Below are 50,107 nucleotides of genomic sequence, written 5' to 3' on the forward strand. Positions count from 1 at the left end.
TGGCGCTCGTCGCCTGACGATCCAGCTTATCCGGGAGAACATCACATGAAGTTATTGGGCGCGCATACCTTCGGCACTGTATGGACGCATGATGCGGCAGGCGCCATTGCTGCGTTTTCTGAGCTTGGCTTTCGCGATTTCCAGTTGATGGCGATGGCCCCGCATCTGGACCCGTGGACCTGGCAGGCCGCGTTGCCGCCGCTGCAGCGTGCGCTCGATGCGTGCGGCGCACGCGTGATCGCCGTCGATCTGCCGAGCAGCGACATCAATATCGCAAGCTCGACGCCCGCTGCCGTGGAGTTCGCGATGGCGACCTACGAACAGGCGATGTCGCTGGCGCATGCGGTGAACGCGAAGTGGCTCACGATCAACTCGGGCCGCAAGCATATGCTTCTGCCGCCGCCCGACGAGCGTCTTCTTCAGGTGTACTCGCAAGCGCTCGAACGGCTTGCGCATCGCGCGGGCGAGCTCGGCATGCGCATCCTGATCGAGAACATTCCCGGCTGCCTGCTGGATACGGCTGCGGCGCTTGCGCAGTTTCTCGACCGACACGACTTCGGCAATGTGGACGTGCTCTATGACGTCGCCAACGCGGCCGCGATAGGAGAAGACCCCGTGGACGGACTCGCGTTGCTCTCGCCGCGCGTCGCGGTCGTGCATCTTTCGGATGCGGGCAAGGGCAAATGGCAGCATGCGCCGATCGGTTCGGGCGACATCGACTTCGAGGCGATACGCCGGCAACTCGCGGATATGCAATTCGCGGGGGACGTGGTGCTGGAGATTATCAGCGCGCGCCCGATCGAGGACCTGCGCGCTTCTCTCGAGAGGCTGCGCGCGCAAGGCTGGTGATAACGCGCGCGGGGAGAGGCTGAGACCGGCAAGCACGGGCGGCAACCGCAAGGCTGGCCGCTTGGTCTTGCGCGATGCCGGGTCAGGCTCCGGGGGCTGTAAGTGCCGCCGGTGCCGTATGCATCGCGTTATCGGATGGCGCGCGCGGTGCTCAGCTTTGCGGCCCGGACGGCTGGTTTGCCGGCGTGCCGCGGTCGGTACGCTGCTCGATCGCGCGGATGACCGCGATCATGTCCTGTTGCCCGTGGCCGAGTGCTTCGGTTTCGCCATAAAGCGCGTGGCAGAGGTCGAGCAGCGGCGACGCAATACTCGCGTCTCTCGCGGCCTCGGCCACGAGGCGACTGTTCTTCAGCACGTCGGTGATGGCGGCCTGCACCGAAAAGTTCTGCGTGGCCAGCTTGTCCAGCTTCACGCGCGATACGTCGCTGGCCATCGGTCCGGCATTGAGCACATTGGCGAACTGCGCGAGATCGATGCCGTGGCGCTCGGCGAAGTGTATGGCCTCGGTCAAACCCGTGACCATGGTGATGAGAAACAGATTGACGGCGAGTTTCATCGTCAGGGCCGACGGCACCGCACCGCACACGAAGCTGTCGCGACACAGCGGCTTGACGAGCGCACGCACTGCTTCGACATCGGCGGCGGCGCCTGCGAGCATGACGACGAGCTGGCCCGCTTCGGCGGGCTTGCGCGAGCCCGAAACGGGCGCCTCGACGTAACGGCCGCCCGCCGCCTCGATCTCGGCCGCCAGCGCCTGGGAATATCCGGCCGACGTGGTCCCCATGTTGACGATCGTATGGCCGCCGACGCGCGCGCCGAATGCCGGCGTGCCGCGGCCAAGAACGGCATCGATCGCGGGATCGTTGGCGAGCATGAGGATCACGGTCCGGCACTGCGCGAAGACCTCGCCGGCTTCCTTGACGACTTGCGCACCGGCGTCGCGCAACGTGCCGTAGTGTCCCTGGGAGCGGCTCCAGGCGACGAGCGGCGTGCCGGCCCGCACGAGGTTGAGCGCCATCGGCGTGCCCATGACGCCGAGACCAATGAATCCGACTGCTGTTTGCATAGGACCGCTCCAGGGTGAGGGAGATAACGGGAAGATGCGTGCGCGTCAATACGGCGGCATTTCCAATGCGTGCCCCGCATTGTGAGGCGTATCGGCATTTGCGTCAGCGATTCGCACAACGGCAGGGGCAAGCCGATCAGACCATCACGGCCGCATCGCGCCTCGAGCAGCGGGCAGTGGGCGCAGCGGCGTTACTCGTCGTCCGTTTGCTGCTGCGCGGAGCGCAGCCTGCGCATTTCCGTGTCGTCGAGATGTTCGAGCATTGCGCGGTGCGCGCCGGGCCCGTCACCCGCGAGAATGGCGTCGAGAATCGCCTTGTGAAGCGGCAATGAGATCGCGTGGTTTTCTTCCGCGCGCGAATTGGTCAGATGCAGCGATGCCAGCATCGTCGCGCGGATCGCATGGGCCAGCGGCAACAGGAAGCGGTTGTGCGCGGCGAGCAGGATGGCCGTGTGGAACTCCAGATCGGCTTTGATGAAGCCTTCGGTGTCGTCGGTGTGCGCGCCCGTGGCCATCGCTTCATACGCCGACGCGAGCCGCGTCTTGTCTTCCGGTCCGGAGCGGGTCGCCGCCAGGGCCGCCGCGGACGGCTCGACGAGCCGGCGCATTTCGATCAGATCCACCAGCACTGGTGCGTTTGCGCTGAGCTGGCTGTGCCAGCCGAGCACGGCCGGGTCGAGCTGATGCCAGTTCGGCGGTGCTGTCACCAGCGTGCCGCGTTTCTGGCGCGACTCGATCAGCCCTTTGGCGGCCAGAACCTGCAGCGCTTCGCGCAGCACCGTCCGGCTCACGCCGTACTGCGCCAGCAGGTTCTCTTCTGCCGGCAGCGGACTGTCAGGCTCCAGCTTCCCGGAGACGATTTCGCGCCCAAGCGCATCCACTACCTGTTCGGTGCGCGTTTTGGGCAAGGGACCTTTCAACATCATGGCCTGGGGTTTTCCCGCTTAAAAGGTGAGTGAATTATATAATAATATTTAATACATCGATCTAGGCTTGCCGTACCGAGGCGATGCCAGTCAATCAATTCGCCAAGGAGCCCAGATGAAAATCAGCGCCGTTCGCACCCATGTTCTCGAAGCATCATTATCCCAGCCGTTCGCTTATTCGCGCGCCTGGTACGCCGGCCGCACCGCGATGCTGGTCGAAATCGAAACGGATACCGGGCTGACCGGCTGGGGGGAATGTTATGGACCGGCACGCATGACGTCGGCCGTCGTGCAGGCCATGTCGCGCTGGCTGCTGAACCAGAATCCGCTGCACACGGACCGGTTGTGGCAGCAGATTTACGCCGATTTGCGCGATCACGGCCAGAAGGGGCTCGTGGTCGAAGCGCTCAGCGGCATCGACATTGCGCTGTGGGACATCAAGGGGAAGCACTTCGGCGTGCCGGTCTACGACTTGCTCGGCGGCCCGTTGCGCAATTCGGTGCGGGCGTATGCCACGGGGCTGTATCGGCGCGAAGGCGGCAACCCGCTGGAGTATCTCGCCGAAGAGGCGGCCGGCTATGTCCGCGAGGGATTTCATGCCGTCAAGCTGAAGGTCGGCTTCGGTATCCGTGACGACGTCCTCGCCGCGCACGCCGTGCGCGAGGCCATCGGGCCGGAAGTCGGCCTGATGATCGACGCGAATCATGCGTACGACGCGGTCGCGGCGATCCAGTTGGGCCGCAAGCTCGAACATCTGGATATCGGCTGGTTCGAGGAACCGGTGCCCCCGGAAGACCTCGACGCCTATCGCGAGGTGAAGCGCGCGCTGCCGATTCCGATTGCCGGCGGCGAGTGCGAATTCACCCGCCTCGGTTTTCGCGACGTGTTCGCCTCGCACGCGCTCGATATCGTGCAGCCGGACACGTGTGCCGCGGGCGGTATCAGCGAATGCAAGAAGATCGCCGACATGGCGGCAACCTTCGGCATTCGCTACAACCCGCACGTCTGGGGTACGGGCATCGGCATCGCCGCCTCGCTGCAACTGATGGCGACGCTGCCGACGCATACGCCGACCTCGCTGCAGCCGGTCGAGCCGATTCTCGAACTGGACCAGACCGAGCATCCGATCCGCCAGGCGATTCTCAAGACGCCGCTCGTGCACTCGGGCGGCGGCATGGCTATTCCGGACGGTCCGGGCCTTGGCATCGAGATCGACCGCGACGCGCTCGAAGCATTTCGGGTTCGCTGATTCATTTCCAATCCGCCATTTCCCAGGCATTCCGATGACCTGGCGACCGCTCGCGCCTGCGGTCGGGCAACGCGCACCGGCGCATCAGGCGCTACAACAAGGGAAGGAGAAGCAGCATGCAAACACAGCGACTGGAGCCGTCAGGCGGGAGCGCGGCGGTGCCGGCACCGTGGTGGTCGATTGGCGGCACCTTGATGATCGGGTTGTTCGTCGCTTACCTCGACCGCTCGAATCTGTCGGTCGGCCTGCCGGGCGTGGCGCGGGATCTCGGTTTCGATGGCCCGCAGTTCGCGAAGGTATCCAGTTGGGCGCTGACGGCCTTTCTGATCGGCTATACGATTGCGAACATTCTCGGCGGCCTGTTGACGCGCCGGCGCGATCCGAAGTGGATCATGATCGCCTGCGTGGCGATCTGGTCGGTTGCGACGCTCGTCGTAGGCACGACGGGCTCGATCGCCACGCTGCTCGTTTGCCGCGTCGTGCTGGGCGTGACCGAAGGCATTTACTGGCCGCAGCAATCGCGCTTCGCCAAAGCGTGGTTTAGCCCGGAGCAGCGGACGACCGCCAATAGCCTGATCCAGTATTACGGTCAGTTTCTGGCGCTCGGTCTTGGCTTCATGATCCTGACGCCGTTCTACGATCTGCTGGGCTGGCGCGCGCTGTTTCATATCACGGGTCTGCTTGGACTCCTGATTATCGTGCCGTTGTATCTGTGGCGTTTGCCGCGCAAGGACGCCGCGCCGTTCCCCGAACCCGCGGTTTCGACCGGGAAGAAAGAGCGGTTGACGCTCGCCTCGCTGGGCGGCCCCGCGTTCCTGCTTCTGTTGTTCAGCTACCTGACGCAAGGGGCGCTGTTCTGGGGCATCACGCTGTGGATTCCGCTCGCGGTCAAGACGCTCGGCTTTACCGGCTTCGAACAGGCATTCGCGAGTTCCATCCCTTATCTGTTCGCCGTCGTGCTGGCGATTCCGCTTTCACGCCTGAGCGACAGGACGAAGCGGCGCACCCTGATCGCCGGACTCGGGTTGCTCATTCCTGGCCTGCTCGTCGTGACTCTCCCGTTCGTGGGCGGCGCGATGGCCAAGATGATCCTGATTACGCTTTCGCTGGGGTTTTATGCGAGCGCGTTCTCGCCGAACATCTGGTCGATCGTGCAAAGCACCGTGCACCCGGACGCCGTGGGTCCGGCCGCGGGCATCATCAACGGTATCGGCGCCGGCGGTGGCGGCACCATGGCCGGCTTCGTGGTGGGCATGCTGTATCAGTCGACGGGTTCGTATATTCCCGGCTTCGCGACGTTGGGCGCGTTTGTCGTGCTAGGCGGTATCTCGCTGCTGCTGTTTGGCCGGGTGACCAGGCAGGGGTGAATCTGGTCTTCGCGCGATGGCGTTGCGGTGGCGTTGCGGTGGCGTTGCGGTGGCGTTATATCGCGCTGATGTGCGGACGTGTATGCATGCACCATGCGGACGCTCCGCGCCGCCGCCTTCCGGTCGAGGCGCGCGGCGAAACAGATCGGTCGGGTTCAGGCCAGGTTGAGCATCGTGCCACGGCAATCCTTGGTGTTGCAGTGGCATGCGTAATCGTTGCGCGCCTCGTCGGCTTCTTCGGGCGGTACTTCGAGCGAGTAATCGATAAACAGCTCCTCGCCTGGCGCAATGTCGCGGATCGCGTCAATGTAGACGCGACCGTCTTCTTCGGCGGCTTCACAGTTTGCCATGCACGCGTGATTGAGCCACCGCGAGCCATTCCCGCCGCGGCCGCCGTCGATCACGCGTCCGTCGGACAGGCCGAACAGGAACGTGTGCCCGCTCTCCTCGCGTTTCGCGTAGTGGCGGGCGGCTTCCCGCCACGAGGTCACCAGACCTTTGTACTCGAAGATGCGCTCGCCCGTGGAAATCGCCCGAAGCGCAAAAACGCCCTTTCCATGAACAGAGGATTGCCGTACGGAGACACGCTTCATACCGGGCCACGCGAGGAGGAGAGAGGCTCCGAGTATAGCCGGAGGATAAGTCATTGGGCGGCATTTGAATCGTGCGAAACATGAGCATCGTCATGCGGTGTCCGGATTCGTCCATTCCGCCGATGTCCACTATTTTGGATATTTAAGCATTGCCGTGGACGTACTCGTACTTTCGCCTTGACGATGCGACCGGCACCCTGACTTTGGACATTCCTTCGTGTCTTCCGTATCCGTTGGGCGCGCAATCGTAACGCGCACGACAGACAACGCCGCGTCTCTGCCTTTCGCGGACCTCGACGCAACGATTGCGCGCGACGTGACGGCGTGACGCCGCGCGCGGGTGTTGCCTGGGCCCGTCAGGCGGTTTGGCGCTTCAGGAAGCTTTCGACGACGGTGGCGAAGTAGGACGGACATTGCTGCATCGGGTAATGGCCGCTGTCAGGAATAACGTGCAGCTCCGCGTTCGGATGCCATGCGAGAAAGGTGCGCTGCATGGCCAGCGCATCGAGCCCCGGATCTTTGTCGCCAATCATGACCAGGAAAGGGGTTTCGAGTCCCCGTACGTCGTCGACGAAATTTGCCGTGACCAGCATGTCGAGGTATTTCCTCCGGCAGGCTGGCGCTACGGTGTCGCGGTTATATTGCACCTTGCTATCGACCCACTCGTCGGAAAGCCCGCCGGAGACGAACTTGAATAACCGCCGAAGGGCGTTGTCGTCCTCTACGGTGCTGGCAAAGAAAGTCAGGGCTTCCGGACTCAACCGGTTTCCGGCAGCGGAAACCGGACACACGGCGATTGCGCTGATGACGCGAGAAGGCGCGTCTGCCGCGAGGCGCTGCGTAATCATCCCGGTCATCGAGTGACCGATTACGTGGAAGTGCGGCCAACCGAGCCGATCGGCGAGCATGAGGCAATCGGTGGCAATTTCCTCCAGGGTGAATTCACCCGTCAATGCGATGGATTGCCCGTAGCCGCGCAAATCGGCGAAAACGTAGGTGAACGCATGACCATCGAGCCAGGGTATGACTGCATCGTAGCTGGCGTGGTCCCCGAGCCAGTCATGCATGACCAGTACATGAATCGGGCCCTGGCCGTACTGTACATAGCCGAGGTCGGCGTCCGAGCCCGGACGGATTTCAAGGGGTACTTTCATTTCAGGGTTCCATTCAGATGGCGGAACCAAAACGAAACGCCCTCCCGGCGAACCGGGAGGGCGTTTTGAAAGTGAAGCCATGCTATCAATCGCTCGAACGAGAGTCAATAGGCGGGCATGCGTTTCCGTACGACAGCAGTGGCTGGAATTTTGAAGCAGTGGGGTCGACAATCAGAACCGGTGCGTAATCCCTATGCGTAGCGCAAGCTGGTGGTTGCTTGCCGATGGCGTTTGCCCGGTCAGATAAGCAACCGCCGGCTGACCGAGCGAGTCGGTTCCACTCGCATGCTGATAAACGACGATGAAATACACGTCGGTACGCTTGGACAGGAAATAGTCGGACCCTGCTTGCAGCTGGTGATACAAGGCTCCGCTCCGGTTTTCGGCGCCGCTTGCATTCGTATAGATATAGGCGACGCCGGCGAGCCATGCAGGCGTTAGCTGATATCTGCCGTTCACTTCGACGTTGTTAAACCGCGCATTGCCTGTGTAACCAAGCGGATTCGGCCCGCTCGTGGAGCCGAGTCCGCGAAACTGCACGTTTGAGTAAGTCAGTCCCAGCGTTGCGCTACCGATCTGATACGAACCCGCTGCACTGATGATCTGCAACGTGGAGGCCGATGCATAACCGGCATAGATGGGATTGGACTCCGGCGTCGTTGCCGACCCCAGCGAGCCAAGATTGTTGCTCGCGGCAGTCGTACCGTTATTGGGATTGCTGCCGTAGAACCCCAGGTTTGGATTGCGAGCGTTCAGGTAGGCCATCCCAAGTCCGAATGGACCGTGCGTATACCCGCCGCCCAACGACCACACCTGGTTACGGGAAACACTGCCGGGCACCCCGCCGAAACTGTATAAACCGCCGAACCGTAGCCCGGAATAATCGTTGCTGGCGAACTTCACGGCATTGTTGATGCGTCGGGTGTTCAATGCGTTGTCGACGTCGCCGGCGTGGGCACCCATGTATCCCGCCCATTGCGCTCCAGACTGGAATAACTGGGTATAGTCGACCACGGAGTCATATTGACGTCCCAGTGTCAGGGTGCCGTATGAGCTTTGCAATCCGACGAATGCCTGGCGTCCGAACTCCGCGCCACCTTGCGCCAAGGCGCCGTTTCCAATGCTGAAGCCGTTTTCGAGTACGAATACCGCCTTAAGTCCACCTCCCAGATCCTCGACACCCCTGATTCCCCATCGGCTACCGCGAATACCGCCCGTCGCGCCATCCTGGAACGAGTATTGGTGATTGCCTTGCGGACCGCTGGCGGGCCGTGCGGTTTGCACGTTACTCGTGAAATTGATGCCGGCGTCGATCAGTCCGTAGAGCGTGACACTGCTCTGCGCAAAGGCTTGCGCGCTATATCCGATCGTCGCTAACGCAACGACTGCGGGTAGTTTTTGAATCTTCATTCGCGTCTCCTTGAGTTGTCGTCTTTCTGGAATTGAATAATCTTATTCAAATATCTATAAATTAGACATACTAATTATCTGGAAGAAATTTTTAGCGAAACGGTTTCGGCGGTTGACGTTAAGCCATGTCGAAACATCGTCGACATGACTGGGCATCGACTCGCCGGGCGGAGAGCGTCCTGCGTCACGTTGCACGCCTTGCCGCCTAGGCGGCATCAGCGTATCCGCGCATTTGCCACATGGCGTCGGCGCCCGAACGGCCATTCGCCGCGACGCCAGCCCACCGCTGAGAGCGCGGCGCCGCTGATCAGCGCCGCCATCAGCACGTAATAGCTCGGTGCCAGCGTGTCGCCCGTGACGCCGATGACCCAGGTCACGAAGAAGGGGGAGAAGCCGCCGAATAACGTGACCCCGAGGCTGTAGGAAAACGACAGGCCGGTCGAGCGCGTTTCGACTGGAAAGATTTCCGATACCAATGCCGGCATGGGTCCGGAATAACCCGCCTTGTACAGTCCGGCGATCACTTCCAGCCCGAGCAGCCACGCCATGGTCGGGTGGTATTTGAGCCAGAGAAACATCGGATAGACCGAGACGGCCATTGCCATCGCGGTAGTCAGCATGACGCGTATGGGGCCGACGCGATCCGACAGCGCTCCCATGACGGGCGACAGCGCGAACTGGAGGAAGCCGTTGAGCGCCACGATGCCGAGCGATTGCGCGGCCGGCAGGTGCAACTGCCTGACGGCATAGAGCGGCATGTACAGTTGCAGCACATAGGTCATCACCGTGGAGAGCGCCACGATGCCGGTAGCGATCAGCAGCTTGCCCGTCTGTCCGCTGCCGGCGGTGCGCGACCGCGGTGTCGTGCGTGCGTGGACGGCGAGAAATTCCGGCGATTCTTCCAGCCGACGGCGGATGTAGTAACCGACCGGTCCGATCAGCAGACCCAGTGCGAAGGGTACCCGCCAGCCCCACGATTGCAACTGCTCCGCGCTCAGTGCGGCGGTCAGCGCACTGCCGATGGAGGCGGCAAGGATGGTGGACATGCCCTGGCTGGAGAACATCCAGCTGGCGGCATAGCCGCGCTTGTCCGGATTGTGTTCCACCATGAAGGCGGTGGCGCTGCCGTATTCCCCGCCGACCGCGAAGCCCTGGAGCAGGCGCGCGCACAGGATGCCGAGCGGCGCGAACAGGCCGATCCGGCTGTAGCCGGGCATCAGCGTGATCACCAGCGTGCCGGCGGTCATCATGAAGATCGATAGCGTGAGCGCCGCCTTGCGGCCGCGACGGTCCGCGTACAGACCCAGCACCACGGCGCCGACCGGCCGCGTGACGAAGGAGACGCTGAAGGTGCCGATCGACAGCAGCAGTGACACCCACTCGTCGTGCACCGGAAAGAACACTTTCGCGATGACGCTGGCGAAGTAGCCATAGACCAGAAAGTCGTACCACTCCAGCGCATTGCCGATCGTCGCCGAGACGACGATGCTTCTCAGACGCGCACGACTGGTTGCGGCAGAGGCTCCGCCGTTGTTTGATTGCATGTCCTTTACCCTTGCACGAGTTGACGTATCGAACAGCGTAAATTAGTATCCATGTATGTATTGTTGTTTGGATACATTATTGTGTCGATTACATCCAATAGCAACCGAGGGTTTTCCCATGGCAACCGTCGAGCTTCCGTCCGCTGCTGCCGTACGCGGGATCGATAGTTATCGCCCGCCCGTGACGGGCCGGCGTCATGCAGTAGTGGCCGGCCACTATGGTGCCGCGCACGCGGCGATGCGCGTGCTGGAAGGCGGTGGCAACGCGGTCGATGCCGGCGTCGCGGCCGGCATTGCATTGAGTGTGTTGCAGAGCGATCTGGTCAGCATGGCCGGGGTTGCACCGATCCTGATCTATCTGGCCGCGCGGCGCGAGGTGGTGTCGATCGCGGGCCTGGGCGGCTGGCCACGGGCGGCGTCGGCAGAGTATTTGCGGCGCGAGCATGGCGGGCGCATCCCCCCGGGGGTGCTGCGGACGGTGGTGCCGGCCGCGCCCGCGGCGTGGATCACCGCGTTGCGGCACTACGGCACGCTGTCGTTCGGCGACGTGGCGCAGGCCGCCATCGGTTTCGCGCGCGATGGTTTCGCCATGCATGCGCTGATGGCCGAAACCATCCGCGAGCACGAGGACGGCTACCGCCGCTGGGAGGCCAATGCGCGCATCTATCTTCCAGGCGGTCGTCCGCCGGCGGTGGGCGAGCTGTTCGTGCAGGCCGATCTTGCGCGCACGCTGCAGTTCATGGTCGACGAGGAGCGGCGGGCGGCCGGCCGTGGCCGTCTGCATGGTCTCGCCGCCGCGCACGACGCGTTCTATCGTGGCGACATCGCCGCGGCCATGCTGAGCTATCACCGCGAGCATGGCGGCTGGCTGGCGGCGGAAGATCTGGCGTCGTTCGACGCGGAAGTGGAGCGGCCCGTCATGGTCCGCTACAAGGGATACGAGCTCTATAGCTGCCCGCCATGGTGCCAGGGGCCGATCCTGGGACAGACGCTCAAGGTGCTCGAAGGCGTGGATCTCGCCGCGCTGGGACACAACAGCCCGGCCTACGTGCACACCGTGGTCGAGGCGCTCAAGCTGACGTTCGCCGATCGCGAGCGATACTTCGGCGATCCGCGCTATGTCGACGTGCCGCTGCAGCGGCTGCTGTCGGACGACTACACCAGCCGCCTGCGCGCGCGTATCCGCGCCGATCGGGTGTTCGACGGCATGCCGGCGGCGCAGCCGCTGGAGAGCGGCGTCGACGTGTCCGCGCTGGACACCTCGTACGTGTGCGTGGCGGATCGGCACGGCAATCTGTTTTCAGCCACACCGAGCGACGCGACCTGCGAGAGCCCGATCATTCCCGGCACCGGCATGATGCCGTCCAGCCGCGGCGCGCAGTCGTGGACCGATCCGGGGCATCCCTCGGTGCTGGCGCCCGGCAAGCGGCCCCGGCTCACACCGAGCCCGATGATCGCGTTCGGCCCTGCGCATCCCGACGACGTACACGGCGAGCGTGGCCGCCGCGCGCTGCCGTTCGGTTCGCCGGGCGGCGACGTGCAGATCCAGGCCATGCTGCAGGCTTTCCTGAACGTCGTCGATTTCGGCATGGACCCGCAGCAGGCGGTGGAAGCGCCGCGCTTTGCCACTTACGGCTTCCCCCTCACGACCGATCCGCACGCGTATACGCCGCGCAAGATCAAGCTCGAGGCACGGCTGCCGCCGCAAACCGGCGACGCGCTGGCTCAACTCGGGCACGGGGTGGACTGGTGGCCGCAGTTCGGCTGGAAGGCCGGCGGCGCCTGCATGATCGTCAGCGATCCCGAGCGGGGGGTGTTGACCGCCGGTGCCGATCCGCGGCGGCCGAGCTATGCGCTGGCGTGGTAGGCATGCACCGAACGCGATGAGCGCCGTCGTGCCGTGCGGCCATGACGGTCGTTACCGCCTGCCGCAGCCGCTATGGCTGCTGTAGATAAATACGCGCGAGGCCAGCGGTGATGGCGTCGACGATCTGGTCGGTGCGGTGCGTAATATGAGTGCGCAGCAGCGCCACGCACGCATCGGCGTCGCGTTTGCGCAGTGCCGCAAGGATCTTGCGATGCTCGGCCTGGGTGTGGTCGCGGCCGATCTTCTCCATATTGATCCAGCGGATGAAGCGTATCCGGTGATTGAGATTGATCAGGATGCGCATCAACTCGGCATTGCCGCTCGCCCGCGCGATGCGCTCGTGGAACGCTTCGTCCAGTTCGACCAGATGCGATGCCGACGTGTCGGCCGGCACGCCGGCACTGGATTTGAGAAACGCGTCGATCTCGTCGAGCGCTTCGTCCGACGCGCGCTCGGCGGCCAGCCGCGCGCATTCGGCCTCGATCGCACAGCGTGCTTCATACAGATCCAGCGTTTCCTTGACGTCCAGTTGCCGACGGCTGTAGCCGCGGCCCGATTCGACCAGAAAACCTTCCTGGGCCAGCCGGTAGAGCGCTTCGCGCACAGGCGTGCGGCTCACGCCCAGACGTTCCGCCAGATCGACTTCGTTGAGCCGTTCGCCGGGCTTCAACTCGTACTGGATGGCCATGTCCCGCAGACGGCAGAAAACGTCCTCGGCAATATTGACCCGGACCGGTGGCGTTTCCCGAGGGGCGGCTGTTCGCGGCATGACGTGAGGTGCCCGCAGGCATTATCCAAAGCTGTATACATTAATGAGCCGCGGGCGTCCGGTCAACTTGCTGGCCGCTTCAGAACCGGCGTGGCGCGAGGCCGAGCTGGAACCAGCTGACGAGGCTGTAGATGTCGAACACCGGCAAACCGGTCGCGCATCGTACCGCGTTCGCGTACGGGCACATATTGGTGCACTCCAGTACGATGGCGCCCACGTCCGGATGGTTGCGCGTCAGCGTGATGGCGGCCGTCACGACGTCGCGCTCGGCCAGGTCGCGATCGAGCGTCAGTTCGTTGCCGAGGATGACGCGCGAAAACTCGGCGCCCTCGTCGGTGCCGGCGATCGGCGTATCGGGTGGCACGCCGGCCGCGCTCAGATGGCGCTGCGTGAGGGTCGCCGACGAGATCGTCACGATGCCCACCCGTTTGCCCGGCGCCAGCGTGCGGCCGACCTGGGCGACCTGCAACAGCGAGGAAGTCAATACCGGGACCGGTACGGCTTGCTGGAGCTCGCGCTGGAAAAGCGCGAGGAAGCCGCAGTTGGTGGTGATGCCTTCGGCGCCGAGATCCACCAGTTCGCGCGCGGCGTCGATAAAGCGTTCCAGCGTGCCGCTCGCCTCGCGCAGCACGACGAGGTCGGGCGAGGCACCCTTGACCACCTTGTAGAGCACCGGGAACGGCCAGGTCGTGGCATTGCCCATGTCGCCCGGAATGCGCGGGAAGCGTGCATCCAGCATCAGGATGCCGAGCGGTGCGCCATAGACGGATTTGCCGCCATGGTAGAACCGCTCGGCCGTGCTGGCGGAAGAAACAGCGTGTCTGTCTGAGGACATGGGGTGACTCCGTGTCGGTAAGAGGCGGTGCTTCAGCGGAAGCGGTCGATCGAGTAGGGGGCGAGGTCGATGGCGGCCGGCCGGCCGGCGATCAGACTCGCGACGAGCCGGCCTGTGACCGGCGCGGCCGTGAGGCCGACGTGACCGTGGCCGAACGCATAGACGGCATTGGCGTGGCGGCGGGAGCGGCCGATCACCGGCAGCGAATCCGGCGTACTGGGGCGAAAGCCCAGCCAGCGTGCCATATGCGCGCTGCCGTCGCGTTCGGCGCCGGGTGTCAGCCGTGGGTACATGCGGCCAAGCAGCCGGGCCAGCAGATCGGCGCGGCGCCAGTCCGGCGCGGCGCGCAAACCGGCCAGCTCGACCGTGCCGGCACAGCGGACCCGGCCGTGCATGGGCGTCACCACCACCTTGCCTTCGCCCCACATGACCGGCAGGCGCGGACCGGCCTCGGTCTCCGGCGTTTCGACGTGATAGCCGCGTTCGGTGTCGAGTAGCACGCGGTCTCCCAGCGTTCGCGCAAGCGGACCCGACCAGGCACCCAACGCGATCACCACCGCTTGCACGGGCAGCGTCTCGCCGGTCAGCACGACTTCCGTGACCGCGGAGCCATTGCTACGTAGTCCGGAGATTTCCGCGCGGCGAAACTCCACGCCGCGTGTCGCCAGCCAGTCGGCGATGCGGGTCAGGAACTCGCCCGGATCGGTCAGGTGCGCATTGCCGGGCATCAGATAGCCGCGCGTGAAGACCGGTGCGAGGTCGGGCTCCAGGTCGCGCAGCGCGGCGGTATCGAGCGTCTCGACGGCGATGCCGTGATCGGTTCGCAGGCGTATCGCGCGCTGGTCGGCCGCGTGGCCTTCCGCGGTCGAGTAGACCACCAGGTTGCCGCGATCGTGCAGCAGGTCCCGCGCGCCGGCTTGCGCTGCCAGCGCCTGCCAGGCTTCGACGTTGCCGGCCAGCAGGCGTTGCAAGGCGGCGGCCGAGGCCTCGACGGTCGCGGCATTGCCCGCCCGCACGAAGCTCGTCAGCCACGGCAGCATGCGCGGCAGCCAGGCGGCGCGCAGCACCAGCGGACCATCCGGCTGCAGCAGCCAGCCGGGCACTTTCCGCACCACGCCCGGCATGGCGACCGGAATGATCGACGACGGGTTGATACAGCCTGCGTTGCCCAGCGAGGCGCCGCCCTGTGCCGGCGCCGCACGGTCGATCACGACCACCTCGTAGCCGGCTTTGTGCAGCGCGGCGGCGGCGCATAGGCCGACCGCGCCGGCGCCGAGCACGGCGATTGGCCGGTTGTCTGTCCTGATTGCGTTGTTCATGTTCCGGTGGCCCGTGCGTCGCTCAGCCCATCCACTGGCTGACCGGCGCGGCGGTTTCCTGGAGCGGCTGCGTGATGATGTCGACCAGCGCCGGTCCGCCATGTGCGATGGCGGCGCGCAGCACGGCATCGAGCTGTCCGGGGTCCTCGACTTTCCATGAGGCGACGCCATAGGCGGCGGCTACGCGCGCATGGTCGGTGCGGTCGAAGTCCACGGAGAAATAGCGCTCCTCGTAGCCGGCTTTCTGGCTGGCCTTGATCCAGCCGTAGACGGAATTGGAGAACACGATCATCAGCAACGGTACCTTGTGGCGCACCACGGTTTCCAGTTCGCCGACAGTAAAGCCGAAACTGCCGTCGCCCATGACCGAGACGACCTTGCAGCCCGGGCGCCCGATCGACGCACCGACGCCGGCCGCCATCGAGAAGCCGAGCGCGCCGTGCGCGCGATTGGTGATGAAGTGCCGGCCGGAGTGCGCGGCCGAGAAATAGGCGGAGAAGTAAGGGCAGGGGGTGCCGGGGTCGGCCACCACGATGGCGTCGTCGGGCAGCAGGCGGTTCAGTGCGTCGACCACGCGCTCGGGCTTGATCGGCGTGTCGTTCGACGCGGCCAGCTGCAGGAAGGCTTCCGACTTCGCGTGCCGCGCCGCCCGCGCGAGCGCATGACCGTCGCTGGTGTCGCCGCGCCGTTGCGGCAGACGGTCCCGTACTTCCTCGTTGAGGATTTGCAGCGCCAGCAGAGCGTCGCCCACCATGCCGACCTCGGTGCGGTAGTTGGTGCCGACCACCATCGGGTCCGAATCGATATGCAGGATGGGCACCGACGCATTGGGCACCTTCCAGTGTTCGGTGGAAGTCGAGCCGGCACGGCAGCCGATGATGAGCACGACATCCGCGGCGGCCAGCACCTCGCGGGTGGCGAGCACGCCGCCGTTCGAACCGACGACGCCGACGTTCAGCGGGTGGGTGTCGGCGAGGCTTCCCTGGCCGCTTACCGTGGTGCAGACCGGCGCATTGAGCGCTTCCGCCAGTTTTTGCAGCTCGGCGCAAGCACCGGCGATGACCACGCCGCCGCCGCAGAGTATCACCGGGGTGCGGGCTGACAGCAGATGTTCGGCGGCGCGTACCAGGTCGTCGCGTGCCGGGGCGGTGCGCATGGCCGGAAAGCGGTCGTGACCCGGCTGGGCCCACAGGTCCGGGTAATCCATTTCGTGTTTCTGTACGTCGTACGGCAGGCATAGATGAGCCGCGCCCGGCCGGCCGGTGGTGGCTGCGCGGAAAGCGCCGCGCACCGCGCCGGGAATCTGGTCGACGCGGTCGATGGTGGTGTTCCATTTGGTGAGCGGACGGTATAGCGCTTTCTGGTCGAGCTCGGTCAGCGGATAGCGGCCGCGCGAGCCGACCGAGACGTCGGACGTGATGCCGATGACGGCAATCGACGACTCGTTGGCTTCCACGAGTCCCGGCAGCAGATACGTGGCGCCGCCGCCGCTCGGGCCTTCGCATATGCCCACCTTGCCGGTGACGCGGGCGTAGCCGTCCGCCATGTAGGCGGCGCTACGCTCGTCGCGGGTCAGAATGTGCTGCATGCCGTGATCGAGGCGGTGAAGCGCGTCGTAGAACGGCAGGCTGGTGTCGCCGCACAGTCCGAATATATGTTTGACGCCATTGAGTTGCAGCATGCGCACCATGGCTTCGGCGCCGGACAATTTACTCATGAACACTCCTCTGGACAGGTAGGCTCCGGAGCGTCCCCCGGCGTTTGGTATTCAATACTATATCCAAATTTGGATACATACAAGGATAAGGCGTATCCCTTAGATGTTCGGTTCGCTTGGGTGGGGATGCGGAAACTGCGGGGGCGTGCCGGACTGACGAAGGCGGGCAAAGGCGCTTCGAATTTGACGGGCAAAAGAGATAACTCTGGAATCCGAAGCGTTGGGTCCTGGTAGTCTGCGCGGGAGTCGCCCGTCGCGGGCGCCATGAAGGAAGAGATCAGACGCCTCCGGCAGCAAGGGGGCAGCGCGCGGACTCAAGCGACGAAATTGTCTGCATGACGGGATCGCGTCGATTGAATCGGCGATCCAGCAGGCGACAGCCGCGCTATCGGAGTTGATGTTCGGTTCCGGGAAAACCGGTGCCGTGATGGGCGGGCAGGCTTGAATGATGTGCCGGTCAAGCCGGGCGGGAGACAGCGCGAAGAGCGGTGCCCAACAATGTCTTGATCGCCCGTGGTGAATGGTAGAGAAGGCGTTGCCCGGGACTCGGTTGGTTGTGCGATTCCGCGTGTTGGCGAACGAAGCGATCCGCCTCGCTCTCCAGCCGGCGCGCAATCACGACTCACGACCGATCAAGCCGCAATAAACCGGTGCGATTCAATTTGCCTCAAGACTGCTGATCGTTTTCTTCAGCAACATCATGAGCGTCTCGGTCTCCTCAGGCGTCAGATGAGACGTCCCCCTTTGGTAATGCTTCCATGCAAGTTGCCAAAGGTTCTGATAAAGATCCTCACCGCTTGCGGTGAGCGACAGGCTCAGGTATCGGCTGTCCGATTCCCGCGCGGCGCGCTCGATCAAGCCGCGCTCGTGCAATTGATCGACGACCCGGCTCAGCGTCGGCTGGTCGATCGCGGTTTTCGCCACGATTTCCCGCAGCGCCAATCCCGGCTCGCCGTGCAGCACGGCCAGCGCGCGCCATTGCATGACCGAAATATCGAGCTTGCGCAGGTCTTTCCTGAATTGCAGGTTGAACAGGCTGGCCGCGTGGTTGATCAGATACGGCACGAAGCGGTCGGTGAAGTACGAGGCGTCGGGCGGTATGTCGGCGCGGCCTGTCTTTTCCTGTGATGAATGAGGCCCCGTGCTTTGGGGCGCCGCCGTCGCGCCGCTCTCCTTTTTTCTGCCGCTCGAACGATTTCCCTTTGCCGTATTCATTGCTTTTTCTCCTCGAGGAAACATCCCGCTGGTGGTTTCCGGCCGGTCTTTTCGCAACGCTATGCGCGGCCCGTTGACATGCAGAAATTGGTGGCCTAAGGTGTGTTCACATACATATGAAATTACATGTATTTTCCATGTTTCTGCCGGCTGATGCAACATCGGCACGCTTCGGCGTGATGTCATGCTAACTATTATGGGGACAAAAATGGGGGAAGCAGGTTGGCGCGGCGCTCCCGCCGCGTGGCCGGTCACATTCGTGCCGGGCGCGCCGAGGATCGCTTTTTCGGAGCGAGGCACAGGAGAACTCGTTCTGTTTCTGCACGGTATCGGTGGAAACCGTTCGAACTGGTATCGGCAACTGGTTTCGATCGGCACCTTCGCGCACGCGGTCAGTTGGGATGCTCGCGGTTATGGCGCGAGTGACGACTATGACGGCAAGGTGACGATCACCGACTTCGCGCACGATGTCCTGCGGCTCATCGATCACTGTGGCGCGGCTCGCGTGCATCTGGTCGGGCTGTCGCTCGGCGGGCGCATTGCGCAGCGCTTTACGCTGCAGTATCCGCAGCGCGTTGCCTCGTTGACGCTGGTCGACACGCGTCCGGATACGCGCGACACCCGCACGCCGGAAGAACGGGAGGCTTTTCTCGCTGCCCGCGCGCAACCGCTTCTCGCGGGCAAGACGCCGGCCGACATCGCGCCGGCGGTTGCGCGCGGTCTTGCCGGTCCGAAGATTACGGAAGCCGCGCTCGATGAACTGGTCGCCAGCATTTCGATCCTGCGTACGGACAGCTATCTGAAAACCATCGAGGCCAATCTGAACGACGATTTCGTCGGCGACCTGTCGCGGATCGTCGCGCCCACCCTCGTCATGGTCGGCGAGTACGACACGCTGACGCCGCCTGTGCTGGCGCAGGAACTGGCCGCCAGCATTCCCAACGCGACGCTCAAGGTGATTCCCGAATCGGGTCACCTTTCCAACATCGAGAATCCGGAGCAATTCGATCTGAGTCTGATGCAATTCCTGCAATCCGCTTTCAACCGATCCTCTCGCGTTTCCTGACACATTAAATTAAATCGTCGTTTTCCTGACATAAAAGGATGCTTCGTGAAAATTAAATTAGGTATCTTAATTTATTCGATTTCGATGATCTCGACGAGCGCCTGGGCGCAGAACAGCGTCACGCTGTACGGCATCATCTCGACTGGCATCGGGTATGTGAGTAACGAAGGCGGAAAAAGTGCTGTTCAGATGTTCAGTGGTGCAAATCAGAACAACCGGTGGGGATTGAAGATTCACGAAGATCTCGGCGGCGGGTTTGCCGCAGTCGCCCAGCTCGAAAACGGGTTCAGCTCGACCAACGGCTCGCTCGGGCAGGGCGGCCGGATGTTCGGGCGGCAAGCGTTCGTCGGCCTTGGCAGCGACCGCTACGGCACCGTGACCTTCGGCCGTCAGTACGACATGATGTGGGACTACCTGGACCGCTACGAACCTCAGGCGTTCGGTCCCGGGTTCGGAACCACCTTTGGGGATAGCGACAACGTCGAAGGGAATTTTCGCTACAGCAATTCGGTGAAGTACGTCAGCCCCAATTTCAGCGGGTTGACCTTCGAAGGTCTCTACGCGTTCAGTAACAGCGCGGGCAATTTTTCGCAGAATCAGGCGTGGAGTGCCGGCGCGGGTTATGACAATGGCCGTTTTCGCTTCGCGGCCGCCTATCTGTATCTCGATCGGCCGGGTGTGGGCAATCCCAACGGCGCGGTGACGGACGACTATGCCGGCGCGCCGTTCGCGCTGTTCCATACGAGTCCGCTAAACAGCACGGTCGGCGTCAAGCATCAGGAGGTGGCGGCAGTGGGCGGGCTCTACCGGTTCAGTGCATTGAGCGTCGCCGGCATGTACTCGAACGTGCATTTCACGTATCTCGACAATAGCGGCGTCAACCTGAACAACTTCGACGTGATCGGTCTTTACCAGCTCACGCCGGCCTTGACGGTCTCCGCGGCGTGGCTCTACACGAGCGGCAACTACCAGGGTGTCAGCGCGAATCCCCATTGGCACCAGGGCCAGGTCAGCGTCGACTATTTCCTGTCGAAGCGTACGGACGTATTTGCCTTTGCGAATTATGTGAGAGCGTCCAACGGGCCGCTGGCGCCGGCCGTTATTTTCCAGGCCTCGCCATCGAGTTCGCGTAACCAGCTGCTGCTGCTCGGCGGAATGCGACACCTGTTCTGATCGTTGCCCGATCGTTGCGTTAACCGCCGCGCGGGCGGTCGTGTGCAGGCGGTTCTGATTTGCCGGCTCAAACCACGGCGGCCGTCATGGTCGCCGTTATCTGGAGATTGGTATGGAAGTATCGGAAACGTTGTCTGGAGGCAGGGAACGGTCCGTTTCCCTGCAGGGGCGTGCATTGCAACGCATCGTCATATCGAGCGCGCTCGGCAATGCCCTGGAATGGTATGACTTCTTTCTGTATGGCACCACGGCCGCGCTGGTGTTCGGGCAGATTTTCTTTCCGAAAGGAACGCAGCCGCTGGTTGCTGCGCTGGGTGTTTTTGGCGGCTTTGCCGTCGGCTTTCTGGCCCGCCCGTTTGGCGGCGTGATCTTCTCGCACATCGGCGATCGCTACGGGCGCCGTGCCGCGCTGATCTGGACGCTGACGTTGATGGGCAGCGCCACGTTTCTGATGGGGCTTCTTCCGTCGTACAGCCAGGTCGGCATCCTCGCGCCCATGTTGCTGGTTGCGTTGCGGATCGTGCAAGGGCTCGCGGCCGGCGGCGAGTGGGGCGGCTCGGTGCTGATGATTACGGAAAGCGCGCCGTCCGGCAAGGTCGGTTACTTCTCTGCATACGGGCAGGCCGGCCTGAGTCTGGGTTTCCTGTTGTCGGCCGCGGCGGTATGGCTCGTGCGGCAACTGCCGGAAGCCGATTTCATCGCATGGGGATGGCGTATGCCGTTTCTCGCGAGCATCGTGGTTTTCTGCCTTGGCATTTACATCCGCCGTTTCGTTCCCGAGACCCAGGCGTTCAGGGAACTCGCCGCACGCGGCGGCCGGGCGAAGCTGCCGGTGCTGCAGGTTCTGCGCGAGCATCCGCGAGCGGTACTGACGGCCATGGGCCTGCGGGTGGCGGAAAACGGCAGCTCGTACGTCTTCGTCGCGTTTTCGCTGACCTTCGCGAAGTTCGCGCACGTGCCCGACGGGCAGGTGCTCGGCGCGATGATCCTGTCGTTTGTCTTGCAATTGCCCGTGATCGTATTGATGGGGCGGCTTTCCGATCGCATCGGCAGTCGTCCTATCTATCTGTTCGGCACCCTGACGATGATGGCATTTGCCTATCCGTTCTTCCATTTCGTCAGCACCGGCAGCCCGGCCTTGACGCTGCTCGCGTTTCTACTCGTCAACACGATCAGCTACGCGGCGCTGGTTGCGACACAGCCGACGTTGTTCAGCAGCTTTTTCGGCACGAGCATGCGCTACTCGGGCCTCGCGCTGGGGCATGAGATCGCCGCAATCTTTAGCGGAGGATTGTCGCCGTTCATTGCCACTTCGCTGCTCGTCTGGTCCCACGCGTACTGGCCGGTGGCCGCCTATCTCGTCGTCCTCGGCCTGATTACGACCTTCACGGCCCTGACGATCCGCAAGGGGCCCACCCCCGGCGAGCGAGAATCTGCTTGACAGCGAAGATTAATGACATAACATATGTAAATACATCTAATTGAGGAGACTTCAGATGTCAGCTTCGCAGGTCGAATTTGGGTTCATGATTGCCGCGTCGGACGTCGAGCCGACGCCCGATCTCGAACTGTATCGCCACATGATCGACGATGCCCGTTTTGGTTACGAAGCGGGTTTCCGTACGGTATGGACTCCGGAGCATCACTTTTCGAGCTATTTCCCCACGCCCAGCCCGTTGATGCTGATGTCGAACATCGCGTCGCGCTGTCCGGGTCTGGGGCTCGGTACGATGGTGCTCGTTACGCCGTGGCATAACCCCGTGCGGCTTGCGGGCGAGATCGCGATGCTGAGCCTGATGTCCGACGCGCCGCTCCATCTCGGCCTTGGCCGCGGTGCCGCCCCGCTCGAATACGATGCGTTCGACCTGAAGCTCGAGAATGCGAAGGCCCGCTTCCAGGAAGTCTGGGAAGTACTCGATCTGGCCTTGTCGGGCAAGCCGTTCACCTATGAAGGCCAGCATGTGCGCGTGCCGCTGGAAGTGCGGCTGCGCCCGGATGCACGACGCGAGAACATCAACTTCTACGGCGCGATTGGCAGTCCTGATAGCGCGACGAAGATTGCCGAACTCGGTTTGCCGCCGATTTCCAACGGTACACTGCCTCTGGCCGTGCAGCGGAAGGTGCTGAGCACCTGGCATGACGTCACGCTGCAACGCGGCGGCGATGTGGACGTGACGAAGCCGGTCGCCATCAGTTGCATCATTGCGGACAGCGACGATGAAGCCGAGGCGCTCGCGCGCAAGTACATGCCGCGCTGGTTCGAACTGCAAGTCGAGCACTACCGGCCGGATGAAGGCGGATTCCCGTCGATTCCCGACTATCAGTCGTTCGCGGCTGTTCACGAACGCCGTGTCTCGATGTGCAATCCTGACAATCTCGGGCCCTTCAATCGTCTGCAACTGTTCGGTTCTCCGGCAACGGTCTGTGAGCGCGTGCAGGAATATCTCGACGTCGGTTTCAATCACCTGATCGTGATGGCGGCAACGCCGGGTATCCCGCAGCAGCGCCGGCGCGAGTGGCTTGGCCGCTTCGCGAGCGAAGTGGCGCCGCACTTCTCCGCGGAATTCGCGCAGCGAGCCCGCCTGGCTGAAGTCTGATGGCGAGTTCATCCACGAGAACCCCGTGCTTTGCCATCTGGAGAAAATCATGACGCAGCCATTCGTTCCTCATATCGTCGGCATAGGCGGCACACTCAGATACGGGTCGAGTTCCGAGCGGGTCGTGCGCGCCGTGTTGCGCGAAGCTCAAAGGCTCGGTGCGTCGACGGAAGCCATCGTCGGTCCCGAACTGGTGATGCCGATGTATTCACCCGAAGCCCTGGAGCGCACGCCGCAAGCCGTGCGTTTTCTGGAGGCGCTGCGGCGCGCCGACGGGGTGGTCATCGCTTCGCCCGCCTATCACGGCTCGGTATCGGGACTGGTGAAGAACGCGCTCGACTACACGGAAGACATGCGCGACGACGAGCGCAGCTATTTCAGTCAGCGTGCGGTAGGGTGCGTTGCCTGTGCAGGCGGCGTTCAGGCGGGCGCTTCGACGCTCGCGACGCTGCGCTCGATCGTGCATGCGCTGCGCGGATGGCCGACGCCGCTCGGCGTCATGCTGAACACGTCGCAAACGCTGTTCAATGCCGAAGGCGTCTGTGTCGATGTCGCGGCGACGGAGCAATTGCGTATTATGGCCGGCGAGATCGTTATGTTCGCGAGAGCGAACGCGAGTGCGAGAGAGGAGCGGGAAGCTCTATCCGAAGTGTCTTGCGAGTCGGTCTAGCGGTTCGCGATAGACCGATAGGTCCCGCCGCATTGCACAGCGTATTGCACAGAAATATAGTCAAGATTCCAGATAAAAAAGAGCCGCACGCAAAAGCGCACGGCTCTTCAGAACATCGGGAATAAAGGCTCGGCGAAAGCAGCGCCGGCCCATCATCGCACTCAGCCCGCCGCGACCGTCTGCAATCCGTTTTCCGCGGTCAACGCATCCAGGCTGCCCTGCTCCAGCGACACATTGCGTGTTTCGCGTCCTTTCCACCACCAGAGCGCGGCCGCAACCGGCCCCGGTGCCGCGATCACGAACAGCGTGGTCAGCGCGCCGGCCGGCGTGCCGGTCGAGGAGAAGGCGCTGGTCAGCAGCAGCGGCGTAATCATCGCGCCGACGCGGCCGACCGCCACCGAGATGCCGAGACCCGAAGCGCGCAACCGCGTCGGCAGGATTTCGGAGGACACCACGTAGGCCGAGATATAGGCCCAGGTCACGCCGAACTGGATCAGGCAGTAGCCGATCACCATGCCCGCCAGCGTGTGCGCCATGTAGACCACGAGGATCGAGAGCAGCGTGAAGGTATAGCTCACGAACAGCGAGGAGCGGCGGCCCCAGGCCTCGACCAGAAACGACGCGGTCAGCCCGCCGAGCAGCGCGGCGAGGTTGCCGTACGCGTAGTAGATCGGCATCGACCCGGCCGGCACCTTCATGTACGGCAGGATGACGAGCGCCATCAGCGACAGCACGCCATACACGACCGCCGCCTGCGAGAAGTTCAGTGCGCTCGCGAGGCCGCACGGCGCGCGGTACTTGCCGAGCAGTTCGCCGACGTTGCGCCAGAACATCGGATGGGCCGGCACGATCGTGGTCGGTTCAAAGCGGCGCTGAGCGGCCAGCGCATCGGGGCCCTGCGCGGCTGCTGCGATCCTCGTGACGATCGCCTCGGCTTCCTCGACACGACCCTGCTGCAACAGCCAGCGCGGCGATTCCGGCACCACGCGGCGAATCCAGAAGAAGATCAGTGCCATCGTCGTGCCCAGACCGAAGCCGACGCGCCAGGCGATGCTGGCCGGCAGGTGATTCAGCACGAAGTACGATACGCCCGCTGCGATCAGCGCGCCGAGCGGAAAGCCCGACAGGATCAGCGAATCGGTCCGGCCACGATGCTTGCGCGGGATGAACTCGCCCATCGTGGCGGTGACGGCCGAGTATTCGCCGCCGACCGCGAGCGCGGTCATTGCGCGGAAGAACAGGAACGAATCGAAATTCCACGACACCACGGTCGCAACGCTGAAGAGCGCGTACCAGAGCAGCGTCGCGAGGAACAGGCGCTTGCGGCCGAAACGGTCGGCGAGATAGCCGAATGCGATCGCGCCGACCAGCATGCCGAACACCCAGATGCTCACGGCCAGCGAGCCCTGTGTCGAACTTAGATGCCAGTACGACTGGATGCCGCCGAACACGCTGCCGATGATGTTGGTCTCGAACGAATCGAGTGCCCAGCCCACGCCGAGCGCAGCGATGATGAGCGTGTGGAAGCGTGTCCACGGCATGTTGTCGAGGCGCGCGAGCGCATCGGTCGAGATGGAACGTTGCGTACTCAAGACAATCTCCTGGAGGGGGCAATCGGCGGAACCGATGCGAAATCGAATTTCGGAAAGTGGCTGCGGTTGCCGATGAAGTTGCGCCCGCGCGCGCCGTCGAACGCCTGATCGACGATTGCGTACCATTCGCCTTCAGCGAGGCCGTACGAGCCCGGATGCGTGGCGACGCCGAGCGAGTCGAGAAAGGCCGCGAGACGTGCGGGCGCGGTTTGCGTGTCGCCGAAGATTTCGGCGAGCGCGGCGTCGCAGGCCGGATCGGTGCCGAGCGCAGCCTGCATCACGGCCGGCAGCGTGAACGAGCACGCGATGCCATGCGCGACGCCGTGCGACAGCGTGATCGCATACGAGATGTTGTGAGCCAGCGCGGTACGCGTATTCGAGAACGCGAGACCCGCGCGCAGCGCGCCGAGTGCCATTGCGCCACGTGCCTCGAGGTCGGACGGATGCGCCATCACACGCGGCAACGCGGCCATGATCTCGCGTGCCGCATGGATCGCGAGGCCGCGCGTGACCGGGCTCGCGTGCACGTTCCAGATACTTTCGAGCGCATGGGCCAACGCATCGAGACCGCTCGCGAGCGTCGGACCTTCGGGCAGACCGACCATCAGTTCGGGATCGATCAGGACTGCTTCCGGGTACAGATCCTCGCGCGACAGCGACAGCTTGCGCGCATTGTCCGGGTCCCAGACCGTGGCCCAGCAGGTCACTTCGCTGCCGGTGCCGGCGGTGGTCGGAATCGCGATGATCGGCAGCGGGTTCGCCGTTGCGGGGCCGCCCGCGCTCAGGTAGGCGTAGACCGGGTCGAAGTCGCCGCGCCCGGCGGCCAGCACCTTGGCCGAATCCATGACCGAACCGCCGCCGAGCGCGACCAGCACCTCGGTTTCTTGCGGCAACGCCTTGAGCTGTTCGCAGGCGCGGCGCAGCATGCCGACCGACGGATTCGGCTCGACCGAATCGATGCGCAATTGCGCGGGACCGGCGATCGCCTCGATACGCGCCGAGAGGTCGGCGAACACCGCGTCCGGATAGGTGACGATCACGTAGCGGCGGCCCGCGATGGCCTGGCCGATCTCGCCGAGCGAGGCGGCGCCGAAGCGCACGCGAACCGGGTTGTGGAACTGCCAGGCGCTGTTCACGGACGCTCTCCGGCGGCGAGCAGCGCCTCGATCGCGTCGATCACGGCCGGCAGATCGGCGATGGTATCGATCACGAAGTGCGCGCCGGTCCGTTCGAGCTTCGCGCGCGCGGGCGTCAGATGCGCCTGCTGTTCGGCGGGGCTCAGCGCGGTCCACTCGGCGAGCGACAGGCCCACTTCGTTGCCGCTCGCGGCGATGCCGACCGCCCACATGCCCGAGGCCAGGCCGGCCAGCAGGCCGGTCGGGCTGTCGTCGACTACCACGGCGCCGCGCACATCCGGCGTCGCGAGCGCGAGTGCGTTGGCGAGGATCATGTCGGGGAACGGCCGGCCGCGTGCAACGTCGCTGACCGTGCTGACGAAGTCGGGCTTGTAATTGCGTTCGGCCGCGAGCGGAATCAGGTTCTTCATGACTTCGCGCGGATAGCCAGTGGTGCTGCCGACCGCGATGCCGCGCGCGCGCAGATGCGCGATGGTGTCGATTGCGCCTGGGATCAGGTCGGCGTATTTCGCGACGTTGATTTCGTCCACACGCAGGAACTCCTTGTACAGCGCATCGACGTCGGCTTCGTTCGAGGCGTGGCCGGTGTGCGCCTGCCAGCGGGCCTGCACGTCGGCCTCCTTGAGGATCAGCGCGATGTGCTCGCGCTTGGCCGCGCCCATCGGCGCGCGCGCTTCGGCGATCGTGATCGGCACGCCGGCGTCGGAGAAGACCTGACGGAACGCCTCGACCGGGGCAATGCAGCCGAAGTCGAGCACGGTGCCGGCCCAATCGAAAATGGCAGTGGTAATCGGACCGCGGTACTGACGGTGCGACGCGTTCGAGGTCAGTAGACTGGGTTGCATGGCGGTGTCCTTTTTGAAGAGGGCTGATGAGTCCATGCAGAATAGATTTGTCGCGTGACGCTCGTATGATCGAAATACCGGGTTGAATTCGTTGAATCAACCGAAAAAATTGATCGATTGGCCGTATAACGCGTATACGGATACGTGCGTTGCTCGCCGTCGTGCGGGGCTATTGGGCGTGGGGGTGGCGTGCCCGGCGGCCGCGCGGTAAATCGCGGGCCTCGGGCGCCATGCGTGTTCGCCGCCGCGGGACAGCGGCGAACCCGTGCACGGCGTGCGGAATGTGCTGAAGATTGATGCGGCGGGGAGATATCACATCGTCGGCCATCGGCATGATCGATGGCCTGTCGCGCTCAAGGGTTCCGGTCAGAGCCGGCATTCATTCCCGATAAGCGTGAGTGTGAGCGTGCTGCGCAAAGTCAGGAATGGTTTTTCAACGACGGGGCCGGCTGTCAAACAGCAGTTCGATCAGCGAATCGGCGGTATGCCGCAGCCGCTTGGGGTCCTGGTACACCCGTTCGATCACCACGATTCCGCGCGTCAACGTCAGGACCAGCCGCGCGGCTTCCGCGGCCGGAATCCGCAGGTGCGCCGTTTTTTCGACCTTCGATAGCCGCTCCAGCAGAATCGTCTCGAAGTCATCGAGCAGCGACTGGATCGCCTCGCGTATCGGCGCATCCATGTCCTGCGTCTCGACCGCGGTCTTGGTGCTGAGGCAGCCGCGCGTGGGGGCATCCGCAGCGATGGTCGTCGTCATCGACGTGATGACGCAGTCGAAGAAACTCTGCAACGCGTCGCGGACCTTCGGCTTATCGAGCGACCGGCGGATTTGCTGCAGAAAGCGCTCCCGGTACAGATCGAACACGCGCAGGAACAGCGTTTCCTTATCGCCATAGGCGTTGTATAGCGAGCCCCGCTGGATCCCCGTGGCGGCGGCGAGATCCTGCATCGTCGTCGCGGCAAAGCCCTTCTGCCAGAAGAGCGGAAGAGCCGTTTCGAGGGCTGCGCCCTCGTCGAACTGGCGAACGCCTGCCATGTCTTGCTCCGTGTCGTGAATCGGTATCCAGTCTGAATTTAATCTCATTCTTGACGTTGATGTCAAGTTTGTCTAGAGTGTCAAAATTGACGATGATGTCAAAGACTGGTGGAGGCTTGGCTATCCGCCGGATTTCTTCCGCTTGCAAAGACACATTCATGACTTCCATGACAGGTTCACTCACGCCGGCGCAGATCGACCGAAGGCTCGTCTCGCGCTATATCTTCGCGGGGCTATGCGCCAGCCTCGTGAGTATCGGGCTGGCCCGCTTCGCTTTTACGCCGCTCATTCCGGAGCTCATTCGCGCGCACTGGTTTTCGACCGCGAGCGTGATCTATCTTGGCGCGGCCAATCTGGCGGGCTATCTGTGCGGCGCGCTTCTGGCCCGTCCGTTGGGCAGCCGGTTCGGCAAGGAGCGCACGCTGCGCGTGATGATGCTGATCATTACGGCCACCTTTCTCGCGTGCGCCTTTCCGTTGTCGGTCGGCTGGTACTTCGGCTGGCGAGTCCTGTCGGGCATCGCGGGCGGCGTGGTGATGGTGCTGGTCGCCGCCACGATTCTTCCGCACGTGCCGCCGGCGAGCCGGGGCATGGCGAGCGGTGCCGTGTTTCTCGGTCTGGGGCTCGGTATCGCAGGGTCGGGAACGCTGATTCCACTGCTGTTGAAACTGGGGCTGGCCCAGACCTGGATCGGTCTCGCCATCGTCTCGGCCATCCTGACGTCGGCGAGCTGGTTCGCGTGGCCGTCGGCGCGCCTCTCGTCGGAGACGCCCGCTCGGGGCGCGGACAGTCGGGCCTCGCGCGCGCATTTCGGATGGCGCGTCAATCTCCTGTACGCCCAATATGCGTTGATGGCGGCTTCTGTCGTCGCGCCCATGGTGTTTCTGGTCGACTTCATCGCGCGTGGGCTCGGCATGGGCACGCATGAGGGCGCCATCTTCTGGGTGCTCTACGGGATAGGCGCCATTGCCGGTCCGCCTCTCTATGGCTTTCTCGCGGACCGGATGGGTGCCCGGGCGGCCATCGGACTGGTATCGCTTGCGCAAGCCGTCGCATTGGCGAGTGTTTATCTGACGGGGAACGTGCCGGCACTCGGTGTGTGTGCCGTTGTCATCGGCACGTTTGCGCCGGGTATCGTTCCGCTTGCGTTGGCGCGCATTCATGAGCTGGTGCCGAAGAATGCGCATCGACAGAACATTGCGTGGAGCAGGGCGACGATTCTGTCGGCCGGGGTCATGGCGGTTTCCGGCTACGCGTTCTCGGCGCTATTCAACGCAAGCGGCGGCAACCATCGCCTGCTTTTCCTGGTGTCCGCCTGTCTGGTGATGATGGCGCTGGCCTGCGAACTGGCGAACGGGTTCAGGTCCGCGGCGAAGGGGGCCGCCTGACGAGGCGGCGCGAACAGGCGGCGCGGCTTTCACATGGAAATTGGAGAGGCTGCGCTCATGCGGAGCCAGATGCAGAGCCGAAAAACGAGGGCTCGCGATTCAGGGCACACGGGGCTTTATCGCACCTTGTTTTTCCGGCCCTTTGAAGAACTTCGTTATTAATCGGCTGTGTATACCCGGCGTTTCCTGATTCAGAAGCTAACTCAGGAAACGCCAGGCATTGTCCGCACATCAGCAGCCAAAACGGAAATCAAAAAGATCCACCCAACTGCCGTAGCCAGTGAGCGCCCCTCAGGCGATCCCACCCATGCACAGGTATTTCATCTCGAGATAATCGTCGATCCCGTACTTCGATCCTTCACGGCCGAGCCCGCTTTCCTTCACGCCGCCGAAAGGCGCGACCTCGGTGGAGATCAGACCTTCGTTGATGCCGACCATGCCGTATTCGAGCGCTTCGGCAACCCGCCAGATGCGGCCGATGTCGCGACCATAGAAATACGATGCGAGGCCGAACTCGGTATCGTTAGCAAGGCGAATCGCTTCTGCTTCGCTCGTGAAGCGGAACACCGGTGCAACCGGGCCGAACGTTTCCTCGCGGAAAATCTTCATGGCCGGCGTGGCGTCCGCGAGCACCGTCGGCTCGAAGAACTGCGCGCCCGCCGCATGACCGTTGCCGCCGACGACGACCGACGCACCGTGCGCGAGCGCATCGTCGACGTGCTCGCGGACTTTCGCCACCGCGTTGCCGTCGATCAGCGGCCCGATCTTCGTGGCGGCATCGAGGCCGTTGCCGACCGTCAGCGCCCGAACCGCCACGCCGAGCTTCTCGACGAACGCATCGTAGACGCTGTCCTGCACGAAAAAGCGATTCACGCACACACAGGTCTGCCCCGCGTTGCGGAACTTGGCGGCGATCGCGCCCGCGACGGCCGCATCGAGATCCGCGTCGTCGAAAACGATGAACGGCGCGTTGCCGCCCAGTTCCATCGACGTTTTCTTGACGGTGGCCGCGCATTTCTCGAGCAGCACCTTGCCGATTTCGGTCGAGCCGGTGAACGAGAGCTTGCGCACGACCGGATTGCGGCACAGTTCGTCGCCAATCGCGGCAGCGTTGCCCGTCACGCAGGAGAGCACGCCGCGCGGCACGCCCGCGCGCTCGGCGAGCACGCACAGCGCGAGCGCGGAGAAGGGCGTTTGGCTGGCGGGCTTGAGCACGATCGTGCAGCCGGCGGCCAGCGCGGGACCGATCTTGCGCGTGAGCATCGCGGCCGGGAAGTTCCACGGCGTGATCGCCGCGCATACGCCGATCGGCTGCTTGAGCACGACGATGCGGCGGTCCGCCGTATGCGCGGGAATCGTATCGCCGTAGACGCGCTTGGCCTCCTCGGCAAACCACTCCAGAAAGGAGGCGGCATAGAGGATTTCGCCGCGGCTCTCGGCCAGCGGTTTGCCCTGCTCGCATGTCATGATGGTGGCGAGGTCGTCCTGGTTGTCGAGCATGAGCTCGTACCAGCGCCGCAGAATGGCCGCGCGTTCCTTGCCGGTCTTCGCCGACCAGGCCGGCAGCGCCGTCCGTGCGGACTCGATGCAGTGACGGACCTCGGTTGCGCCAAGACGCGGCACTGTGCCGATCAGCAGATCGTTGGCGGGATTGGTCACGGCAATCGCCGACGAGGCATCGCCGGCGTGCCATTCGCCCGCTATGAAACAGGCTTCGCGCAGCAGCGAAGGGTCGCGCAAAGGCGGCAGGGCCACCTGATTTTCTGACATTCCAGTCTCCATGGAACAATGACAATTCGTTCGGTCAGGCTGCCGCGTTCTGGCGGCGTGGCCTGGCGGGACTCCGCGCAGGCGCGGGCAGGTCGGTGGCTGCCGGTTCATCGGCGGCATCCCGTTTGGACTGTGAGTCCACCAGGATGCGGATCACCGCCTGGACGTGTTCGACGGACGCCCGTTCGGCCGCCGCGCCGTCTTTGGCCTCGATCGCATCGAGCAGTTTCTTCATTTCCTTGAACGACGCCTTGTCGCGGCCCGGCGAGCGGATCGTGTGTGCGCGCAGCTGGTTGATGCGCGCGTTCAGCGTCTCCGCGAGCTTCCACGCCACCGTCTTGCCGCCGCTCCCGAACATGTACTCGTAGAACTGGCCGACCTTCAGCAGGACGTTGTCATAGTCCTTGTTGCGGAACGCTTCCTGTACCGCATCGAGTATCAGCGAGAGATAGGCGACGATTTCCGGCGTCGATTTTTCGGCGCAGGCGCGCGCCGCGCTGCCTTCGAGCAGCGCGCGAATCTCGTAGATCTGGATGGCCTCGTCGAGGTCGACCTTCTTGACCACGGGGCCGAGGTTCGCAATGTTCTCGACCAGCCCCTCGGTTTCCAGATGCCTCAGCACTTCGCGCACGACGGTTCTGCTCACGCCGAGTTCGTCGCATAGCGGTCGTTCGACCAGTCGTTCCCCCGGCAGAAAATGCGATTGCAGGATGGCGTTGCGCATGCGCTCGAGTGCGAGTTGCCGGAGCGTTTTCACTTCGCGTTCGATACGCAGCGATTTTTTCTCAGTCGTCATAGCTTGTTCCGTTGTCCCGGTACGGCGGCATGCCCGCTTCAGTTATCCATCATGCAGGCCGCTTGCCCGCGTAGCAAGGAAGCTTACCCAGGGTTCTTCCCTAGTCGAAAACTCCCCACGGCGTTTTCAATTGACTATAGCATGGTATACCAACATAGATGCTACAAGAATATGGAATCGCATATTCTTGTCGAGTGTGGCGTAAGACCGGCGCGCAGCTGCGCGGCGCAGTGCCGGTACTGCTTAACCATGTCAGGGATGAATCCCGCCAATCTGGAGCGTCAAGATGCACAAACTGATTCGCAAGACAGTGACCTTTTTCGAAGACATTACCGTCGACGGCGGCCGCGAAGCGGCTGTTCCGCTCAAGCTGGTTGGCGTCGCCGCCGTGCTGACCAATCCGTGGGCGGGCCGCGGCTATGTCGAGGACCTCGGGCCGGAGATTCGCGAAATCGGCCCGGTGCTCGGCGAGTTGCTGACGTCGCGCATCCTCGACATCACGGGGTCGGGGGAGAACGTGGAAGGCTATGGCAAGGCATCGATCGTCGGCCTGAACGGCGAGATGGAGCATGCATCGGCGCTGATCCACACGCTGCGTTTCGGCAACAAGTATCGCGAGGCGGTCGGCGCGAAGTCCTATCTTGCGTTCACGAATCTGCGCGGTCCGGCGAATTGCCCGATCACGATTCCGCTCATGCACAAGCACGACGAAGGCATGCGCTCGCATTACCTCACGGTGCAATTCTCGATCACCGACGCGCCGGGTCCGGACGAGATCGTGGTCGCGCTTGGCGCGTCGATCGGCGGCCGGCCGCATCACCGCATCGGCGACCGCTACAAGGACATTCAGGAGATGTCGTCGAATGGCTAGTCACACAGAGCCGGGTGACGGCAAGCGCATGCTCGACGGCACCGCATACCATGTCAGCGGCAGCGGCGAGCCGCTCGTCCTGATTCACGGCGTCGGCATGAATTCGTCGATCTGGGCGCCGCAGATCGCGGAGTTCGAACAAGACCATACGGTGATCGCGCTGGATTTTCTCGGCCACGGCGGCAGCAGCATGCCGCGCGAGGACGCCACGCTCGACGATTACGTCGAGCAGACCGCGCGCTTGCTGCACACGCTCGGTATCGAGCGTGCGACGGTGGTCGGGCATTCGATGGGCGCGCTGATCGCGATCGGCCTCGCGGGCCGTCATCCGGAGCGGGTTGGACGCCTGATCGCCATGAACGCCGTTTTCGAGCGCACGCCCGAGCAGCGCGAGGCGGTGATGAACCGCGCGACCTCGCTCGGCCCGGAAGGCGCGCTCACCGACATGCACGTCACGCTCGGGCGCTGGCTCGGCACGACGAGCCCCGAGCCCGGCCCGGCCGCGGACGCGATCCTGAAGTGTCTCTCGGGCGTCGACGCGAACGGTTATGCGCGCGCTTATCGCGTGTTCGCGAGTTCGGACCGGGCGCACGTCGACGTGCTGCCGCAACTCGACATGCCGGCGCTGTACCTGACCGGCGAGCTCGACGCGAATTCGTCGCCGGCGATGTCGGTGCGCATGGCGGGGCTCACGCCGCGTGGCGTGAGCGAGTCGCTGGACGGCGAGCGGCACATGATGGCCGTGGTGTCGCCGCAAAAGGTCAACCGGGCGATCCGCGCGTTTCTGGACCAATCGCCGCGGCAGAGCGCGACGTCCGCCGCCGCGTCCAGCCCGACGGCCGCGCGTGAAACGAAGGAGGTGTGATGCCTGACGTATTCCAACAATACATCAACGGACGCTTCGAGAATGGCAGCGAAACGTTCGAGAGCGTGAACCCCGCGACGGGCAAGCCCTGGGCGACCATGCCCGCGGCGACGCAGGACGACGTCGAACGGGCCGTGCAGGCGGCGCATGCGGCATTGAGCGATCCCGCGTGGGCGAAGCTCACGGCGACGCAGCGCGGCAAGCTGCTGATCCGTCTCGGCGATCTGCTCGCGCAGAATGCACCGCATCTCGCCTCGATCGAGACGACGGACACCGGCAAGATCATCCGCGAGACGAGCGCGCAGATTGCCTATATCGCCGAGTATTTCCGCTATTTCGGCGGGGCGGCCGACAAGCTCGAAGGCGCGGTGCTGCCGATCGACAAGCCGGACATGGAAGTCACGACGCGTCGCGAGCCGATCGGCGTCGTGGCGGCGATCGTGCCGTGGAACTCGCAGCTGTTCCTTGCCGCGGTCAAGCTCGGTCCCGCGCTGGCGGCCGGCTGCACGGTCGTGTTGAAGGCGTCGGAAGAGGCGCCCGCGCCGCTGCTCGAATTCGCGAAGCTCGTGCACGAGGCCGGTTTTCCCGCGGGCGTCGTGAACGTGCTGACCGGTTTCGGCGAACCGTGCGGCCGCGCCTTGACGAGCCATCGTCTTGTCTCGCGGATCGCCTTCACGGGCGGTCCTGAAACCGCCCGCCACATCGTGCGCAACTCGGCGGCCAATCTCGCGGCGACTTCGCTCGAACTGGGCGGCAAATCGCCGGTCGTCGTGTTCGACGACGCCGACATCGCCGGCACCGTGAACGCCGTGGTGGCCGGCATCTTCGGCGCGTCCGGGCAAAGCTGCGTGGCGGGCTCGCGGCTCATCGTCCACGCGAAGATTCGCGACGCGTTCCTCAATGCGCTCGTCGCGAAGGCACGCCAGATTCGCATCGGCGCCCCCGACGATGCGGCGACCGAAATGGGGCCGCTCGCGACCGCGCGCCAGCTCGAAAAGATCGAGCAGATTGTCGCGTCGAGCGAAGCGGCGGGCGCGGCCGTGCTGACGGGCGGCAAGCGCCCGGCGTCGATGGAAGCCGGGTATTACTACGAGCCGACCATCGTCGATTGCCCGAACCCGGCGATCCCGAGCGTGCAGACGGAGCTGTTCGGGCCGGTGCTGAGCGTGCTCGGATTCGAGACCGAGGAAGAGGCCGTGCGTCTTGCCAACGACACCGAGTACGGCCTGGCCGCCGGCGTATTCACGCGGGACCTGTCGCGCGCGCACCGGATGATGAAGGCGATTCACGCGGGCGTCGTCTGGGTGAACACGTACCGTGCCATCTCGCCGGTCGCGCCGTTCGGCGGCTATGGCGAAAGCGGCTACGGACGCGAAGGCGGTATCGAATCGATTCTCGAATACACGCGCACCAAGACCGTCTGGCTTCGCATTTCGGACGAACCGATTGCCGATCCGTTCGTGATGCGTTGAGGCCAACGATCAGAGTCATGGGATATGGAAGCAAACGTGAATAATCAGCAGGAATCAGACGAGCGCTTCTCGGGGCCGATTCCGCCGTTCGTTCGCGACCTCGTGAGCGCGGCATGCGGCGAGACGGACGGCGCCCGGGTGCTCGGCGCATTGCGCAGCGAAGACGACGTGATGAGCGCGCACGCGATGCGCGCGGCCAAGGCCACGAGTCTGAGCTTCGCGCACAGCCTCGTCGAGCGCATGAAGCGCGAGCATTGGCGCATCGAGTGCGTGTCGTGCGATGTCGACGCGAATGGCGAAGGGACCGTCGTCTACGAGATCACGGCGGCGGGACACCAGTTTCATTTCGCGGCGTTCTCGCAGGCGAGCGACGGCATCGACCGGCCCGGCCGGTTCACGGAGTGGACGTTCGACTTTCTCGGCATCCTCGTCGACGGGCCGGCGGACCTCGCGGCAATCGAGCACGAGCGCGAGGAAATCGTCGGCAAGGTGTGGCGCGGCCGCACGACCAATCTGTCCACGCTCGGCTGGACCGTCGCGAATCGCAGCAACCGTTTTTACGACTACGTGCTCGGCCGCCTGGAAGCGGGCCAGCAGCCGGAACTCGACCATCTCGCCGAGGGCGGCGGCTACATCATCCGCAACGCGGGCTATTACGCCAACGGTCGGCACGGCACGCGCGCATGGGTTTCGCTGCCGCCGGATCATCCGCTCGCCTATCCGTACCACGTCGATCTGTTCGCGCTGTACATGTGGCGGCTCACGAGCTTCACCGTGGTCGAGGCGCAGGCGCGCAGCAGGAATGCCGCGGCGGCGCGTCTCGAACCGGGTTCGAAGCTCGTGCTGGGCGTCGGCAATTCGTCGGGGCTCGGCATGGTGGCGACGCTGGTGCGCTGGCCCGCATGGCTGAGCGCGTTTTCGCTGGGGCGCGAGCTGGCGCTCGCCTATGCGCTGACGCGCGACGCGCAGACTGCACGCGCGGACGCAACGACGCTGGCCGCGCTCCTCACGCGCTCCGCGCGCCTTTATGAAACGCTGCCGGACGGCGACATCGACGAAATGGAGCGGCATGCCGATATCGCGCGTGCGCTCGCGACGCTGGCCTCGGCGGCCGAGCGGTTTGCCGCGACCGGCAGCGTCGACGATCGGCAAACTCGGCAAACGGCGTCGCCCTGGCGGGCACTGCTCGCGAAGGCGCGCTCGCTTGGCAGCGACGAGGCGCACGGGCAGCTCGTCGCGCATCTCGTCGCGCTGTATCCGCGTTTTGCCGCGGCGATGGAAGCGGTCATTCCCTCGACCATGAAGATCACTCGCCAGCAGCGCGTCGAAGCGACGGTCGGCGAATTGCTCGACATCGCGGACACGCGCTATTGCTGGGCGCTCGACGTCGACCGGAGCGCGCCCGAGACCGCCATGTACTTCTGGTACAAGTCGGGCGAGAACGGCGAGAACCGGCGCGGCGAGCGCGCCATCGACCCTGGTGTGGAGAACGAAACGTTCGTCGACGTGGTAGGCGCCGTGCAGGCATTCTGCACCGTGCTGCGCAGCCGGCCTCGCGATGAACTGGTGACGCGTGTGCTGCTGGATCATCCCGAGTTCGTGCACATTGCGAGCCGCATGCAGCTCGCCGCCACGCTGCCGTATTCGGAAATCCGCGAGAACGTGATCGGCCAGTCGTTCTTCCCGATGGACGCGATCCGCTTCCTGCTCACGACGTTCGGCCTCGAAACGTCGCAGCCGGTCACGCGTCAATGGGTGCGCGGCGTCTTTCTTCTCAACGCCGTGTTGCCGGAGGACCTGCTCGGCGCTTCCGCATCCGCGCACATGCCGCAAGGTGCCCGTGTGGCTTTGTCTGGCAGCGTTGCCGGACAGCAGGAGGACGAGCGATGAGCACATTGAGATTGAGCTACCCGGAACTCGCGCGCACCACGCCCGAGATGTTGCGCGCCTGCGGCTTCTCGGTCGGCCAGGCGGACGACGCCGCCGAGATGATCCTGCTGACGGAAGCGCTGTCCGGCGATGCCTACCGCTATCTGCTCGACAGCAAGGGGACGACGCTGAACGCCGCGTTGCGGCCGCGCGTCCTGCATGAAGAGGACGGCCAGTACCGGATCGACGGCGCGGGTTTGTCGCTGTTGCAGATCGGACCGCGTCTTGTCGATCTCGCGTGTGGCGAGGCGTCGCGTTCGGGATGCGCGCTCATGATCGTGAGCCGCACGGACGGTGCGCAATTCGCGCCGTATCTGGCGCGCCGCGCGGCGCTGCACGGATATCGCGCGGTGCTGTGCATGAGTGGACCGGGTGCGCAGAGGCCGGTTGTTGCCGAACCGGATGGCGAGGGCCGCAAGCCCATCGTGTACGCCGGTATGGAACACGCATCGAACGATGGCGTAGCCGCGAGCACGCCCTCGCTTATGGAGCGGCTCGGCCAGTTTCTCGCACTGCATTCCGATGCGACGGCCGGCCACAACGGATGGGTGGCCATTGCCGTCGAGCGCATCGTACAGGGCGACGGCAAGCATCCGGCGCCGGTTTCTCGCGACGCCGATGCTGACACCGAAGCGGTCCAGCGCATCGACATGGACAAGGCGCTCGATCAGGCGCTTCGCCACGGCGTGACGATGGAGGCGTCGACCTTCTCGCGGCTCGGCGAACTGCTGGTGTCGCTGCGCGTTCCCACCTCGGAGCGCAGTCGCCGCCAGGCCGGTTGAACCCAGGATATTCCGATCACGAAGAGAGTATTTCGACCTATGGACTACATCAATTTCGGCAGCAGCAGCCTCAAGGTTTCGCGCATCGGCTTCGGCGCGATGGGTATCGGCGACAAGGCGTGGCGCTCGTGGGTGCTCGACGCGGACGAGGCGCGGCCGCTCGTTCGCCGGGCCGTCGAAGCCGGCATCAACTTCTTCGATACCTGCGACTTCTATTCCGCCGGCGCCAGCGAGCGGATTCTCGGCGAGCTGCTCGGCGAGTTCGGCAGCCGGAGCGAATTCGTCATCGCCACCAAATTCGGCAACCCGATGGGCAAGGGGCCGAATGCGCGCGGCTATTCGCGCAAGCACATCGTCGAGGCGGTGGAAGCGTCGCTGCGTCGCCTGAAGACCGACTACATCGATCTGTATCAGACGCACATCTGGGACGAGTCCACGAACATCGACGAAATGATGGCCGCGCTCGACCACCTGGTGCGCTCGGGCAAGGTGCTCTACGTCGGCGCCGCGGACATGCCGTGCTGGCAGTTCGCGAAGTCGCTCTACAGCGCGCGTTTTCGTGGACAGGCGAGCTTCGTGTCGATGCAGAACCACTACAACGCGGTATGGCGCGAGGACGAGCGCGAACTGCTACCGCTTTGCCGCCACGAAGGGGTCGCGATGCTGCCGTATAGCCCGATGGCGAGAGGCTTTCTGTGCGGCGAGGCGCGGCGCGATCGCAACTCGACCGAACGCGCGCGCACCGATGGCTATACGTGGGAGTGGTACGGACGCGCGGCGGATCACGCCGTCGGCGCGGCGGTGGACGCGGTGGCTCGCTCGCGCGGCCTGACGCCCGCACAGGTCGCTCTCGCATGGGTGTTGAACAAACTGCCGTCCGCAACGCCGATTATCGGCGCAACGACGCTGCCGCAAGTGGACGAAGCACTCGCCGCGGTGGGCGTCGTTTTGTCCGCGGAGGAGATGCAAACGATCGGCGCGGCCTACGAACCGCGTCCGCGTAGCGGACACTTCTGAGCGGAGAGCAGGGAAGGGCGGCTGGCGGGTTCCTGAGGCACCGGTCAGCCGTCCCTCGATACAGCATGCGCCAATACAGAGATATCGATAAGTATTACAGATTAAAAAAGCGGGCTTGCCCGGACAACCATCGGAGACTGGAATTGAAAAAGATATTCATCGCACTTTCGGCAGCGACGATCGCCGCGCCCGCGTTCGCCCAAAGTTCCGTCACGCTGTATGGCGTACTCGACGAGGCCATACAGCTGAACACGAACGCGAAGCATGTGGTGGGTTCGACCAACGTCGGCGGCCGCCAGTGGTCGCTCGATTCGCTTGCGGGTCCGTATGGAAGCCGCTGGGGCATCAAGGGCAAGGAAGACCTCGGCGGCGGTCTCGCTGCCGTGTTCACTCTGGAGTCGGGTGTCAATCTGAATACGGGCGCGTTCGCACAAGGGGGAACGGCCTTCGGCCGTCAGGCATTCGTCGGCCTGTCGAGCAACCGGTTCGGCACGCTGACGCTCGGCCGCCAGTACGACAGCGTGAACGACTACGTGGGCCAGTTCGGATTCGGCCTTGCCGCCTACGGCAGCGGCGCATCGCATCCCGGCGACATCGACAACGCTGCGCGAACCTATCGCCAGAACAATTCGATCAAGTACGCTTCGCCGAGCTTTTCGGGGCTGCGCTTCGGCGGCACCGTCATGCTCGGCGGGGTCGCGGGATCGGTCTCGCAGAACAGCGGCTACACGGTCGGTGTCGGCTACAACAACGGCCCGCTCGGACTCGGCGTGGTGTACGAGTTCTTCAGGAATCCGTCGAATGCCGGCGCGGTGCTGAACGGTAATGCCAACGCGGTGCCGCCGGCGACCTCGACGGCTTTCGGCTCGATCAACTCGGGCTACCTCACCGGCAATGCGCCCGCCACCTCATGGCAGGTCGTTGCGGCGGGCGGCCAGTACACGTTTGCCTCGGCTGCGATCGGCATGCTGTATTCGAACGTGAAGTACGGAAACATCGGCCATTTCAACGGCGCGACCGCAACGTTCAACAACGTCGAAATCAACGGCATGTACCGGCTTTCGCCGGCGGCATTCGTCTCGGCCGCGTATAGCTACACGAAGGGCAATGCGGTGTCCGGCGATATCGGCGATCAGACCTACCATCAGTTCTCCGCGCTCGCCGACTACTCGCTCTCGAAGCGCACCGACCTCTACGTTGCCGCGACCTACCAGATTGCCAGCGGAACCAGCTCGACCGGCGCGCCGGCCGTCGCGAATATTTCGCTGCTGGGCGACTCGTCCAACACCCGCCAGGCGCTCGTGCGATTCGGCATGCGCCATATGTTCTGACAGCAACGACCCGCTAACAGGAGAGCACTATCATGACCACCAGCCGGTTCGAACTGCCAGCCAGTTCCGACAACGCTTCATCGGGCGACGATCCGCAGTCGCAAAAAGTACAGCGGCTTGCGCGCTCTATCTTTCTGGTTCAACTCGTCACAGTCGGGATCGGCTATCTGATCTACTCGATGAATCGCTCGGCGTTTCCGATCGGCCTGCACAGCATTGCCAAGTCTCTTGGCTTTAGCGTTCAGCAGGTCGGTACGCTGGCGACTATTTTTCTGTTGGGCCAGGCGCTTATCGATGTGCCCGCGGGATTGTGGAACGCGGGCCACGGCAAGGCCGGGGTCACGCCACGCATGAACGCGCTGATGCTGATCGGGACCGCGGGTGCCGGGGCAACGTCGATGCTGCTCGCGTATTTCGCGTACAACTATCCGTTGACGCTGTCGTATCGCGTGCTGTTCGGCGTGTTCGAAGGCATCTTCAATATCAGTGCCTACTCGTTCGCCGGATCGGTACTGCCGCAACGTCGCGCGTTTCTGAACAACTGCCTCGGGTTTTTCTTCGCGACCGGCGCCGTGATCGGCCCGACCGTCTTCAGCCAGATCATTGCGACTTCCGACGAGAACACCGGCTGGCGGCTCGGCCTGTCGATCTTCGGTGCGGTCACGATCGTGCTCGCCGTGGTGATGTTCATCGTCATGGCGCTGACGCTCAAGAAGATGTGGCGCGACCAGCCCGCGGCGAAGGCGGCTTCTCAGGCGAAGCAGCGCAACAGCGAGACGACTGCCGCCGCGTTCCTCGACGTCGCGCGTCGTGGCTCGATGTGGAAGGGGTTGGCTATTCACGCGGTGAACCTGATTTCGTACTGGGAATTCAGCGGCCTCATGCCGACATTCCTGATTCAGTATCAGCACAAGAGCGTGGGTTTTGTCGGTGTCGTGTTCGGATTCGGCTTTGGGCTGACGAGTCTCGTTTCGCCTCTTTTCGGCTGGATTGCCGACCGCTACGGCAGACAGGTGGTCGTCGCAACGCTTGGCATCGTCGATGCGATCGGCCTGTACGTTCTCCTGAATCATCCGGCGGGGCAGGCCATGACGATGGTCGTCGTCTTTATCATCGGGGTCGGCCTCAATACGCTGTATTTCATGGGCTATACGCTAGCGCAGGACGGGGTGCCGAACCATCGCGTCGCGATCGCAACCGGCTTTGCGGGCGCGATCGGCTATCTCGTGGCGAGCGGCGCCGGTCCGGTTTCGGGCTGGCTGACGGGCATCGCCGATTACCGTCTCGCCGGCACGATCGAGCTGATTGGGCCTCAGATCGTCGTGGCGATTCTCGCGATCGTGTTCTTGCCCGGCATCAGGACGTGGCAACGGATGAAGAAGGATGGTCCGCTGATTGATTGAGCGGTTGTCGTATTGCGGCTGGATTGATTGATCGCTGTATCTGCGCCCCGGTCGTAACCGGGGCGTATTCATGACGGCAAGCTCGCTATCGTCGCAAGGTTCGCGAAAGACCGTCGAGACATCAGAAGCGGTAAGAGAGCCTTGGGGAAAACGCTCGCCGCCGCCGCCGTCGCGCTCCATGACGCGAGGACCAACGGCGCCGACTGCCCGACCGATCGGTTCCGATACGACCGGTCATGTCGATGCAAGCTCCATTCTCTTACCCTGCAGGAACCGGCGCGCGGCCGGGTCGCGCTCGAGACCGATTGCCAGATCGTACGCGTCGAGTGCTTGCGCTGTCGCACCGACACGCGCGAGCAGATTGGCGCGTGCGGCCCAGTAGGGCTGGTAGTCGGCCAGTCGTGGATCGTCCGCATAGGGCGCAAGCGCGTCGAGCGCCGCCTGCGGGCCGTCGCGTTCCGCCAACGCGAGCGCGCGATTGATTGCCACCACCGGCGACGCTGCAATGGCGAGCAGTCCATCGTAGAGCTGAACGATTTCATCCCAGTTCGGGCGACGCGTCCGGCAGCGATGCACATGTGCCGACTGCAGTGCAGCCTCGAGCTGAAAGCGCCCGATTGCATTGAGCGCGTTCGCTCGCCGCAGCAGTGCGTTCGCTGTGTCGATCATCGGTGCGTGCCATGTTGCCGGGTTCTGAGCCGACAGCGGCACGTAGTTGCCAGCCTCATCGCGTCGCGCATTGCGCCGCGCCTGCGCAAACAGCATCAGCGCGAGCAGACCAAGCGCTTCCGGTTCGTCGGGCAGCAGCTCGACCAGCAGTTGCGCGAGATAGAACGCTTCGTCGGCGAGATCGCGCCGCTCGATATCGCCGCCGAGCGGGTCCGTCCAACCTTCCGCATACGCCGCATAGACCGCTTCGAGTACCGCCGCGAGCCGGCCAGGCAATTCCTCGCGCTCGGGGACCGTGAATGGAATGCCCGCTTCGCGAATCTTGGTTTTCGCCCGCACGAGGCGTTTGCTCATGGCGGCGGGCGACATCAGGAACGCGGACGCGATCGTCTTCGCTTCGAGGCCCAACACGACTTGCAGCATCAGCGGCGTGCGAATGGCGGCTTCGAGCGCAGGGTGAGTGCACGCGAACAGCAGGGCGAGCCGCCGGTCGGGTAACGCGCCGGCTTCGCACTCGTCGATCTCGTCGGCGAGGATCAGGAGCTGGTTCGCGACTTCGTCGCCGGTCCGGCGATGGCGTGCGCCGTCGATTGCCCGACGGCGCGCGACCGTCATCAGCCAGGCTTCGGGATTCGCGGGGCAGCCGTGCTCGGGCCAATCCGCGAGCGCGGCCGCGAATGCGTCGGCAAGCGCATCCTCGGCCGCGGCGACGTCGCGCGTGCGCATCGCCAGCAGGGCGACGAGCTTGCCGTAGCTGCGGCGCGCGACCGCCTCGGCAACCGAACGCGCGGCGCCGTCATCGCCACGGCCGCCGGCGGACGAACTCATGCAGAGGGCGCTTCGTAGGGCGCGGTCCAGACCGGGCGCACTTCCATGACGCCGTGCGCCGCGCCGGGACAGCGCGATGCCCACGTCATCGCCGCGTCCAGGTTGGGTACGTCGATCAGATAGTAGCCGGCGAGTTGCTCCTTCGAATCGGAATACGGTCCGTCGAGCACCTGCGGCTTGCCGTCGACGAGCCGCACCGTGGTAGCTGTGCTCGTGTGTTGCAGCCGGTTGGCGCCCACCAGCGCCCCCGCTTTCTTCAGCGATTCGGTGTACGCCTGATAGGCGGCAACGCCTTGCTGCCGCTCGCTGTCGGTCATTCTGTTCCAGCCGTTTTCTTCCGAGTAGATCATCAACAGGTATTCCATTTGAGCCTCCGTTATGGGGTTGAGGCGGACGAATCGAATCGGGCCGCCATCACAATGACGCGCGGGCCGCATGCTGATGGACAAGGGGGTGTCGAAAAAAGTGTGGAAGGCCGTGGGGGGCGGCTTCATTAAAGAATAGACGTTTGAGTTTCGCCCGATCGACCGTGGTGCAAAGCATTGTCGATCGGGTGATGGGCATTGTCGAGTTGTGGTGATGAGGCTGGTCTGCATCGGATGCCAACTGTGGCTCGAACCCGGAATTCGAGGTGGTACCGCATCTAGTTGTAAACGCCAGGTTACGCTTATGAATTCAAATGTATACTTGTGGATATATAAGAATCCAATATGTATTTCGTGTATTCCCTGAAAAAGCACGGACTTGCTCATCCTGGACGAGCCCGACTGCCCGAAGTGGAGACAGATCGTATGGATTGCCAACCTGGTCGGAGCCGTGGTTGTCTGAGGACGGTGTGGTTCGCCGCCGCGATGTCGATTACATTAATTGCCGGTGCGACGGCGCGAGCGGCGGACAACAGCTATCCGGTCCAGCCGATCCGCATTCTCGTTGGCGAATCACCTGGCGGTGCGACGGACATCATCGCGCGTCTCGTCGCGAAGAACATGACGCGCGAACTCGGGCAGTCCGTCATCGTCGAGAATCACACGGGCGCAGCGGGTTCGATTGCGTCGACTGTCGTCGCGCATAGCCGTGCGGACGGCTACACGCTTGCCGTCGTGTCGAGCAGCTACGCGATCAACCCGAGCTTCATGAAGCTCTCCTACGATCCGCAGACCGATCTGGTGCCGGTCAGTCTGCTGGTACGCGCACCGTTTCTGCTGGTGACGAGCCCGTTGCTGAAGGTCGGTGATGTAAAGGCACTGCTCGCGCTCGCTGCGCAGAAACATGGCGCGCTCACCTATGCGTCGGGCGGCACCGACAGTTCCGATCACCTGGCCGGCGTGCTGTTTTCGAGTCTGTCGAAACAGAAGATGACGCATGTGCCGTATCGCGGTGCCGGGCCCGCGCTTATCGACGTGATGTCAGGGCAGGTTGCGTTTCAGTTCGCCAGCGTGCTGTCCGCGACGCCGTTCGTGAGACAGGGCCAGTTGAAGGCGCTGGCTGTATCGAGCGGAACGCGGCTGCCTTCCGCGCCGCAGATTCCCACCGTTGCGGAGTCGGGTGTGCCCGGCTACGAAGCGCTGACGTGGTACGGACTCGTCGCGCCGAAAGGCACACCACCCGACGTCATACAGAAGTTGACCGCTGCGGCGCACGCGGCCGTCAACGAAGCATCGGTGCGCGCGCAGATCGTCAACGAAGGCGCTGAGCCGGTCGGCAGCAGCGGGCCGGAATTTGCGTCGTTTCTCGCGAGTCAACTGACGAAATTCCACGGACTCGTTTCGATCGCCAATGGCAGCGGCGGTTGATCGCGCCGTTTTCGCCGGGTTTCGCCACGCCATCGACACCTCAGGAAAAGGTCGCTCACGATGATCATTGAACGAATCGAAGTTATCGTCACCGACTTGCCGGTACGTCTGCAGCGCCTTCGATCCACCGGCATCTACGACACGGGCGCGAGTGGCGCGCTGCTCGGCAAGCCGGTGATGGTGAAGATTCATGCGGAAGGCGTCGTTGGCTATGGGCAGATTCGCCCGCTCACACCGCATCATTCGATGGCCGACACGTACGGCAGCATCATTACCGCGGTGCGCGATCTGTATGGCCCGCGTTTGATCGGCCGGCGTCTGACCGAGCTCGAGCAGTTGCAGATCATCTTCGACGAAGCGGCGCCGCAGAACTTCAACGCACGCGCATTGATCGATCACGCGTTTCACGACGCGCTCGGCAAGGCGCTGAATCTGCCGGTCTATGAACTGATCGGTGGTTTGTGTCAGCCGCGAATTCCACTCGAATGGTCTGTGAGCATGGCCGACGATCCGTCGAAGATGATCGCCGATGCCGAGCGTGCAATTGGCGAATTCGGCATTCGTGTGCTGTGCCTGAAGGCGGGGCATCGCGACGGCTGGCGGCGCGATGTCGAGAATTTTCTCGCGGTCCGCGAGACAGTTGGCGACGACATAACGATCGGCATGGACCCGAATACAGGCTGGACTGTCAGCGAAACCTTCCGCGTGCTCAACGCGCTCGCAGGCGCAGGTCTCGACTATCTCGAGCAGCCGGTGGGGAAACACGATCTCGACGGCATGGCGCGTATCCGAGCCGCTGCGCACGGTGTACCGCTCATGGCCGACGAGGCGTGCTGCTCGCTCGCCGACGCGCACGCGATCATCGCCGCGAAAGCCGCCGACGTACTCTGCATCAAGCTCTATAAGCATGGCGGCATCACGACGGCGCGCAAGATTGCCGCGCTTGCCGAGGCGGTGTCGCTGCAGATCAATTGCGGCGGTCTCGCGGTGCTGTCGCAACTGGAAGCGGCCGCGGGCGCGCATTTCTACGCGAGCCGGCCCGCGAAGCGCGTCATGCCTGCTGGTGAATTCATCTTCGGGCTGGGGGTGATGGGATCCGATCCGTTGGTCGGAGAAACGGATTTCGTTGTGCGCGACGGCCATGCGAACGTGCCGCGCGGTCTCGGCTTCGGCGTGACGGTCGACGAACGCGCGGTCGAGCGTACGACGCTTGCCAGAGAGGTTGTCGCATGAGCATGGCTAGCTCGCTCGCAACGCGCGATACGCGCGTGACTGAAGCGCTTGCCGCGTGGACGGCAGCGTTGCGATTCGAGGCGATTCCCGCCGATGTCGTCGCGCACGCGAAACTGTGCCTCATCGATGCGCTCGGCTGCGGGCTATACGGCGCGCGTCAACCGTGGGGCGTGATGGCTGCCGAGACTGCATCGGCATTCGGTGGCCGTGACGCGACGCTGTTCGGCAGTGCATCGCGTGCGAGCGCGCCGGACGCGGCGCTCGCCAATGGCACCGCGATCCATGGTTTTGAAGTCGACGACGTGCACGTCACGTCGTCGTTGCATCCCGGCTCGGTGACGATTCCTGCGGTGCTTGCGACCGCCGAGTTGCGCCGCGCGTCGGGCGCACAGTTGCTGACGGCGGTCATCACCGGCTATGAAGCGGGCATCCGCGTCGGCATCTGTGCGGGCCTTACGCATTCGACGAGCGGCTATCACGTGACGGGCACGGTCGGTACACTTGCATCATCGGCCGCGGTGGCACACGTGTTGGCGCTCGATGCGCGCGCTACGCTGCATGCACTCGCGATCGGCGCGACTCAGGCCGCCGGTCTCTACGCGGCGCGCATGGGCGCAATGGCCAAGCGCTTTCACGCTGGACGTGCGGCGCAAAGTGGCGTGATCGCCGCGTATCTCGCACAGCGCGGTTTCACCGGCAGCGATGTTGCAATTGAGGCACCGTTCGGCGGCTTCATGAGCACGCTGCGCGGCCAGTTCGATCCCGCGACGATCGTCGATGGGCTCGGCGAGCGGTGGGAAACGAAGCAGGTCGGCTTCAAGGTCTACGCCGCATGTGCGAGCGCACACACCACCGTCGATGCGCTTGATGCGCTGATGAAGCGCGGCCTTACCGCCGAACGCCTTGCGCGTCTTCGCATCGGTTTGAGCAAGAAGGGGTTCACGAATATCGGCTGGCCATACACGCCGACGGAAGTTGTGTCCGCGCAGATGAGCGGCTATTACACCGCGGCGGTCAAGCTGCTCGACGGTGACGCATTCGTCGATCAATACCGGCCGGAACGCATCGCGGATCCGACGGTGCTCGCGTTGATCGACAAGATTGAGATTTATCACGATCAGGCGCTTGACGCGGGTGGTGCGGAAAAACGCCATACCGCGCAAGTGAGCGCGCAACTCGTCGATGGCAGCGAGATGAACGTGCGGATCGAGCATCGTCTCGGCAGCGCACAACGGCCGCTCGGCGCAGACGTGATCCGTGCAAAGTTCGTGAGGCTCGCCGCTTCGGCGCTCGGCGCGCAGGCCGCGCATCGCATTCTCGCTTTCGTCGACGATATCGAAGGCGCCGACGACCTGTCGCCGCTGTTTTCGATGCTGTCGGCAATATCTAACGGCTAAACGACGTTTTGTCGTTTGAGTTGACAAAACAGGTGGCGTCGCTTGCGTGTATACACGAGCGGAGAAGACAAGCTGCACTGCAGCGAAGCTCAATACCATCGGTTGTCGATATCGCAACGCTACAGTCTGCCTGAACACACGTATTTTTGCGCGCTTCAATCATTTCAGTGCAGCAGCGGTTGCCGTTTCGGTGGTTTCCGGCGCATCTTGTGTTCTCCGTGTATACACGAGGTTTGCCGTAAAGAATTCATGTGTATACTCATGTATAAATAAACGTGATTTCCTTCTTACGTCAGGATATGAACGCTCAAACCGCTGGAAGCCGCCTTCGTCAGTTGATGGCGCGTAAGGAAAAAGTGCTGTCGGTGTTGCATCCGCCGTCCGCCGCGCTCGCGCGCATCATGGATCAGACCGGTTGCGAAGCGGGTTTCGTCGGTACCGGCAGTGTGGTCGGTTCGTACACGGGGCTTGCCGACGTCGGCTCACTGTCGATGCCGGAGTGCATACAGGTTGCCGGCTGGATCGCGCAATCGGTGCGCTTCCCCGTGATCATGGATGGAGACACGGGACACGGCGGCATCATGGCCGTACGCCGAATGGTGCGTGAATGCATACGCGCAGGTCTCGCCGGCGTGCGAATCGACGATCAACCGCTCGAAGGCAAGCGCCGCACGCAGACGGCTGGCATCGAGGTTGTGCCAGTGGAGCAGGCGGTGGCGCGCTATCGCGCCGCCGTCGAGATGCGCGATGAACTCGATCCGAGCTTCGTGATCATGGCGCAGTGCTATGCGCGCGACGCGACCAACAGCAGCCTCGACGATACGATTTTGCGTCTGCGCGCATATCGCGAAGCCGCGGGCGTTGACTGGGTGCAACTGGAGTCGCCGCATTCGCTTGAGGAGATCCGTCAGTGCCGCGCGAGCGTCGATGGTCACTTTTCCTTCATGAAGGGCAAATTGCCACGCTATCTGAGCGCACAAGAGCACCTCGAACTCGGTACCAATCTCGCATGGTATCCAGGCTTCACGCACCACGTGATCTGGGCGGCGCTCGGCGATTTCATGAAGGCGTTCAATGAAAAGGGTATGGCGGCCTGGGACGAATTCGAGCAGGCGCGTCGCGACGATCCCTACATCATTCCCGGCCCTGGCAGAAATGGCGAGGGCGCGGAGAAACAGGCGGAACTGGAAGCGCGTTATCAGGCGATCGATCTGAGCGCATTCCGTCGGTGAGAAGTTACTCGAAAAACAATAGATAACGACAACAGATCTGGAGACAGCAGGACAATGAAAAAGTCACTCTTATATGGAGCGCTCGCGTTCAGTCCGATCGCGGCGTTCGCGCAGTCTTCGTCAGTCACGCTGTACGGTATTGTCGACACCGGTATCGTGTTCGAATCGGGCGGACCAAAGGGCTGGGGTGTCAACATGTCGAGCGGCGTGCAGGACGTGAGCCGCTGGGGCATCAAGGGCGAGGAGGCGCTCGGCGGTGGCTACTCGGTGATCTTCAAGCTCGAGGACGGCATTCTTGTCAACAATGGCCAGACCGATACGGCTAATGCGGCATTCAGCCGCGTTTCGTACGTGGGTATCAGTAGCCCTTACGGAACGGTCACCGCTGGCCTCGATTTCACCCCGATCTATCTGGTGCTGTCGCCGCTTACACCGTTCGGTAATGCGTTCGGCGGGTCGCCCGGTCAATTGATGGCCGGCGAAAAGGGCGGTACGCGCGCGCCGAACCAGATCATCTACCACAGCCCGGATTTCTACGGCTTCAAGGCGAATGTCGCATATGGCTTCGGCAATGTGGCGGGCAGCATCGGCGATTCGCAGCAGTTCGGCTTTTCGCTCAGCTACAAGATCGGACCGGCGACGTTCGAATGGGGTCACCAGCAGGTCAACAATTCAACGTCGACCGATACGTCGCGCAATGATCTGATCACTGGCCGCTACGACTTCGGCTTCGCAACGGCGCATGTCGGCTTCGGCATTAGTCGTGGCATGGGCACGACCAACAGTCGTGATTTCCTGATCGGTTTCAGCAAGCGCGTCGCGGCTGTGCATGAGTTCTATCTCGCGTATCAGCACAAGAACGACTTGAACCAGCACCAGTTCAACGCTACCGGCATCATCGCCGATTACGGCTATTTCATATCGAAGCGCACGAATCTGTACGTCGCGGCGTTCTGGCTCAGCAATCACCGCTTCACGACGACGAAGTTCGGCACAGGCGATCGTGAACTGGATATTGGTATTCGCCATCTTTTTTAATAAGCAATTTAGTTCGGTATCTTAAATATGGTGCAGATGCAGGGCAGGCTCGAAGATCGGCCGCCGCGCGAGTCGATGGAATACGACGTGGTGATCGTCGGCGGCGGCCCGGCCGGGCTGTCGGCGGCGATCCGCCTGAAGCAGCGCGCCGCCGCGCAGGGCGTCGAGCTCGGCGTGTGCGTACTCGAAAAAGGCTCGGAGATCGGGGCGCATATCCTCTCGGGCGCGGTCATGGACCCGCGCGCCATCACCGAACTGATCCCCGACTGGAAGGACAAAGGCGCGCCGCTGGACGTTC

Annotated in this window: 44 protein-coding genes (1 of these 44 running past the window's edge); 25 read left to right on the forward strand and 19 right to left on the reverse strand. The window is 63.6% G+C overall.

Translation table 11 applies throughout. From position 1 onward, the window contains the following. Together F3J19_RS26975 and F3J19_RS26980 are read left to right on the forward strand one after the other, a co-directional pair. Positions 1-17 carry the 3' end of an NAD(P)-dependent oxidoreductase gene (locus F3J19_RS26975; RefSeq protein WP_167048558.1) on the forward strand. Its footprint begins 883 nt before the window's first position, so only the last 17 of its 900 coding nucleotides appear in the window; the start codon falls outside the window, past its left edge; the stop codon is at positions 15-17. 28 nt (positions 18-45) lie between these two features. Next, positions 46-849 (forward strand): sugar phosphate isomerase/epimerase family protein, encoded by an 804-nt coding sequence (locus F3J19_RS26980; RefSeq protein WP_167048560.1) that lies wholly within the window; start codon positions 46-48, stop codon positions 847-849. Positions 850-1,000: 151 nt separating this feature from the next. Here the strand turns inward: F3J19_RS26980 and F3J19_RS26985 are convergent, their stop codons facing one another. Both F3J19_RS26985 and F3J19_RS26990 read right to left on the reverse strand, forming a co-directional pair. Then, positions 1,001-1,915 (reverse strand): NAD(P)-dependent oxidoreductase, encoded by a 915-nt coding sequence (locus F3J19_RS26985; protein ID WP_167048562.1) that lies wholly within the window; start codon positions 1,913-1,915, stop codon positions 1,001-1,003. A 191-nt stretch (positions 1,916-2,106) separates the two neighbouring features. Beyond that, positions 2,107-2,841: a FadR/GntR family transcriptional regulator gene (locus tag F3J19_RS26990; protein WP_167048564.1), complete on the reverse strand. Its 735-nt coding sequence runs from the start codon at positions 2,839-2,841 to the stop codon at positions 2,107-2,109. 115 nt (positions 2,842-2,956) lie between these two features. Between F3J19_RS26990 and F3J19_RS26995 the strand changes: the two genes are divergently transcribed. Both F3J19_RS26995 and F3J19_RS27000 read left to right on the forward strand, forming a co-directional pair. Beyond that, the gene (locus F3J19_RS26995; protein ID WP_167048566.1) at positions 2,957-4,090 is read left to right on the forward strand and encodes a mandelate racemase/muconate lactonizing enzyme family protein; all 1,134 of its coding nucleotides are present in this window, start codon (positions 2,957-2,959) and stop codon (positions 4,088-4,090) included. A gap of 116 nt (positions 4,091-4,206) precedes the next feature. Next, positions 4,207-5,457: an MFS transporter gene (locus F3J19_RS27000; RefSeq protein WP_167048568.1), complete on the forward strand. Its 1,251-nt coding sequence runs from the start codon at positions 4,207-4,209 to the stop codon at positions 5,455-5,457. Positions 5,458-5,612: 155 nt separating this feature from the next. Here F3J19_RS27000 and F3J19_RS27005 read toward each other — a convergent pair whose 3' ends face one another. The 4 genes from F3J19_RS27005 to F3J19_RS27020 form a co-directional block, all read right to left on the reverse strand. Continuing rightward, positions 5,613-6,050, reverse strand: a complete 438-nt coding sequence (locus F3J19_RS27005; RefSeq protein ID WP_167048570.1) for an SET domain-containing protein-lysine N-methyltransferase — start codon at positions 6,048-6,050, stop codon at positions 5,613-5,615. Between the two features lie 356 nt (positions 6,051-6,406). Beyond that, positions 6,407-7,204 (reverse strand): alpha/beta hydrolase, encoded by a 798-nt coding sequence (locus F3J19_RS27010; RefSeq protein WP_167048572.1) that lies wholly within the window; start codon positions 7,202-7,204, stop codon positions 6,407-6,409. Positions 7,205-7,375: 171 nt separating this feature from the next. Continuing rightward, positions 7,376-8,614 carry a porin gene (locus F3J19_RS27015; protein ID WP_167048574.1) on the reverse strand — a complete coding sequence of 413 codons (1,239 nt, stop codon included), beginning with the start codon at positions 8,612-8,614 and terminating at the stop codon, positions 7,376-7,378. Between the two features lie 215 nt (positions 8,615-8,829). Continuing rightward, positions 8,830-10,158, reverse strand: a complete 1,329-nt coding sequence (locus tag F3J19_RS27020) for an MFS transporter (protein WP_167048576.1) — start codon at positions 10,156-10,158, stop codon at positions 8,830-8,832. Between the two features lie 238 nt (positions 10,159-10,396). Between F3J19_RS27020 and F3J19_RS27025 the strand changes: the two genes are divergently transcribed. Next, positions 10,397-12,025, forward strand: coding sequence for a gamma-glutamyltransferase (locus F3J19_RS27025; protein WP_240159271.1), 1,629 nt, complete (start codon positions 10,397-10,399; stop codon positions 12,023-12,025). A 70-nt stretch (positions 12,026-12,095) separates the two neighbouring features. On the opposite strand, the gene F3J19_RS27030 is transcribed toward F3J19_RS27025, so the two are convergent. The 5 genes from F3J19_RS27030 to F3J19_RS27050 form a co-directional block, all read right to left on the reverse strand. Next, positions 12,096-12,794 carry a GntR family transcriptional regulator gene (locus F3J19_RS27030; RefSeq protein WP_167048580.1) on the reverse strand — a complete coding sequence of 233 codons (699 nt, stop codon included), beginning with the start codon at positions 12,792-12,794 and terminating at the stop codon, positions 12,096-12,098. Between the two features lie 79 nt (positions 12,795-12,873). Then, on the reverse strand, positions 12,874-13,629 hold the full coding sequence (locus F3J19_RS27035) for an aspartate/glutamate racemase family protein (protein WP_167048582.1): 756 nt from the start codon (positions 13,627-13,629) through the stop codon (positions 12,874-12,876). Between the two features lie 32 nt (positions 13,630-13,661). Beyond that, positions 13,662-14,948, reverse strand: coding sequence for an FAD-dependent oxidoreductase (locus tag F3J19_RS27040; protein WP_167048584.1), 1,287 nt, complete (start codon positions 14,946-14,948; stop codon positions 13,662-13,664). Between the two features lie 22 nt (positions 14,949-14,970). Continuing rightward, positions 14,971-16,665 carry a thiamine pyrophosphate-binding protein gene (locus F3J19_RS27045; protein ID WP_167048586.1) on the reverse strand — a complete coding sequence of 565 codons (1,695 nt, stop codon included), beginning with the start codon at positions 16,663-16,665 and terminating at the stop codon, positions 14,971-14,973. Positions 16,666-17,322: 657 nt separating this feature from the next. Then, positions 17,323-18,042, reverse strand: coding sequence for a MarR family winged helix-turn-helix transcriptional regulator (locus F3J19_RS27050; protein ID WP_167048588.1), 720 nt, complete (start codon positions 18,040-18,042; stop codon positions 17,323-17,325). 46 nt (positions 18,043-18,088) lie between these two features. Here F3J19_RS27050 and F3J19_RS27055 point away from each other — a divergent pair, with 46 nt between their 5' ends. The 5 genes from F3J19_RS27055 (at position 18,089) to F3J19_RS27075 (ending at position 23,386) form a co-directional block, all read left to right on the forward strand. After that, entirely contained in the window at positions 18,089-18,946 is an 858-nt protein-coding gene (locus F3J19_RS27055) for an alpha/beta hydrolase (protein WP_167048590.1), read from the forward strand. Between the two features lie 45 nt (positions 18,947-18,991). Beyond that, positions 18,992-20,119 (forward strand): porin, encoded by a 1,128-nt coding sequence (locus tag F3J19_RS27060; protein WP_345889870.1) that lies wholly within the window; start codon positions 18,992-18,994, stop codon positions 20,117-20,119. Positions 20,120-20,231: 112 nt separating this feature from the next. Continuing rightward, positions 20,232-21,560, forward strand: coding sequence for an MFS transporter (locus F3J19_RS27065; RefSeq protein ID WP_167048591.1), 1,329 nt, complete (start codon positions 20,232-20,234; stop codon positions 21,558-21,560). Positions 21,561-21,615: 55 nt separating this feature from the next. After that, positions 21,616-22,716 carry an LLM class flavin-dependent oxidoreductase gene (locus tag F3J19_RS27070; RefSeq protein ID WP_167048593.1) on the forward strand — a complete coding sequence of 367 codons (1,101 nt, stop codon included), beginning with the start codon at positions 21,616-21,618 and terminating at the stop codon, positions 22,714-22,716. A 49-nt stretch (positions 22,717-22,765) separates the two neighbouring features. Next, a complete protein-coding gene (locus tag F3J19_RS27075; protein WP_167048595.1) occupies positions 22,766-23,386 on the forward strand; it encodes an NAD(P)H-dependent oxidoreductase in 621 nt (206 codons plus the stop codon). Between the two features lie 161 nt (positions 23,387-23,547). Here F3J19_RS27075 and F3J19_RS27080 read toward each other — a convergent pair whose 3' ends face one another. From F3J19_RS27080 to F3J19_RS27095, 4 genes are all read right to left on the reverse strand, one after another. After that, a complete protein-coding gene (locus F3J19_RS27080) occupies positions 23,548-24,927 on the reverse strand; it encodes an MFS transporter (RefSeq protein WP_167048654.1) in 1,380 nt (459 codons plus the stop codon). 47 nt (positions 24,928-24,974) lie between these two features. Then, positions 24,975-26,114: an iron-containing alcohol dehydrogenase PsrA gene (psrA, locus tag F3J19_RS27085; protein ID WP_167048597.1), complete on the reverse strand. Its 1,140-nt coding sequence runs from the start codon at positions 26,112-26,114 to the stop codon at positions 24,975-24,977. Then, positions 26,111-26,959, reverse strand: coding sequence for a phosphonoacetaldehyde hydrolase (gene phnX, locus F3J19_RS27090; protein WP_167048599.1), 849 nt, complete (start codon positions 26,957-26,959; stop codon positions 26,111-26,113). The genes psrA and phnX overlap by 4 nt, the downstream gene beginning before the upstream one ends. A gap of 433 nt (positions 26,960-27,392) precedes the next feature. Further along, positions 27,393-27,995 (reverse strand): TetR/AcrR family transcriptional regulator, encoded by a 603-nt coding sequence (locus F3J19_RS27095; protein WP_167048601.1) that lies wholly within the window; start codon positions 27,993-27,995, stop codon positions 27,393-27,395. A 158-nt stretch (positions 27,996-28,153) separates the two neighbouring features. Between F3J19_RS27095 and F3J19_RS27100 the strand changes: the two genes are divergently transcribed. Further along, positions 28,154-29,383, forward strand: coding sequence for a YbfB/YjiJ family MFS transporter (locus F3J19_RS27100; protein WP_167048603.1), 1,230 nt, complete (start codon positions 28,154-28,156; stop codon positions 29,381-29,383). A gap of 291 nt (positions 29,384-29,674) precedes the next feature. On the opposite strand, the gene F3J19_RS27105 is transcribed toward F3J19_RS27100, so the two are convergent. Together F3J19_RS27105 and F3J19_RS27110 are read right to left on the reverse strand one after the other, a co-directional pair. Further along, entirely contained in the window at positions 29,675-31,153 is a 1,479-nt protein-coding gene (locus F3J19_RS27105) for an NAD-dependent succinate-semialdehyde dehydrogenase (RefSeq protein ID WP_167048605.1), read from the reverse strand. 34 nt (positions 31,154-31,187) lie between these two features. After that, positions 31,188-31,949 carry a GntR family transcriptional regulator gene (locus F3J19_RS27110; RefSeq protein ID WP_167048607.1) on the reverse strand — a complete coding sequence of 254 codons (762 nt, stop codon included), beginning with the start codon at positions 31,947-31,949 and terminating at the stop codon, positions 31,188-31,190. 286 nt (positions 31,950-32,235) lie between these two features. On the opposite strand from F3J19_RS27110, the gene F3J19_RS27115 reads away from it, so the two are divergent. From F3J19_RS27115 to F3J19_RS27150, 8 genes are all read left to right on the forward strand, one after another. Further along, positions 32,236-32,820, forward strand: coding sequence for an amino acid synthesis family protein (locus F3J19_RS27115; RefSeq protein ID WP_167048609.1), 585 nt, complete (start codon positions 32,236-32,238; stop codon positions 32,818-32,820). Further along, positions 32,813-33,685, forward strand: a complete 873-nt coding sequence (locus tag F3J19_RS27120) for an alpha/beta hydrolase (RefSeq protein ID WP_167048611.1) — start codon at positions 32,813-32,815, stop codon at positions 33,683-33,685. The genes F3J19_RS27115 and F3J19_RS27120 overlap by 8 nt, the downstream gene beginning before the upstream one ends. Continuing rightward, positions 33,685-35,157 (forward strand): aldehyde dehydrogenase, encoded by a 1,473-nt coding sequence (locus tag F3J19_RS27125; RefSeq protein WP_167048613.1) that lies wholly within the window; start codon positions 33,685-33,687, stop codon positions 35,155-35,157. The genes F3J19_RS27120 and F3J19_RS27125 overlap by 1 nt, the downstream gene beginning before the upstream one ends. A gap of 36 nt (positions 35,158-35,193) precedes the next feature. Beyond that, a complete protein-coding gene (locus F3J19_RS27130; RefSeq protein WP_167048616.1) occupies positions 35,194-37,047 on the forward strand; it encodes a hypothetical protein in 1,854 nt (617 codons plus the stop codon). Continuing rightward, on the forward strand, positions 37,044-37,868 hold the full coding sequence (locus F3J19_RS27135) for a hypothetical protein (RefSeq protein WP_167048618.1): 825 nt from the start codon (positions 37,044-37,046) through the stop codon (positions 37,866-37,868). Before F3J19_RS27130 ends, F3J19_RS27135 begins: the two co-directional genes overlap by 4 nt. Positions 37,869-37,907: 39 nt before the next feature. Beyond that, entirely contained in the window at positions 37,908-38,885 is a 978-nt protein-coding gene (locus tag F3J19_RS27140) for an aldo/keto reductase (RefSeq protein ID WP_167048620.1), read from the forward strand. Between the two features lie 143 nt (positions 38,886-39,028). Next, positions 39,029-40,216 (forward strand): porin, encoded by a 1,188-nt coding sequence (locus tag F3J19_RS27145; RefSeq protein WP_167048622.1) that lies wholly within the window; start codon positions 39,029-39,031, stop codon positions 40,214-40,216. A gap of 32 nt (positions 40,217-40,248) precedes the next feature. Further along, positions 40,249-41,619, forward strand: a complete 1,371-nt coding sequence (locus F3J19_RS27150) for an MFS transporter (protein ID WP_167048624.1) — start codon at positions 40,249-40,251, stop codon at positions 41,617-41,619. Positions 41,620-41,853: 234 nt separating this feature from the next. Here F3J19_RS27150 and F3J19_RS27155 read toward each other — a convergent pair whose 3' ends face one another. Both F3J19_RS27155 and F3J19_RS27160 read right to left on the reverse strand, forming a co-directional pair. After that, positions 41,854-43,116: a DUF6596 domain-containing protein gene (locus F3J19_RS27155; RefSeq protein WP_167048626.1), complete on the reverse strand. Its 1,263-nt coding sequence runs from the start codon at positions 43,114-43,116 to the stop codon at positions 41,854-41,856. Then, positions 43,113-43,481, reverse strand: a complete 369-nt coding sequence (locus F3J19_RS27160; RefSeq protein ID WP_167048628.1) for a YciI family protein — start codon at positions 43,479-43,481, stop codon at positions 43,113-43,115. Before F3J19_RS27160 ends, F3J19_RS27155 begins: the two co-directional genes overlap by 4 nt. A 486-nt stretch (positions 43,482-43,967) precedes the next feature. On the opposite strand from F3J19_RS27160, the gene F3J19_RS27165 reads away from it, so the two are divergent. The 6 genes from F3J19_RS27165 to F3J19_RS27190 all read left to right on the forward strand — a co-directional run. After that, on the forward strand, positions 43,968-44,909 hold the full coding sequence (locus F3J19_RS27165; RefSeq protein ID WP_167048630.1) for a tripartite tricarboxylate transporter substrate binding protein: 942 nt from the start codon (positions 43,968-43,970) through the stop codon (positions 44,907-44,909). 60 nt (positions 44,910-44,969) lie between these two features. Beyond that, positions 44,970-46,142 carry an enolase C-terminal domain-like protein gene (locus F3J19_RS27170; RefSeq protein ID WP_167048632.1) on the forward strand — a complete coding sequence of 391 codons (1,173 nt, stop codon included), beginning with the start codon at positions 44,970-44,972 and terminating at the stop codon, positions 46,140-46,142. After that, positions 46,139-47,539, forward strand: a complete 1,401-nt coding sequence (locus F3J19_RS27175; protein WP_167048633.1) for an MmgE/PrpD family protein — start codon at positions 46,139-46,141, stop codon at positions 47,537-47,539. Before F3J19_RS27170 ends, F3J19_RS27175 begins: the two co-directional genes overlap by 4 nt. Positions 47,540-47,838: 299 nt before the next feature. Beyond that, positions 47,839-48,771: an isocitrate lyase/PEP mutase family protein gene (locus F3J19_RS27180; protein ID WP_167048635.1), complete on the forward strand. Its 933-nt coding sequence runs from the start codon at positions 47,839-47,841 to the stop codon at positions 48,769-48,771. Positions 48,772-48,825: 54 nt separating this feature from the next. Beyond that, a complete protein-coding gene (locus tag F3J19_RS27185) occupies positions 48,826-49,809 on the forward strand; it encodes a porin (RefSeq protein ID WP_167048637.1) in 984 nt (327 codons plus the stop codon). Between the two features lie 36 nt (positions 49,810-49,845). After that, positions 49,846-50,107 (forward strand): NAD(P)-binding protein (locus F3J19_RS27190; RefSeq protein WP_205193289.1); only part of this gene is annotated, 262 nt, incomplete at its 3' end.

Source organism: Burkholderia sp. Ax-1724 (assembly GCF_011752995.1).
Taxonomy (GTDB): domain Bacteria; phylum Pseudomonadota; class Gammaproteobacteria; order Burkholderiales; family Burkholderiaceae; genus Paraburkholderia.

What these genes read in the sequence shown, in the direction of transcription:
- F3J19_RS26980 (WP_167048560.1), top strand. Translation starts at nt 46, where the DNA reads ATGAAGTTATTGGGCGCGCATACCTTCGGCACTGTATGGACGCATGAT.
- F3J19_RS26985 (WP_167048562.1), bottom strand. Translation starts at nt 1,915, where the DNA reads ATGCAAACAGCAGTCGGATTCATTGGTCTCGGCGTCATGGGCACGCCG.
- F3J19_RS26990 (WP_167048564.1), bottom strand. Translation starts at nt 2,841, where the DNA reads ATGATGTTGAAAGGTCCCTTGCCCAAAACGCGCACCGAACAGGTAGTG.
- F3J19_RS26995 (WP_167048566.1), top strand. Translation starts at nt 2,957, where the DNA reads ATGAAAATCAGCGCCGTTCGCACCCATGTTCTCGAAGCATCATTATCC.
- F3J19_RS27000 (WP_167048568.1), top strand. Translation starts at nt 4,207, where the DNA reads ATGCAAACACAGCGACTGGAGCCGTCAGGCGGGAGCGCGGCGGTGCCG.
- F3J19_RS27005 (WP_167048570.1), bottom strand. Translation starts at nt 6,050, where the DNA reads ATGAAGCGTGTCTCCGTACGGCAATCCTCTGTTCATGGAAAGGGCGTT.
- F3J19_RS27010 (WP_167048572.1), bottom strand. Translation starts at nt 7,204, where the DNA reads ATGAAAGTACCCCTTGAAATCCGTCCGGGCTCGGACGCCGACCTCGGC.
- F3J19_RS27015 (WP_167048574.1), bottom strand. Translation starts at nt 8,614, where the DNA reads ATGAAGATTCAAAAACTACCCGCAGTCGTTGCGTTAGCGACGATCGGA.
- F3J19_RS27020 (WP_167048576.1), bottom strand. Translation starts at nt 10,158, where the DNA reads ATGCAATCAAACAACGGCGGAGCCTCTGCCGCAACCAGTCGTGCGCGT.
- F3J19_RS27025 (WP_240159271.1), top strand. Translation starts at nt 10,397, where the DNA reads ATGCGCGTGCTGGAAGGCGGTGGCAACGCGGTCGATGCCGGCGTCGCG.
- F3J19_RS27030 (WP_167048580.1), bottom strand. Translation starts at nt 12,794, where the DNA reads ATGCCGCGAACAGCCGCCCCTCGGGAAACGCCACCGGTCCGGGTCAAT.
- F3J19_RS27035 (WP_167048582.1), bottom strand. Translation starts at nt 13,629, where the DNA reads ATGTCCTCAGACAGACACGCTGTTTCTTCCGCCAGCACGGCCGAGCGG.
- F3J19_RS27040 (WP_167048584.1), bottom strand. Translation starts at nt 14,948, where the DNA reads ATGAACAACGCAATCAGGACAGACAACCGGCCAATCGCCGTGCTCGGC.
- F3J19_RS27045 (WP_167048586.1), bottom strand. Translation starts at nt 16,665, where the DNA reads ATGAGTAAATTGTCCGGCGCCGAAGCCATGGTGCGCATGCTGCAACTC.
- F3J19_RS27050 (WP_167048588.1), bottom strand. Translation starts at nt 18,042, where the DNA reads ATGTTGCATCAGCCGGCAGAAACATGGAAAATACATGTAATTTCATAT.
- F3J19_RS27055 (WP_167048590.1), top strand. Translation starts at nt 18,089, where the DNA reads ATGGGGGAAGCAGGTTGGCGCGGCGCTCCCGCCGCGTGGCCGGTCACA.
- F3J19_RS27065 (WP_167048591.1), top strand. Translation starts at nt 20,232, where the DNA reads ATGGAAGTATCGGAAACGTTGTCTGGAGGCAGGGAACGGTCCGTTTCC.
- F3J19_RS27070 (WP_167048593.1), top strand. Translation starts at nt 21,616, where the DNA reads ATGTCAGCTTCGCAGGTCGAATTTGGGTTCATGATTGCCGCGTCGGAC.
- F3J19_RS27075 (WP_167048595.1), top strand. Translation starts at nt 22,766, where the DNA reads ATGACGCAGCCATTCGTTCCTCATATCGTCGGCATAGGCGGCACACTC.
- F3J19_RS27080 (WP_167048654.1), bottom strand. Translation starts at nt 24,927, where the DNA reads ATGCCGTGGACACGCTTCCACACGCTCATCATCGCTGCGCTCGGCGTG.
- phnX (WP_167048599.1), bottom strand. Translation starts at nt 26,959, where the DNA reads ATGCAACCCAGTCTACTGACCTCGAACGCGTCGCACCGTCAGTACCGC.
- F3J19_RS27095 (WP_167048601.1), bottom strand. Translation starts at nt 27,995, where the DNA reads ATGGCAGGCGTTCGCCAGTTCGACGAGGGCGCAGCCCTCGAAACGGCT.
- F3J19_RS27100 (WP_167048603.1), top strand. Translation starts at nt 28,154, where the DNA reads ATGACTTCCATGACAGGTTCACTCACGCCGGCGCAGATCGACCGAAGG.
- F3J19_RS27105 (WP_167048605.1), bottom strand. Translation starts at nt 31,153, where the DNA reads ATGTCAGAAAATCAGGTGGCCCTGCCGCCTTTGCGCGACCCTTCGCTG.
- F3J19_RS27110 (WP_167048607.1), bottom strand. Translation starts at nt 31,949, where the DNA reads ATGACGACTGAGAAAAAATCGCTGCGTATCGAACGCGAAGTGAAAACG.
- F3J19_RS27115 (WP_167048609.1), top strand. Translation starts at nt 32,236, where the DNA reads ATGCACAAACTGATTCGCAAGACAGTGACCTTTTTCGAAGACATTACC.
- F3J19_RS27120 (WP_167048611.1), top strand. Translation starts at nt 32,813, where the DNA reads ATGGCTAGTCACACAGAGCCGGGTGACGGCAAGCGCATGCTCGACGGC.
- F3J19_RS27125 (WP_167048613.1), top strand. Translation starts at nt 33,685, where the DNA reads ATGCCTGACGTATTCCAACAATACATCAACGGACGCTTCGAGAATGGC.
- F3J19_RS27135 (WP_167048618.1), top strand. Translation starts at nt 37,044, where the DNA reads ATGAGCACATTGAGATTGAGCTACCCGGAACTCGCGCGCACCACGCCC.
- F3J19_RS27140 (WP_167048620.1), top strand. Translation starts at nt 37,908, where the DNA reads ATGGACTACATCAATTTCGGCAGCAGCAGCCTCAAGGTTTCGCGCATC.
- F3J19_RS27150 (WP_167048624.1), top strand. Translation starts at nt 40,249, where the DNA reads ATGACCACCAGCCGGTTCGAACTGCCAGCCAGTTCCGACAACGCTTCA.
- F3J19_RS27155 (WP_167048626.1), bottom strand. Translation starts at nt 43,116, where the DNA reads ATGAGTTCGTCCGCCGGCGGCCGTGGCGATGACGGCGCCGCGCGTTCG.
- F3J19_RS27160 (WP_167048628.1), bottom strand. Translation starts at nt 43,481, where the DNA reads ATGGAATACCTGTTGATGATCTACTCGGAAGAAAACGGCTGGAACAGA.
- F3J19_RS27165 (WP_167048630.1), top strand. Translation starts at nt 43,968, where the DNA reads ATGTCGATTACATTAATTGCCGGTGCGACGGCGCGAGCGGCGGACAAC.
- F3J19_RS27170 (WP_167048632.1), top strand. Translation starts at nt 44,970, where the DNA reads ATGATCATTGAACGAATCGAAGTTATCGTCACCGACTTGCCGGTACGT.
- F3J19_RS27175 (WP_167048633.1), top strand. Translation starts at nt 46,139, where the DNA reads ATGAGCATGGCTAGCTCGCTCGCAACGCGCGATACGCGCGTGACTGAA.
- F3J19_RS27180 (WP_167048635.1), top strand. Translation starts at nt 47,839, where the DNA reads ATGAACGCTCAAACCGCTGGAAGCCGCCTTCGTCAGTTGATGGCGCGT.
- F3J19_RS27185 (WP_167048637.1), top strand. Translation starts at nt 48,826, where the DNA reads ATGAAAAAGTCACTCTTATATGGAGCGCTCGCGTTCAGTCCGATCGCG.